This is a genomic window from Aliiruegeria lutimaris, assembly GCF_900099935.1.
Lineage (GTDB): Bacteria > Pseudomonadota > Alphaproteobacteria > Rhodobacterales > Rhodobacteraceae > Tropicimonas > Tropicimonas lutimaris.
In genome coordinates, this window is record NZ_FNEK01000039.1 from 1 (window position 1) to 44,791 (window position 44,791).

A 44,791-nucleotide genomic window follows, 5' to 3' on the forward strand; every position below is an offset into this window, starting at 1 on the left:
GTGAGGCTCAGCTTGTGGTCTCGATCCGTCATTTCTTTGCGCTCGGCAACAGACCGGCCTTGGCGAGCGCTCCCTCTAAAAAATCTTTCTCCAAGGTGAGTTGACCGATCTTCGCGTGTAGGGAGGTGATGTCGATTTCCGGTTCCTTGCTCTTCGGCTTGTCCTCGAACACATCAGACACGCCATCGAGCAACTGGTCTTTCCACTGCTTGATCTGGTTCGGATGCAGGTCGAACTGGGTGGCCAGTTCGCTCATCGTCTTGTCGCCCTTCAGCGCCGCCAATGCGACCTTCGCCTTGAACGCGGCACTGTGGTTTCTTCTCGGACGTCTTGCCGAGGGTTGTCGCCCAGCCGCAAACCGAATTGCAGCATCGACCATGTCTCCTCGGCCTTTTTCCACTTGGCCAGCTCATCCACCCAAGCCGCATCGAACTGCGGGCCCCGGAGCGCCTCCGGCTCATGTGCCGAAAAGGCCTGGGCAATCGCCCCGTTCGACCATTCCAGCTGCCGCCTGCCCGAATGCCAGCCTGGCACCCGATCGGGCGGCGAACAGGCGACAATCCCGCTATCGCCAAACACCATCACGTCGCGGACCTGATCGAACGTCTCGCCGACCAGCGCCACGCGGCGGGACCGGCCGGGTTCCTCCAGCCGCCCCCCTTCTACCTGGGTCCGAACCCATTCCGAGCCGGCGCGGGTCTTGCCCGCGCCCCTTCCGCCCAAGATCACCCAGGTCTTCCAATCTCCCCCGGGTGGGAGCTGGTGCGGTAGCGCCCAGAACTCGAAAAGCCACGGCAGCGCACAAAGCGCGTGCTCACTCAGCCCCTCAAGAAACGCTTCCTGCTCCGCTTGCGGCGCGGATGCGAGCCATTCGGCGCCCAATTTCATTGCGGGCCCCGGCAAGGTCGAGGCTCTGCTCATGAACATCCCCGACGAGCTTTCTGCGAAGGTCTTCGACATTGCGAGCTTCCTCCATCATGGCCATGGAAGCCTTGCGGATCTCGGTCAGAATCGGCCCCAGCTTCTTTGCGCGATCGGTCTTGCCGTCGCCGATTTCCCGAACGATGTCGGTCATCTCCTTGCTGGAGCTGCGATAGATTTCTGCGGCCTGATCAAAATACTGACCGACGTTTTCACCCGAGGTTTCGGGGGTCGTAGATTTATGCATTTTCTGAACCTGCTCATGCTCATTCCCTCCGAACAAGCGAAACGAAAAAGCACCGTGAACCTCTCGGCTCCGGTGCTTGCCCATTTCTTCCAGCGTGACTTGTTTCTACTTTGGACCGTTCGCAGAGTCAAGCTCGGCGTGCTCCCTCGCAACGGAGCAGCGCACGTCAAGTTACTGTTTGTTAACCATTTCTCACTGGTTGGCCTGCTTCGCCTCGATCTCGCGCCAGCGTGCGACGTTCACATTATGCTCCCGCAGAGTAGACGCGAATGCATGGCCGCCGGTGCCGTCTGCCACAAAGAACAGGTAGTCGCTGGCGTCCGGATTGAGCGTTGCCGAAATCGCCTGACGGCCCGGGTTGGCAATGGGAGTCGGTGGAAGCCCTTGAATAACATAGGTGTTATAAGGTGTCGCATCACGCAACTCGCTCTGCCGCAACCCGCGGCCCAACACGCCCTTTCCCTCGGTGATGCCATAGATTACCGTCGGGTCCGTCTGCAGGCGCATCCCCTGGTTCAGGCGGTTTACAAAGACGCTCGCCACCAGCGGCCGTTCCTCAGGAACGCCGGTTTCCTTCTCCACGATGGAGGCGAGAGTCAGCGCCTCTTCCGGGCTCTCCAGCGGCAGCCCGGCCTGACGCGTCTGCCAGAGCTCGGCAACAATCGTCTCCTGCTTCGCTTCCATCCGCTCCAGAATCGCCGCGCGATTCCCACCGCGAGTCGTCTCGTAACTGTCCGGCGCCAAGTGACCCTCGGCCGGAATCTCCGAAATCTCGCCGCTCAGGAACGCCGCCGCCTTCAGCGACTCGACCACCTGCCAGCTCGTCACGCCTTCTGCCAGCGTCACCCGGTAGCTGGTGCTCGGCCGTTCCATCAGCGTCCCCAGCGAAACCGTTCCCCCGGCAATTGTGCTCTCGACCGCCAAGTTCATGTCCAGCGGCGGCAGCTCTGCACCGAGATCGATCCGCGCCAGTTCCTGCTGCTCCTGCGTCGCAGGATCCAGCTCACGCACAAGCACGCGGGCAACATTCACACCGATCTGGAGATTGATATCCGTACCGCAGGTGCTGCGCCCGCTGGCGGTAACCACCGCTATGATATCTTGCATCGAGGCCCCCGCCGGCACCACGAAGCTCCCCGCCTTGAGCTGTGCGGACTTGTCCTCGTAATCCGCGCCGATCCGGAAGACCGCCGAGTTGCTGATCGCTCCTCGTGCCTCCAGATCCTTCGAAACAGAGGTCATCGAGGCACCCGACGGCACCAGAAGGCAGATTGCCTCCTCAAGCGGGCCCTGGCCCGCAAATTCGCTGCGCCCCCAGGCAAGGATGCCGGCCACGGCCAGCAGGATCACAATACCTATGGTCAGCGCATTAGAGGCAATCGCCCGCGCCATCAGTCCTCAACCTTCCCCATGATCAGGCTGGCATTGGTGCCGCCGAAGCCAAAGGAGTTCGACAGGACGTACTTGATCTCGCGCTCGCGCTTCACCTTGGGAGCAAGATCCAGCTTCACCCCCTCGGGCGGGTTGTCGAGATTGAGCGTCGGCGGCGCCACCTGGTCACGAATAGCGAGGATGCAGAAGATCGCCTCCACCGCACCGGCCGCACCCAGAAGGTGGCCAATCGAGGATTTGGTCGAAGACATCGTTGCCTTGCTGGCCGCGTCACCCAGCATCCGCTCCACCGCGGCCAGCTCGATCGTGTCCGCCATGGTCGAGGTGCCATGGGCGTTGATATAATCGATCTGCCCCGGCTCCAGCCCGGCCCGCTTCAGCGCGGCCTGCATCGAGCGGTATCCGCCATCGCCATCCTCGGACGGCGCGGTGATATGATAGGCGTCGCCCGACAGGCCGTAGCCAAGAATCTCGGCATAGATCTTCGCGCCGCGCGCCTTGGCGTGCTCGTATTCTTCCAGAACGACAACGCCGGCGCCCTCGCCCATCACGAAACCGTCGCGTTCGGCGTCATAAGGCCGGCTGGCCGCTTTCGGGTCATCCGCCCGCTTGGTCGACAGCGCCTTGCAGGCATTGAAACCGGCAATGCCGATCTCGCTGATCGGGTTCTCTGCGCCACCGGCGATCATCACGTCGGCATCGCCCCACTGGATCAGCCGTGCCGCGTCGCCAATGGCATGCGCCCCGGTCGAACACGCCGTCACCACCGCGTGGTTAGGTCCCTTGAAACCATAGCGAATGCCGACCTGCCCACTGGCCAGGTTGATCAGCGCCGAGGGAATGAAGAACGGCGATACCCGCCGCGGCCCCTTCTCGGCCATCATCACCGCCGTGTCGGCAATCGCCGACAGCCCGCCGATACCGGCACCGATCATCACGCCCGTGCGCAGCCGGCTCTCCTCGTCCTCGGGCGTCCAGCCGGCATCCTTGACCGCCATATCGGCCGCTGCCATCCCGTAAAGGATGAAATCATCGACCTTCCGGCGCTCCTTCGGCTCCATGTGCGCGTCCGGGTTGAAGGTCCCGTCACTGCCGTCGCCAAAGGGGATCTCGCAGGCATATTTCGTCGTCACCCGCGAATTGTCGAAACGCGTGATCTCACCCGCACCCGATTGGCCATCCAGCAGACGCGACCATGTCTCCTCGACGCCGCTCGCCAGCGGCGTGACCATACCCAAACCGGTAACAACCACTCGACGCATATCTTTCACCTCGGTCCGATTTTCCTTTGGGGCCTGATACACGTGCTCGGAAGCGCACGCAACAAGGCCGGATGCCCGCTAAGGTAAAACTGACAGGCCAATTTCACGCAGCGTCGCGGCGCCCAGGCCCTGCTACGGGTCGTCCTCGGCTCGATCTTTGCCGCCCGCGTGCACGGCGATTTCTCCCGAATGCTCACGGTCCGCCGTGACAGCAAGCCCGTCGCCGATCTGGCCGCTCCTTTTCGACAGGCCCTCCTGCGAAGCGATCAGCGCCGCCGCCCTCGCATCTTTCCTGCACGGCGCAACCGACAAGACCTACGCCAAAAGCCTGGCAACCAGCCAGGCCTGAGCGCCCGCCCAATCCCATCATCTTTCGGAAAATATCCCGGGGGAACACGCTCACCAGAGCGTGTGGGGGCAGCGCCCCCGTTTTTTCCCCGTTTCAGCCGCCCCGGCCGGCTCATTTCGCGCGCTACCATTGCACCCCATCTCGTGGGCCTGCTAAGAAGGCTTATCCAGATATAGCGGTGCGCAACAGAGAACGCAGGCAAACATGACCGACACCCCTCAGCCCCCCGAGAGCCCGGAAGAAGATCGTCCCGACCGTTCCGGTTACGACGGTCCGACCATCGACATCTCGGACGAGATGAAGGCCTCCTACCTCGATTACGCGATGAGCGTGATCGTCTCCCGCGCGATCCCCGATCTGCGTGACGGGCTCAAGCCCGTGCACCGCCGCATCCTTTACGCGATGCACGAAACGGGCAACTCGCATGAGAAACCCTATCGCAAGTCGGCCCGCCCGGTCGGCGACACGATGGGTAAGTACCACCCGCATGGCGACAGCGCGATCTATGACGCGCTCGTCCGGATGGCGCAGCCCTTCTCGATGTCGTTGCCGCTTCTGGATGGCCAGGGCAATTTCGGCTCCATGGATGGCGATAACGCCGCCGCCATGCGTTACACCGAAGTGCGCATGGACAAGCCCGCCGCCTTCCTGCTGGCCGATATCGACAAGGACACGGTCAATTTCCAGGACAATTACGACGGCAAGGACCGCGAGCCGACCGTCCTGCCGGCACGCTTCCCCAACATGCTGGTCAATGGTGCCGGTGGTATCGCCGTCGGCATGGCGACCAATATCCCGCCGCACAACCTCGGCGAAGTGGTCGACGCCACGCTGGCCCTGATCGAGAACCCCGACCTCACCTCCGAAGACCTCATCGAATACATTCCCGGCCCGGACTTCCCCACCGGCGGTGTGATGCTGGGCCGTTCCGGCGCCCGCAAGGCCTATCTTGAGGGACGCGGCTCGGTGATCCTGCGGGCGAAGACCCGCATCGAGGAGATCCGCAAGGACCGTTACGCCATCGTGCTCGACGAGATCCCCTACCAGGTCAACAAGGCCTCGATGATCGAGAAGATCGCCGAGATGGTCCGCGACAAGAAGATCGAGGGCGTGGCCCACGTGCAGGACGAATCCGACCGCGTCGGCGTCCGCGTGGTGATCGAACTCAAGCGCGATGCGACCCCGGACGTGGTCCTGAACCAGCTCTGGCGTTTCACGCCGATGCAGACCTCCTTCGGCTGCAACATGCTGGCGCTCAATGGTGGCCGCCCGGAACAGCTCACCCTGCGCCAGTTCCTCACCGCCTTCGTCGATTTCCGCGAGGAAGTCGTCGCCCGCCGTACCGCCTTCGAGCTGCGCAAGGCGCGGGAACGCTCCCACATCCTCTGCGGCCTCGCCGTCGCCGTCTCCAACGTGGACGAGGTCGTGGCCACGATCCGCGCCTCCGCCGACCCCGCAGAGGCGCGCGAGAAACTGATGACCCGCCGCTGGCCGGCCAAGGACATCGCCGATTACATCCGCCTGATCGACGACCCGACCCACAAGATGAACGAGGACGGGACCTACAACCTCTCCGAGACCCAGGCCCGCGCCATTCTCGAGCTGCGCCTGCAGCGGCTCACCGCGATGGGTGTCAAGGAAGTCACCGACGAACTCGAAGAGCTGGCAAGGAAGATCATCGACTATCTCGACATCCTGCGCTCGCGCGAGCGGATCATGCAGATCATCGCCATCGAGCTGACCGAGGTACGTGATCAATTCGCTGTGCCACGGCGCACCGAGATCGTCGACTGGTCCGGCGACATGGAAGACGAGGACCTCATCGAGCGTGAGGATATGGTCGTCACCATCACCCAGTCCGGCTATATCAAGCGCACCCCGCTCGCAGATTTCCGCGCCCAGCGGCGCGGCGGCAAGGGGCTCTCGGGCATGGCCACCAAGGATGACGACGTGGTCACCACGCTCTTCGTCGCCAATACCCATACCCAACTTCTCTTCTTCACCACCGACGGAATGGCCTACAAGATCAAGACCTGGCGGCTCCCGCTCGGCGGGCGCACGGCCAAGGGCAAGGCGATCGTCAACATCCTGCCGATCCCCACGGGCGTCTCCATTGCTGCCATCATGCCGGTGGACCGCGACGAAGAGGATTGGGGCGAACTTCAGATCGTTTTTGCCACCTCGGCCGGAACGGTGCGTCGCAATGCGCTCAGCGATTTCACCAATGTGAAACGCAACGGCAAGATCGCGATGAAATTCGAGGATGAGGATGCCGAGGTGCGGCTGATCAATGCCCGGATCTGCTCCGAGAACGACGACGTAATGCTGGTCACCAAGCTCGGCCGCGCCATCCGTTTCCGCAGCACCGACGTTCGGGTCTTCAACTCGCGCGCCTCGCTCGGTGTACGTGGCATCCGACTTGCGACAGGCGACGAGGTCGTCTCCATGTCCGTCATCCGCCATTTCGAAGCCGATCCCGCCGAACGCGCCGCTTATCTCAAGCAGCGCCGCGCTGTGGCCGGTGCGCCAGACGATGCCGAAGCCGACGATGACGAGACCCTCGTCGAGGGTGGCCAGCTGACGCAAGAACGCTATGCCGAGATGTCCGCCGCCGAAGACCTGATCCTGACGATCACCGCCGGCGGCGCCGGCAAGACCTCGTCGAGCCACGACTACCCCGTGCGCGGACGCGGCGGCCAGGGCGTGGCGGCAATGGATCGCGCCATGCGCGGCGGCCCGCTCGTGGCCTGCTTCCCCGTCGAGGGGGATGACCAGATCATGCTGGCCACCTCGACCGGTCAGTCGATTCGTTGCCCGGTGGAAGGAATCTCTTTCCGCTCACGCGGCGCGGGCGGCGTGCGCGTCTTCGACACTGGTGCGGGGGAGGAAGTCGTCTCCGTTGCCCGGATCGCCGAACAGGCGGAGCCGGACGAGGTGGAAGAGACGGAGGATGCGGCCAACGAAACCGGTTCGGATCCCGATAGCGAATGATATGCAAGGGGGCGCCATACGCCCCCTTTTCGCTGTACGCCCCCTCGCGTCTGGCCGCCCGTCGACCGGCGCGAATCGCAGCACTTTTTGTCTCTTCCTAGCTCGTTGTTTGTTTTTTGTTTTCTTCATATGAGACGAAGACTCGAGAAACGAATTCGTTAAAGGCTGGCCGTTAAGGACCGAGGCCAAATTAAGGCGAAAGCGGGGCATAGAATTGCCTTTTTTTCGCGATTTTCTCCAAGAAAACGTACCGTTTCCGAGCCTTAATTGGGAAACGGTTAATTGGGCGGCCCCTGTTTCCACCACTTTCTTCGTCCGGAAATTCCACAAACCTTCCCTTCACCTGCCCCTTTCAGACGTCATTGTGGGACCAGTCAAGAATTGTCGTCACAGCCAAAGAGTTCGAGCGGTACAGGTACAGGTGAGGCGACAGGCAGTAGAGACAGTAGGGACAATAGAATGTATAGCACCTCTGGAGACCGCCTTGTCCTGGGACCAACCGCCCAGAACCTGTTGAGAATTCTAATCGCCTCCTACTTCCTCGCCGGAGCGGTGGGGCTGATACCCGGCACGGACCTGACGGCGCTGACGGACAGGTTCATGCCCGCGCATATCTCGTCACCTTTCGGATCCGCCCTGGTGTTCTCGCTCGCCTACCTGGTAATGATCGGAGTCTGGCTGCGCGGTGCGGCTTTGACGCTTGGCATACTCACCTTCTGGGCCAGCTACCTGCGCATGATGGATCTCGGGCTGCAAAGCGAACTCGGCATCTTCTGGCGTGATCTCGCGCTGATCGCCTCGCTCATGCTCACTTATGCAGAACCCGACCGGACCGCCGCGCGCAACCGCGGGATCGTCCGCTGGAACCGTCGCCGGGTAGTACAGCCGCGCCGCATCACGCCGCGCCGTGTCGAGAACGCCGTGATCGAGCCGGCGGCGAAGTCCAAGCCGCAAAAACAAGCGCACCGCCGGGACTACCAGAACAGCTACGAGCCCTATGAGCCGCCCTATGGCCACGACAAGGTTTCGATCGAAGAGCTGGAACGGATTTTCCAGGAAGATTTCGAGATCGCCCGTTCGAGCTAGCCCGGCCCACCTTCCCAAAGGGCGTCCGATCGCCTAGATGGCGCTCATGACAAAAGCTATCCACATCATCGGAGGCGGCATGGCCGGCTCCGAAGCCGCCTGGCAGGCCACCCAAATGGGTGTGCCTGTCGTTTTGCATGAAATGCGGCCCAAGGTTGAAACCTTCGCGCACCGTACCGGCAACCTGGCCGAGATGGTCTGTTCCAATTCCTTCCGTTCGGATGATGACGAGAACAACGCCGTGGGCCTGTTGCATTGGGAAATGCGCGTGGCCGACGGGTTGATCATGACCACGGCCGATGCCTATTCCATCCCCGCAGGTGGAGCGCTCGCGGTGGACCGTGATCCCTTTTCCGAAGCCGTGACGCGCAAGCTGCGCTCCCATCCGCTGGTGACCGTGGTGGAGCAGGAGATCACTGCCCTGCCCGGCCCCGAGGACGGCCCCGTCATCATCGCCACCGGACCGCTCACCGGCGGCGCTTTGGCCGATGCTATTGCCGCCGAGGCCGGTCAGGACAGCCTCGCCTTCTTCGACGCCATCGCCCCAATCGTCTATGCCGATTCCGTCGACATGGACGTGGCCTGGATGCAGTCCCGCTACGACAAGGGCGAGACCGAGGAGGAGCGCACCGCCTATCTCAATTGCCCGATGAACAAGGCCCAGTACGAGGCCTTCATCGACGCGCTGCTCGCCGCCGAGAAGAGGGAGTTCAAGGACGGCGAGACGGCGAAATATTTCGACGGCTGCCTGCCCATCGAGGTCATGGCCGAGCGTGGCCGCGAAACGCTGCGCCATGGGCCCATGAAACCCGTCGGCCTCACCAACCGGCACAAGCCGGAGGAAAAGGCCTATGCCGTCGTACAGCTGCGCCGCGACAACGCGCTCGGCACGCTGTTCAATATCGTCGGCTTCCAGACCAAGATGAAATATGGTGCCCAGACGGAAGTGTTCCGGATGATCCCGGCGCTGGAGAATGCTCGATTCGCCCGGCTCGGCGGCATTCATCGCAACACCTTCATCAACTCGCCCACCCTTCTGGACGGACAGATGCGCCTGAAGAGCAAGCCGCATATTCGTTTCGCCGGCCAGATCACCGGCGTCGAGGGCTATGTGGAGAGCGCCGCGATGGGTCTGTTGGCGGGCCGAATGGCCGCCGCCGAAATGCTGGGCCGGGAGTTGCCGCCCGTGCCGCAGGACACCGCCATGGGTGCGCTGCTCACTCACATCACCGGCGGTGCCGAGGCAAAGACCTTCCAGCCGATGAACGTCAATTTCGGCCTGTTCCGACCCGTCGACGCCAAGGGGGGGCGCAAGGGTCGCAAGATCCGCTACAAGCTCTATACCGACCGCGCCAAGGCGGCCTGGGCGGAGTGGCTCGGCATCCCGGCTCCTGCGCCCGCCGCCCCACAGGAGTAGCCCCGTGAACTATCTACTTGCCCTGATCCTGCCGCCGCTATCGATCATGCTCGCCGGACGGCCCATCCTCGGGATACTGGTGTTCATCATCTGGGTACCGGCGCTCATCTTTTCTGGCGGGTTGACGCATCCGATGTTCATCCTGCTGGCCTGGTTCCTGATCCACCAGGGCGTGGTAACTCGCGACCGCTAGGCCGATGATCACCCGTTTCGCCCCATCGCCGACCGGCCCGCTGCATCTGGGCCACGCTTATTCGGCGCTTCTGGCCTCGGACATGGCGCGAGCGGCGAGCGAGACGTTCCTGCTGCGGATCGAGGATATCGACCAGAGCCGCGCCCGCCCTGAGTGGGAGGCGCAGATCTTCGACGATCTGCACTGGCTTGGACTCGACTGGCCGGAGCCGGTGATGCGGCAATCCGAGCGCCTGCCGGTGTACCGTGCCGCGCTGCAGGAGCTGTGGAGCCGCGGATTGCTCTATCCCTGTTCCTGCCGCCGCCGCGACATCCTGGAGGCCGCCAGCGCTCCGCAGGAGGGCGGCGCGCCGGTCATGGGGCCGGACGGAATCGTCTATCCCGGCACCTGCCGCGACAGGCCCCTGCCCGCCGAAATGCCTGCGGAGGCCTTGAGGCTGAACATGAGAAAAGCACTCGACGGCATTGATAATATTCTGTTTCAAGAAGATGGATCCGGACCAAATGGGGAGCGTGGAACGATTGACATCGCGCCCGAAACCCTCATCGGTTCCATTGGCGATATCGTCCTTGCGCGCCGCGACATGGGAACGTCCTACCACCTCTCCGTGGTGGTCGACGATGCCGCGCAAGGGATAAGCCATGTCATTCGCGGACAGGACCTGTTCGCGGCCACGGCCATTCATGTGCTTCTGCAACGGATTCTGGGGCTGCCGCGGCCGATCTACCACCACCACCGGCTGATCCGGGACGATGCCGGAAAGCGGCTGGCCAAGCGTGACGATGCGCGGGCGATCGGGAAATACCGGGCGGACGGCGCAAGTCCGGCGGATATTCGCGAGATGGTGGGTTTGCGCTGAGATCGCGGGTGGAGGGGGGCGTTGCCCCCCGCGCTCTATCGAGCGCTCCCCCCAGGATATTTGAGGAAAGATGATGGCAAGCCGGTTTCTTTCGTTCTCCGGCAGGCGTTTCCGCAAAAAGAATGGCCGCGCCGAAGGATCGGCGCGGCCTTGAGTTTCGAAAACGTCAGGTAGCGTCAGCCGACCAGTTCGAGGCCGGAGAAAAAGTAGCCGATCTCGAAGGCGGCGGTCTCCGGGGCGTCGGAGCCGTGCACGGAGTTTTCGCCGAGCGAGAGCGCAAACTCGCGGCGGATGGTGCCTTCGGCGGCATCGGAGGGGTTAGTGGCGCCCATGACTTCGCGGTTCTTCGAAATGGCGTCTTCGCCTTCGAGCACCTGCACGACGACCGGCTCGGAGATCATGAAGGTGGTCAGTTCGTCAAAGAAGGGGCGTTCCTTGTGCACGCCGTAAAAGACGCTGGCTTGAGCCTTGGTCATCTGGATGCGCTTTTGCGCAATGATGCGCAGGCCCGCTTCCTCGAACTTGGCGTTGATCTTGCCGGTCAGGTTCCGTTTCGTGGCGTCGGGCTTGATGATGGAAAGGGTGCGTTCGATGGCCATTGGTAACTCCCCAGGGCGTGATGAAACTTGCGCGGGCCGTAGCATGGGCGCGCCGGGTTGAAAAGCCCTTCAGCGATGGCTGGGTTGCCACCGGACCCCGTCGCTGGCCATCCCGCGCCGGTTTCAGCGGTGCCTATGACCGCGACAGGTCAGGCCAAGGCGATATCGTCGATATAGAACTCGTCGCCAATGCCCGCTTCGACCGAGAACTGGTCGATGCCAGTGGCATTGTCGAACGCGACCCAGCCATCGGTGTCGAGATCGTCTTCGGTGATTACCGCCCGGCCAATCACGTTGCCCGAGGCGTCGGCGAAGAGGATCGTCGCGGTCTCGCCCAGGTCGAGATCGATGATGTACATACCATCGAGATCGGACTGCTCGTCCCCGCCATGGGTAACATTCATCTCGTGGGTCGTGCCATCCGCATCCGTCCAGACGCGGAACTCCGCATCGCCGTCTCCGTCATAATCGTAATCGGCGACCGAGGAATCCCGCTCCTCGAAATAGTTGGTGGCGGAGGTGAGCTGACTGATCCAGAAATCCCCGCCCGGGCCATCCTGGTAGATATAGATCCCGAGCAGGTCGGAGGTGAACGGGTCGTAGACGCCGATCATGTCCTCGAACTGGATGTCGCCGGCCGGCGTGGGATAGCTGACCTGCAGGCCGACATCGCCATACTGCGTGGTCCCGGACCCATCCGTGGCTTCGTACCAGAAATAGACCGACGGCGCGTCTTCGCCGGAGCCCGGCTCGGTGTCGTACTGGCCATTCGGGTCCCAGATCAGCGTGCCATCGGCCGTCAACGTCAGGATCGAGCCGTCATTCAGAAGCCCGCCATTGAGGAAATAGTCGAGGTCGACCCCGTCCGGGACAAGGTCAAGATCGTTGACACCGTCATTGTCGATATTGATCTGCGCGTCGAGGATCGCCGAGACCGACAGGCCGTCGCCGAGATCGCCCCCTTCCAGGTAATCATTGGCCAGCACGTTGAGCTGCACTGTCTGGTCATATTGAACCGCGGCGTAGTCGCTGCCGGTGATGATCGTGCCCGGCTCTGTATATTGCACGAAGAGGACCTGCTCGACATTTGTGAGGTGGTCCACATCCCCGCTGCCATCGAGCGCGTAGACCTCGAACCCGGTCACGACGGTCTGCTGCTTCTTTCCGTTGCCGATGGTCTCGGTCAGGATCACGACGTCGTAATCCTCCCCCTCAAGACCTTCATAAATGACGACGTCAATGCCACCATCGTCGCCGCCATCGATGACGTCCGATCCGGCGCCGCCATAGATGGTGTCCGATCCGTCGCCGCCATTGACGATGTCGTCGCCGTCATCGCCCCAGAGCGTGTCGTCGCCGGCGCCGCCCTCGATCGTGTCACTGCCGCCGCCACCATGGATCTCGTCATTTCCGCCGAGGCCCCAGATGATGTCGTCCAGCTCCGTAGAGAAGACGGGGGTCGAGTTCAGGTCGATGAAATCGTTAACCTCGGTGCCGACAATGGCGCCGTCGGGCGGCGACACGGTGGAGCCCCCGTTTCCACCCTTTCCGCTTGGTTTAGGCATGGTCGATCCTTTCTCTCAAGGACAGGCCGCCCCCTGCCCGCCAAATGGTTGATTCCTCAAAGCCTGACACAACCCAAAGTTATGTCTGAGCATTTTGGGCGGTTGTGGACAGACCGGAGCCAATCAGGCCCATCGGACGAAATTGTACCCGCCTGAGAGCAAGAAAGTGACGTTGGGTCATCATTACCGCTCCACGGGAGAGCGTGCGTTTTGCCGAATCACCAAGCCAGAGGGGCGGGCCACGGCGGGCAGCTCCCGGTCGCAGCACGGCTTGTTGACACCGCCTGAAGGCTGGTGCACAGCGCCGCCATGCTCAGGCTTTCCGATATTTCCTATTCCGTCGAAGGGCGTCCGCTGATCGAGCACGCCTCTGCCGTCATCCCGACCGGTCACAAGGTTGGCCTCGTGGGGCGAAACGGCACGGGCAAGACCACGCTGTTCCGTCTCATCCGGGGCGAGCTGACGCTTGAAACCGGCTCTATCGAGCTGCCGCGCGGGGCGCGGATTGGCGGCGTGGCGCAAGAGGCGCCGGGAAACGAGGTCTCGCTGCTCGACACGGTGCTGGCCGCGGACACGGAGCGCGCGGCGCTTCTGGCGGAAGCGGAAGTTGCGACCGATCCGGCCCGCATAGCCGAGGTGCAGACCCGGCTTTCCGATATCGACGCATGGTCGGCGGAGGCGCGGGCCTCGGCGATCCTGCGCGGGCTCGGCTTCGAAACCGAAAAGCATGTCATGCCCTGCTCGGCCTTTTCGGGCGGATGGCGGATGCGCGTGGCGCTGGCCGCAGTGCTCTTTGCCCAGCCGGACCTGCTGCTGCTGGACGAGCCGACCAACTATCTCGACCTCGAAGGCGCGCTCTGGCTGGAAAACTACCTCACCCGCTATCCGCATACCGTGATCATTGTCAGCCACGACCGGGCGCTGTTGAACCGCTCCGTCGGAGCGATCCTGCATCTCGAAGACCGCAAGCTGACTCTCTACCAGGGGCCATACGACACCTTCGCCGAGACACGCGCGGCGCGGATCGCCGCCGCCGAGAGCGAGCGCAAGCGGCAGGAGGCGCGGCGCGCGCATCTGCAGTCCTATGTCGACCGGTTCCGCTACAAGGCGGACAAGGCCCGGCAGGCGCAGTCGCGGCTGAAGGCGATTGCCCGGTTGAAGCCCATAGCCACGCCGCAGGAAGCTGCCCTGCGCCGCTTCACCTTCCCCGAGCCGGAGGAACTCAGCCCACCAATCATTGCCACCGAGGGCGCTGCCATCGGTTACGGCGAGACGACGATCCTGAGCCGGCTCAGCCTGCGCGTCGATCAGGACGACCGCATCGCGCTTCTGGGAAAGAATGGCGAGGGCAAGTCGACGCTGTCCAAATTCCTCGCCGGTCGTCTGGAGGCTCAGAAAGGGCGGATCAACCGCTCGGGCAAGCTGCGGGTGGGGTATTTCGCCCAGCACCAGGTGGACGAGCTTTACCTCGACGAGACCCCGCTTGAGCATCTGAAGCGGCTGCGCCCCCAGGAGACGCCCGCCAAGTTGCGTTCCCGGCTTGGCGGCTTCGGTATCGGCGCCGAACAGGCCGACACGGTGGTCGAGAAGCTTTCGGGCGGACAGAAGGCGCGGCTGTCGCTGATGCTGGCCACGCTCGATGCGCCGCACCTGCTCATCCTCGACGAGCCGACCAACCACCTCGATATCGAGAGTCGCGAGGCGCTGGTGGAGGCACTGACCGCCTATACCGGCGCGGTGATCCTTGTCAGCCACGACCTGCACCTGCTCACCCACGTGGCCGACCGGCTCTGGCTGGTCTCGGAGGGGCGCGTGCTGCCCTATGACGAGGATCTCGACGCCTATCGCAAGATGCTGCTGGAAAAGGACAAGCCGGAGCGGAGCAAAACGCCGGCCAAGCCCGAGCGCGTTAGCCAGTCGGTCATTCAGGAGCTGAGATCCGACGTCAGGAAATGCGAGCAACGCATGGAAAAACTTGAAGAAATGCGTTCAACGCTCTCTGAGCGCCTCGCTGACCCGGCGGTCTACGAGGCGGCAAACAAGGACAAGCTGGATCTCTGGCAGGCGAAATTCGCCGAAGTCGAGGATGCCCTGGAGCGCGCGGAAACCCTTTGGATGGACGCCGTGGAGCGGCTGGAAGCGGCAGGCTGAGGCCGGCGCAGTCCCAACCGCCCATTCTGTTCAGCGGCCCGCCGTTTCCATGAAGATCTTCTTCACTGTCGCCTCGAAGCCCTTGCGGATCACCAATTGCTTGATCATGCCGCTGGTCACGATCTTGGCAAGTCCGCCGCCCGCCATCGAGATGCCGGGCGCGAAATAAACGGCATAAATCCCGTCTAGCACCAGCCCTGACATGAAATTGACGAACATCTGGTCGGCGAGTTGTTTGAAGCCGGGATCGCGTGTCAGGATCTCCGAGCTGTATTTTGCCGTCTGGGCTACCGAATTGACCGCCGTGCCCTTGACCGAGACCGGCGAAATGAAACAGGCGATCGCTTCGCCCCAGCTGACCTTGCCGTCCATGTTGCCGTCCCGATCCTCGTAAAAGGCGACGACGGCCACGACCTTGTTGTTGAGAAACCCGACGGCGCCGAATGCGGTGGTGGGGGAGTCCTTGACGAGGACCCATTCAATTACCTGCTGAGCCATTCCCTAGCCACTCCGAAAAACATACCGCCGGATGGCCTAAAAACGTCCGGCCCGGTATTGGTTTTCTGAAAACGCCCCACCCCGGTTATGGCGCGGGGTAAAGGCAGTGTCGGGCGAGTCGGATGGCTTGAATAGATGACCAAGCGACGCCGTTGCGCGATTTTTTCGGCACGTCAGGCCGAGCCTTGTGGCGATCCCCGACGGGGCGCGGTAATGACAGGGGCATGTGTTTGCGGAACGATTGGCAGATATGGACCTGACCTTCTACATCAGCGCCTTCGTGGCGCTTTTCGTCATCATCGACCCGATCGGTCTCGCGCCGCTCTTCCTGGCGATGACGCATGGAGCCAAGAAGGCGGAGCGCCGTGCCATCGGGCGGCGGGCGATCCTGCTGGCCTTCTTCCTGCTGACGCTGTTCGGATTGCTGGGCGACGCGGTGCTGGGCTTCATCGGCATCTCCATTTCCGCTTTCCGCATCGCGGGCGGGATCCTGCTGTTCCTGACGGCACTCGACATGCTTTTCGAGCGGCGCACGAAACGCCGAGACCATACGGCAGAGGAAGAGGAACGCCCGGACCCGTCGGTCTTTCCGCTCGCCATCCCGCTGCTGGCGGGTCCCGGCGCGATCACGACAATGATCCTGCTCGTCGGACAGGCCGGGAGCCCGGTCGAGGCAGCCGGGGTTTTCTTGGTCATGGCTTTGGTTCTGTCCGTCGTGGCGGTGATGTTCCGCAGCGCCAGCTTGCTCGAACGCGCGCTCGGACGGACCGGGACTGTGGTCGCCACGCGGCTCCTGGGCATGTTGCTGGCCGCGCTCTCGGTGCAGTTCGTGCTCGACGGATTGCGGGGCGCGGGAATGATTGCCGGAACGGCGGCAGGCTAGCGAAAACGGCGCCGAATCCCTACATGCAGGAACAGGCCCGCATTGCGGGCGCCCGAACAGGACCCGCGCATGACATCTGACCAGACCGCCTCGCTGATCTACCTTCTGCTCCTGGGCATGTTGGTGGGCAGCTATGCGCTCGTGGCCAGCCGCCGCAATCTCGGCCGCAGCCTGCGCCATGGCGCGCTCTGGGGGCTGATCTTCCTCGGCGTGATCGTGGGATACGGACTGTGGGAGGATGTTCGCAGCACCGTCATACCGCGCCAATCGGTGCTGAGTGAGCAGGGTCAGATCGAGGTGCCGCTCGCGCGCGACGGCCACTACCACATGGTGCTCGACATCAATGGCGTGCCGGTGCAGTTCGTGGTCGATACCGGCGCCTCCGACATCGTGTTGACACAGGCAGACGCGCAGCGCGCCGGGATTGAGCTCGACGGGCTGCCCTTTCTGGGCACCGCCAACACGGCCAATGGAACCGTGCCGACGGCGCGGGTGCGGCTGGACGAAGTGGACCTGAACGGGATCGTCGACCAGCGCGTACCGGCGCTGGTCAATGGCGGCGAGATGAATGGCTCGCTTCTAGGCATGTCCTATCTCAATCGCTTTTCAGAGGTCAGTTTCGGCAATGGAAAGATGGTGTTGACGCGCTAGGCGTCGCTCCCTCAGCCTGCCACTTCCAAGGAGACCAAAGCTGCCGAGTGGGGGGCGTTGCCCCCCGCGCTCTGTGGAGCGCTCCCCCCAGGATATTTGAGGGAAGACGAGACCAACCTTTCATTCATCTTTCCCAAAATACCTCCGCCGGAGGCGTGATCCGAAGGATCGTTCACGCGCGCGAAGCGCGCGCCCCCGAACGGCTGAAGTGGGTTCGCCAAATCGGCGGCAGGTTAAAAGCACAAAACATTCAATATCATGCATCAAAATGCTCGTCCGGCGGGCTCGCGCGAAACCATTGTGCCCGATCTGCCCTTCGCCTACGCTCCGCGCCGAACAGAACGCGCGACCCCAAAGGGAGGACCCCCATGAGCGAAGCCCGCAAACTCGGATTCGACACGTTGCAGATTCACGCCGGCGCCAGCCCGGACCCGGCCACCGGTGCCCGCCAGACGCCGATCTACCAGACGACCGCCTATGTGTTCAAAGACGCCGATCACGCGGCGCGGCTCTTCAACCTCGAAGAGGTGGGATACATCTATTCGCGGCTGACCAACCCGACGGTTTCAGTGCTGGCCGAGCGGATCGTCACGTTGGAAGGCGGTGTGGGCGGGTTCTGCTGCTCCTCGGGCCATGCAGCTCAGATCATGGCGCTTTTCCCGCTGATGGGACCGGGCTGCAATGTCGTGGTCTCCACGCGTCTTTACGGCGGCACGATCACCCAGTTCAGCCAGACCATCAAGCGTTTCGGTTGGTCGGCGAAATTCGTCGACATGGATGACGTCGAGGCGGTGAAAGCGGCCATCGACGAGAATACCCGTGCGGTCTTCTGCGAGAGCATTGCCAATCCGGGCGGCTATATCACCGATATCCCGGCCATGGCGGCAGTCGCCGACGCGGCGGGCGTGCCGCTCATCGTCGACAACACGTCCGCCACGCCTTACCTGTGCAACCCGATCGCGCTCGGCGCGACCCTGGTGGTGCATTCGACCACCAAGTACCTGACTGGTAACGGCACGGTGACCGGCGGCTGCGTGGTGGATTCGGGCAAGTTCGACTGGTCGGCCTCCGACAAGTTCCCCTCGCTCAGCCAGCCGGAGCCCGCCTATCACGGTCTGACCTTCCATGCCGCGCTCGGGGCGATGGCCTATACCTTCCACGGAATCGCCGTGGGACTGAGGGACCTCGGCATGACGATGAACCCGCAGGCGGCGCATTACACGCTGATGGGAATCGAGACGCTGAGCCTGCGCATGGAGCGTCACGTGGCGAACGCCAAGAAGATCGCCGAGTGGCTGGAGCAAGACGACCGAATCGAAAAGGTCACCTATGCCGGCCTGCCCTCCTCGCCTTATCACGGGCGTGTCGCCACGATCTGCCCGAAGGGCGCGGGCGCGCTTTTCACCTTCGCGGTCAAGGGCGGCTACGAGTCCTGCATCAAGCTGGTGGATTCGCTGGAGCTGTTCAGCCATGTCGCCAACCTGGGCGATACCCGTTCGCTGATCATCCACTCCGCTTCGACCACGCACCGCCAGCTCACGCCCGAGCAGCAGGAAGCGGCCGGTGCCGCGCCGAACATGGTGCGGGTCTCTATCGGGATCGAGGATGCCGATGACCTGATTGCCGACCTCGACCAGGCGCTGACCAAGGCCACGGCCTGATCCCAGGCGCCTCACGCTGAAATGACACGCGCCGGACCGTTCCAACGGTCCGGCGCTTTTCGTTCCGTTATTGCTCCAGCGCCCAGGTGATTGTCACCGTCGCTTGGACATCCATCTCTCCTGCCGCGACCGGCATCACCTCGCGCATCGCGCTGGCCATCGTGGCGCGCATTGGACGGACGCCACCCATGCCGTTTTCCTCGATCGACAGGATCGGGCCGAGCCCGATCCCAGCCGCCTCGGCCAGAAGTTCCGCCTTGCGCCGCGCATCGGCCACGGCGGCGCGGCGCGCCTCGTCCTCGACCGGCTGAGGTTCCTTCAGATCGAAGTTCAGCCCACGCAGGGTGTTGGCGCCATCGCTCACCGCCATGTCCAGCAACTGGCCGAGCGTATCGAGATCGCGCAGCCGGATCGTGACATCGCTCGCGGCAATAAAGGCCTCGATCTCTCCCTGCCCGCCATTCTCCTTCGCCTGCGCCCGGCGCGGCACAAGCGAGAGCTGGCCTGTCTGGATATCACGCGGCGCAATGCCGGCCTCCTCAAGCCGCTGGTGGATGGCCGCGATCCGCTCGCTCATCTCGCGCAGCGCGACGGCGGCCTCGGCGTCTTCGGCGACAGCGCCCAGCGTGATCAGCGCCATGTCCGGCACCGCCGCGACGCTTCCCTCGCCGGTCACGACCAGTTTACCAGGCGCGCCCGTCTCGGCCATCAGCGGCGAAAGGGGCAGAATCGTCGCCGCGGCGACGCACAGGACCTTGAACATTCTCATCGAAACAGTTCTCCGCTTTTTGATTTCATCATCCCCTCTGGGACGCAGCCCGCAAAGCAATCCTTGGCCCAAATCTGTTTATTTGAGCGATTTCCTGCTATAAGAACGGACCAGACAGAACGACGGCTTGCGTCGGCGTCCCTACAGATTCCAATTACAGGCGCGATGACTCCGAATTTTTCCCTCATACTGGACCACGACGGCATTTCGCTGCTGTATCGGCAGGATTCCGACTGGCGCAGCCTCGGCTCCGTTTCGCTGGACGCGCCGGATTTCGACGCGCAGTTGGAAGCACTGCGGCAACGGGCGGAGGCGCTCTCCGACGGGATTGCGCTGCGCAGCACGCTGGTCCTGCCCAATTCGCAAATCCTCTATGCCAGCACCGAGGCAGGCAAGGACGCGCGGGAGAATGCCCGGCTGGCCGGGCGGCGGCTGGACGGGGCCACGCCCTATGCGCTGGGCGATCTCGTCTATGACTGGAAGGTGCAAGGGAACGAGATTCTGATCGCCGCCGTGGCGCGCGAGACGCTGGAAGAGGCCGAGGGGTTTGCCCAACTTCACGGCTTCGCCCCCCTGAGCTTTACCGCTGCGCCAGAGGATGGAAGCTTTCCCGGCGCGCCCTTCTTCGGGCCGAGCGATGCGGCGCCGCGCCTGCTGGCGCCGGGCGAGGTGCTGGAGCGCATCGCCCGGCCAATCCTGTCCTCGGGCCCTTACGAGGAGCCACGGGCGACACCGGAGCCCTTGCCGGAGCCTGAGCCCGAATCCACGCCGGTCGAAGTCCCGGAAGATTCGGCGACCAGTCCAGAGCCCGTGACAGAAGCCGAGGTCGTGCCGGAGCCCGAACCAGAGGCGACGGACATAGCTGAAAAACCAGAGCCCGCGGCGAAATCGGCGACGTCATTACTAGTCGAAAGCGAGACCTCCGAGCCCGCGTCCGAACCGGCGGTCGCGGAGCTTCCCGTAATCGACTTTGTCAGCCTGCGAGCTTCTCCGGACACTCCCGAGGCAAAAGCGACCGAAACACCGCCACGCCCCTTGCCGCCGGTCACCGAACCGGTGTCCGATCCGGAGCAGCCCGAACCGCGTGTGGACGTGGGCGCCGAGGAGGCACCGGAACCGGCACCGCCCGCGACTTTCAGTTCGATCCGCAGCCGCGTGGAACCGCCGGTTACGGCGGCTGTCGTTGGGAAATCGAAAAACACAGGAACGAAGCCCAAACAACACGCCAGGTCCGCCAAACCTGCCCCGGCTGCGTCAGCTGCGGAAAAAACGGCACGCAAGCGGGCAGAACCGGTCCTGAAAGCCGCGCCGAAACCCGCAGCCGCGTCTGCCGCTCCGAATAGCTTCAAGCCGGGACTGCGCGCGGACAAGGTGGCGCGCGATAGCAGTGCTGCCGCGGCCAAATCTGCTGTCGAGACAGGCGGTTTCCGGGTGCCCCCCGCGCCGCCGCCACTGAACGAGGCCGAGGCCCTGACGGTCTTTGGCGCGCGCAAATCGCAGCAACCCCAGCAATCCCCCAGCCGGTTGGCATTGATCGCCGCGGCGGGTGGTGCCGTCGTCGTGGGCCTGATCGGGCTTTGGGCCTTTCTGGGCAGTGGTGGCGAGGACATCACCGCCACCGACGCGCCCGCGGAACTGATCACCGAGGCCCCCTCGGCGCCGCAACTGGTTTCCCCCGAGACCGGTGCCCTGCCCGATCTCGCTGCCTCGGACACGGCGCCCACGGCCATCGCCCTTGCGCCGGCCTCCGCGACGCCCGAGCCGGAGACCGGACTCGCAACGCAGGATATGGCCGGCGACGCAGAGGCAACTTCCCAGGTTTCCGGCGCCGCCGCACTTCCCCCGCCGGCGGACGATGGCGCGCCCGAGGACCTCAGGCAGCCCGCCATCCAGAACGAGGCCAGCACGGTCGGCATCAGCCAGCAGGAAACGCTTGCCAACCTGTCGACCTCGCAGCAGCCACTGGACGGAAGCCTGACACCGCAGAGCGGGAACGCGCTGGCCGAAAGCTTGCCGGAGGACAGCGTCGCCGCGCCGATGGTCGTCGATCCGACCCCGCTCGACCCGATATCCGCGCTGGCCGCCTATACCGTCAGCGGCATCTGGCAACGCGCGCCCGAGCGCAGCCAGCAGGCGCTGGAGGAAGAGACCGAAGAGTATTACATCGCTTCGATCGACCCGACCATTCCCAGCCAGGACGCCTATGCGCTGCCGACGCTGGACCGCGCTCCGGACAGGCTGCCGCGGGCAGCGGCCACGCCCGTCGTGCCCGAGCCGGAGCCCGATCCGGCGCAGGCCAGCGATGCGCTGGATGGGGAGGAAATCGCGCCCGATGGTGTCGAAGTCGTGCGCGGCAAGCCCAGCATCGTGCCGCCCCGCCGTCCCGCCGACCTCGCACCGGCCGCGCAATCTGCGCCAGAGACCGCCCCGGAAACCGGGGTCAACCCGGCGGAAGGTGCCTTGCGCGGAGAGCGGCCACGGTCTCGCCCCGAGGGGCTGATCGAGGCCAATGAACGGGCGACCTTTGGCGGCAACACGCGCTCCGAACTGGCGGAAATCCGCCCGAATGCGCGCCCACGTTCCGTTCAGGAGACCGCAGAGGCGCTGGATGCGGCCGTTCGCATGGCAGATGCGGAGACGGTGGAAGGCCAGCAGGGAACCGAAGCCCTGAGCTTGCAGGATCAGGCACTGGCACTGGATCTTGCCTCCGCCACGCGGCGCGCGGTTGCCAATTCTCCGCAGCCGCGTCTGCGCCCGTCAAACATATCGCAGATCGCCGACCGGGCCCGCAAGCGGGCAGAACAGGACGCCCAGGCGCAAGCCGAGGCCGAACAGCAGGCCCGCGATGACGCACAGGCCGCCGCGCTGAGCCAGGAACGCGCCGTCGCCGCCGCGGCACGCAAGTCCGCGGAAGAAGCGGCCCAGCAGGAAGCGGCCAAGCAGGCCGCCGCCGCTCAGGCCGCAAAGGAAAAGGAAGAGGCGATCCAGGCCGCCGCCAAGGCCGCCAAGGAGGAGGAGCGTGCCGCCAAGTCCTCGGGGCCGGCGGTTCCGCGCAGCGAACGCGCCAATCCCACCGGCACGACCTCGGCGACCGTTGCCAAGCAGGCCACGGTCAAGAACCAGATCTCGCTGAGCAAGGTTTCCCTTATCGGGGTCTACGGCACGTCCACCAAGCGGAGGGCGCTGGTCCGCCTGCCATCGGGAAAGATGTTGAAGGTCAAGGTCGGCGACCGCATCGATGGCGGACGCGTCGCCGCCATCGGCACCAGCGACCTGCGCTACCAGAAGGGCGGCCGGACGGTGACGCTCAAGATGCCAAAGGGTTGAGCCCTGCGCAAAGAGGTGGCGGAAAGCTGTCACGCAGACAACAAGAGGCGTATCCCGGCAGCTTTTGCTTGTCCGCCCTGCTACGTGCTGCATACTCGCGGATCCAGCACACAATGCGAGCGCGGCCTCTCTTTTCCTGCGCGTTTTGAGAAAGGGTGATTGATGGAAGGCTTTTTTGACGACGCGACGATTCTGCTCGGCGCCGCCGTCATCGGCGTTCCCATCGCGGCGCGGCTCGGGCTCGGCTCGGTGCTGGGCTACCTGCTGGCGGGCATTCTGATCGGGCCCCTGCTGACGCTGGCCGGCATGGAGGCGGAGACGCTGCGCCACTATTCCGAGTTCGGCGTTGTCATGATGCTGTTCCTGATCGGGCTGGAGTTGGAGCCGCGCACGCTTTGGGAGATGCGCGACAAGCTGATCGGCATGGGCGGACTGCAGATCGGGCTGACCACGGCGGCGGTAACGGCCTTGGCCTGGCTGATGGGCGAGACTTTAAACATGTCGCTTGCGATCGGGTTGATCCTGGCGCTGTCTTCGACCGCCATCGTACTGCAGACGCTCTCGGAAAAGGGGCTGATGAAGACCGGCGGCGGCAAGGCGACATTCTCGGTCCTGCTGACGCAGGATATCGCCGTGATCCCGATGCTGGCGCTGATGCCGCTGCTCGCGATGCCGAAAGTGCCCCAATTTGACTCGTCCGGCGTGATCCTGCGCCCCGGCGAAGGGGCGAGTGGCGAGGAGGTGCACCACGCGCTGTCGCTTATCGACGGGTTGACGGGCTGGCAGGCGACTTTCGTGATCATCATCGTGATCGTGGCTGTCGTGCTGGCGGGGATGTATCTTTCGCCCCTGCTCTTCCGCTTCGTCCACATGGCGAAGCTGCGCGAGATTCACACTGCGACGGCCTTGTTCGTTGTCTTTTTGATCGCCTACCTGATGGTGCTGGTCGGCCTCTCGCCGGCGCTTGGGGCGTTCCTGGGCGGGGTGGTGTTGGCGTCCTCGGAGTTCCGACACGAGCTGGAAGCCAATATCGAGCCCTTCAAGGGGTTGCTGCTGGGCGTGTTCTTCATGTCCGTGGGCGCGGGCATCGATTTCGCCGTCATGGCGAGCAATGTCGGCACGGTGATCGGGCTGACGGCGCTGCTGGTGCTGACAAAGGGGCTAGTGCTGTTCCTGCTGGCCAATCTCTTCGGACTGCGCAAGCGGGACAAGTGGCTGTTTACGCTGGGGCTGGCGCAGGCGGGCGAATTCGGCTTCGTGCTGATTTCCTTCTCGTTGCAGGAAAACGTGCTACCGGAACGGCTGGCACAGATATTGTTGCTGGTGGTGGCGCTGTCGATGCTGATCACGCCGCTGCTCTTTATCCTCTACGATTATATCGCGCACCGCCTCGGCGATCACTCCGAGGCGACGGATGTGCATCGCAAGCATGACGATATCGACGAGCAGGCCCCGGTGATAATCGCCGGGATCGGGCGTTTCGGGCAGGTGGTGAACCGAATGGTGGAGATGGCGGGGCTGAAATGTACCGTGCTCGACCATGACCTCGCCGCGATCGAGCTGATGCGGCATTTCGGGTTCAAGGCCTTTTACGGCGATCCGACCCGTCCGGTGCTGTTGCATGCGGCGGGGCTGAAGGATGCGCGGGTTCTGGTGGCGGCGCTGGATGACCCGCACGCAACGACCCGTCTGGTGAAATATGCGCGTTCCCAGCGGCCGGACCTGCATATCATCGCGCGCGCGCATGACCGCGTACATGTCTACCAACTCTACCAGGCGGGCGCCGATGACATCGTGCGGGAGATGTTCGACAGCTCGCTCCGGGCCGGGCGCTACGTTCTGGAGAACATGGATTTCTCGGCCTTCGAGGCCAACGAGATGGAGAAGACCTTCTACAAGCATGACCGGATGACGCTGCGCGAGTTGGCACCGCTCTGGGATCCGGCGCGCTCGCTGAAGGACAACCCGGCCTACCTTGAGCGGGCGCGGGAGTTGAACAAGGTGCTGGAGACCTCGCTGGTGACGGCGCTCGAGGTCCAGGAACTGGAAGCGCGCGATCACGGCGACGATCCGCCCCGCCCCACCGTGGATTAGGGCCCGAAGGCGCGCGGGGACGATCCTGCGGATCGTGCCTCCGGCAGGGTATTTATCCCAACAAGAAGCCATTGGTCGGGGGCGGGCGGCGAATGCAGCCGCCCGGACCTGAACCGATCAGCCGCCGGAAACGCCGGCCTCGCCGAAGGTGGCCATGCCGGAATGGCAGGCGATGGCGCCCTTGAGCACACCGATGGCGAGTGCGGCGCCGGAGCCTTCGCCAAGGCGCAGGCCGAGGCTGAGCAGTGGCTCCTTGCCGATCTTTTCCAGCATCATGGAATGGGCACCTTCCGCGGAGACATGACCAGCAACGGTATGGTCGAGCGCGCCGGGTGTGACGGATTCGAGCACGGAGGCGGCGGCGGTACAGATGAAGCCATCAAGGATAACCGGGATACGGTGATGGCGCGCGGCGAGGATGGCGCCGGCCATGGCCGCAATCTCGCGCCCGCCGAGGTGGCGCAGCACTTCGAGCGGGTCGGAAAGCGCGTCGGCATGCAGCGCGAGCCCCGCATCGACCACGTCCCGTTTCCGGGCAAGGCCTTCATCATCGACCCCAGAGCCCCGTCCGACCCAAGCCTCTCCCCCGCCGCCATGCAGCGCGGCAGCGATGGCCGCGGCGGAGGTCGTGTTGCCGATGCCCATCTCGCCAGTCACCACCAGCCCGGCCTTGGGATCGACCGCTTCCCAGCCAGCGGCCATGGCGGCGACGAGGTCCTGCTCGCTCATGGCCGGGGCTTCGGTGAAGTCGGCGGTGGGGCGGTCAAGTTCCAGCTCCACGATGTCCGTGCGGGCCCCGAAAGCGGTGAGAAGCTGGTTGATCGCGGCACCGCCGGCGCGGAAATTGGCGACCATCTGCACGGTCACCTCGATGGGGAAAGCCGACACGCCCTTGGCGGCAACGCCGTGGTTTCCTGCAAAAACAATGCCTTGAAGATTTTCAAGGTTCGGACGCGCATTGCCGACCCAGCCCGCGTACCAGATTGCAAGATCTTCGAGCCGACCAAGCGCCGCGGGCGGCTTGGTGAGCATGCCATTGCGTGCCTGCGCCGCGGCGAGTGCCTCGGAATCGGGCTGCGGCAGGTTGGCCAGGGCGGCGCGGATTTCGTTCAGATCTGAAAAGGGGGCTTTGGCAGTCATCGTGGACCTCTGTCTTGTTTCCCCGCTTCTGCGACGATAAGGGCGGGAGGACAAGAGCCGCGGGAGTGGATAACGGATGGCTGAGCAGCGACAAATCATAGCTCCCCGCGACATTGCTCTCGCCTGTGCCTTGCTGACCCGCCTGCCCGTTCCGGTCGATGCCGATTTTGCCGCCCGGCGGGGCGCGGGAGCGGCCTGGGCCTACCCGCTGGCGGGGCTGCTGGTGGCATTGATCGCGGGCGGGATCGGCTGGGCCGCGCTGTGGCTGGGTCTGTCCCCGGGGCTGGCGGCGGGGCTGGTGCTGACCGGACAGGTGGTAATGACGGGCGCCATGCACGAGGACGGGCTGGCGGACTCGGCGGACGGGCTCTGGGGCGGCTGGACCCGCGAGCGGCGGCTCGAGATCATGAAGGACAGCCGGATCGGCAGCTATGGCGTGCTGGCCATGGTGCTGGCGCTCGGGCTGCGATGGAACGCGCTGGTCGCGCTCGGAGCCGGGTTCCTGCCAGCGCTGCTGGTGGCAGCGCTCCTGAGCCGGGCGCTGATCGTGGCAGAGATGGCCGCGCTGCCGAATGCGCGCGACGGTGGCATGTCGCGCTCCATCGGGCGGCCGGGGGGCGTGACGGTCGGGCTGGCCATGGTGCTGGCGACCGGGTTGTCGCTGGCGATGATTGGCGGGACGGCCCTGCTTCTGCTGGCCATAGCCGGGCTGGCGGCTTTTGGGTGCGCGATGATTGCGCGCGTCAAGATCGGCGGGCAGACCGGCGATATCCTCGGCGCAACGCAGCAGGTGAGCGAAATCGCGATTCTCGCGGCAGCAACTGTCCTGTTTTCGTAACCGCATATCCGCGCTTGTTTTTTCGCAGATCGGCCTGGGGCGCACCGCGTCGGCGCGATGTGCGTCACATTGTCGTTACGCAAATGTTGCACGTTTGTTACATGGATCGAGGCCAAAAAGCTCTGTAGGGAGCGCCGTAAATCCGAGGTACTGGGGGACAACGTGTCCGACAAGAACTACGAGCCGCGACATTTCGAGACCCTCGACCGAGACCTCGATCGCCTTTCCAGACTTGAGGCAGCCAACGCATTCGTTGCCCGCCCAATGGCGGCGCCGGCGCTGGCGGCAGCCTTCATCCTGCTGTCCGGGCTCCTCGCTGCCCTGCTGATGGATGGCACCACCGGCACGATGGTCATCGTGGTTGCGGCGGCTCTGGGCGCCTACATGGCGGTGAATATCGGCGCCAATGACGTGGCCAACAACATGGGGCCGGCGGTTGGGGCGAATGTGCTCTCCATGGGCGGCGCCATCGCGATTGCCATCGTCTTTGAAAGCGCCGGCGCGTTGATTGCTGGCGGAGACGTTGTTTCGACCGTGGCAAAGGGGATCGTGGCGCCCGAATCGACGCCGTCGGCAGAGATCTTCATCGAAGCGATGATGGCGGCCCTCTTCGCCGCCGCGCTGTGGGTCAATATCGCGACATGGATCGGTGCGCCTGTTTCGACCACCCATGCCGTCGTCGGCGGCGTGATGGGAGCGGGGATCGCGGCCGCAGGTTTCGGCGCGGTCAACTGGCCGATCATGGCGGCGATTGCGGCCAGCTGGGTGATCTCGCCGCTGCTGGGCGGGCTCATCGCCGCCGGCTTCCTGTGGTTCATCAAGGAACGCATCATCTACCAGCCGGACAAGATCGCCGCCGCGCGGGTCTGGGTTCCGGTGCTGGTCGGGATCATGGCCGGCGCCTTCTCTGCCTACCTGGCGCTGAAGGGGTTGAAAAAGATCATCAAGATCGACTTCACAACCGCGCTCGGCATCGGTCTCGCCATCGGTATCGGCGTCTGGCTGATCCTGATCCCGGTGATTCGAAAGCGGTCGCAAGGGCTGGAAAACCGCAACAGGTCGCTCAAGGTGCTGTTCTCGATCCCACTGATCGTCTCGGCAGCCTTCCTCAGCTTTGCCCATGGCGCCAATGACGTGGCCAACGCCGTCGGGCCGCTGGCCGCAATTGTCAGCGCCACCGAAACCGGTGATTTCACCTCTGCCATCAGCGTTCCATTCTGGGTGATGATGATCGGCGCTTTTGGCATCTCCTTCGGGCTGTTCCTGTTCGGGCCGAAATTGATCCGAATGGTCGGCAGCGAGATCACCAAGCTCAACCCGATGCGCGCCTTCTGCGTGGCGCTGTCCGCCGCGATCACGGTGATCATCGCCAGCTGGCTCGGCCTTCCGGTCAGCTCGACCCATATCGCCGTTGGCGGCATCTTTGGCGTGGGCTTCTTTCGTGAGTGGTACGCGGAACGCAGGCTGCTGCGCGCGCGGCACCTGGTGCCGGATCGCCCCGTGCATACCCCGAACGAGCGGCGCCAGAGAAAGCTCGTGCGTCGCGCCCACATGATGACGATTGCCGCGGCATGGATCGTCACGGTTCCGGCGGCAGCGATACTGTCGGGGATCGTCTTCATGGGCATTCGCCTCGCTACCGGGTGACGCCCGGTAGGGGGGCGCCGGGAGGCGCAACGCGACAGGCAAAGAAAAAGGCCGCGGCAAATGCCACGGCCTTTCTTGTTCGTTAGCACTGATCGGCAGGTCAGGCGGCGCGGCTCACGAGAACTTCGTCCACCTGCTTCTGGGCATCCGTCTCGCCCAGGCCGGAAACGGCGGCCACTTCGCGGGTCAGGCGCTCTAGAGCGGCTTCGTAGAGTTGGCGCTCAGAATAGCTCTGCTCGCGCTGCTCGTCGGTGCGGTGCAGGTCGCGCACCACCTCGGCAATGGCGATCAGGTCGCCGGAATTGATCTTCTGTTCGTATTCCTGCGCCCGGCGCGACCACATGGCCCGCTTGACCTTGGCCTTACCCTTGAGCGTGGTCATCGCCTTGGAGACCACATCGGGCGAGGAGAGCGAGCGCATGCCGACGGAGACGGCCTTGTTGGTCGGCACCCGCAGCTTCATCTTATCCTTCTCGAAATCGATCACGAAGAGTTCGAGTGAAATCCCGGCGATTTCCTGTTCCTCGATGGAAATGATCCGGCCAACGCCATGGGCCGGATACACCACGAAATCATTCGGACGGAACTCGAGTTTTTTGGTTCTTGTCATGTTTATCCCCTCGACATCTCCCAAACCCGTCAGCGCAAACGAAAGCCCCGCCGGAAAGGAAAATCTCCGGAGAAGCTTTGATTCAGGGCTCTTGGTAAACACCATACTGGTGAGCAGCCCCAGCAGGCGGGTGTCAGTATTCAGCTTTCATCACGGACATATATAGCAGATTTTCTGACGTTTTCAAAGTGCCGCAGCGCGGCAAGGACGAAAACCGCCTGAAATCATATGATTCAGGCGGAAAGGTGCCGTGCCGGTATGCGTTGCGCCGTTCGGCGAGCCCCGGAATGTCGGGCGGTCGCGATTCGCTTCTCAGCCGCCCTCGCCGGGGGCCTCGGAGAAGAACTCCATCTTGTTCGGCTTGCCGTCCATTTCCTCGTAACCCGGCATCGGGTCCTTCTTGGAGACGATGACCGGCCAGAGTTCGGCATATTTCCGGTTGAACTCGACCCATTTTTCCATGTCCGGCTCGGTATCCGGACGGATCGCATCGGCGGGGCATTCAGGCTCGCAGACACCGCAATCAATGCATTCATCGGGGTGGATCACCAGCGTGTTCTCTCCCTCGTAGAAGCAATCGACAGGACAGACCTCGACACAGTCGGTGTATTTGCAGGCAATGCAATTTTCGATGACGACATAGGTCATGGGGACCTCCGGATTGGCGTTTCGATAGGTGCTAGCCGAGTGCCACGGGCTAATCAAGCGACTCGGTGCGGGAATTGATGAGTCTGCGGCGTTCTTTTTTGGTTGGTCGCGGACCACCACCGACAAGTGGTTTTTGCGCCGGTTGTTCCTCCGGCGGGGAAAGGTCTTCGTAGAGCGCCCGGGCTTCCGGCGCCGGGCCGCGGCGGGTGCCGAGGGCGAGGATGCGGACCACGCGGATGGCGTTTGCCTGCGGAAAGGTCAGCACGTCGCCCGCGGAAACAGGGCGGGCCGGCTTGGAGATCCTGGTCGCGTTCACCCGGACCTTGCCTTCGGAGACCTGTTTCGCGGCAAGGCTGCGCGTCTTGAAGAAACGCGCGTGCCAGAGCCACTTGTCGATGCGAAGCGACGGTGTTTCGGTCATCGGGGCGTCATTCCGCCAGAAAGCGGGAGGATGGGGGGCGCTGCCCCCCGCGCTCTTGCGAGCGCTCCCCCCGAGGTATTTCGGGAAAGATGAAATCCTCTCGTCCGGCGCACGGCAAGTGGCGCGCCGTCACTTCTTCTCCGTGAGCCCCATGAGGGCGGCGGCGAAGGGATTGTCCGGATCGATCGGCTTTTCCTTTTTCGGCGGGCGAGCCTGGTAGGTCTTGGCGCCTTGCGGCTTGCCGCCGCCCTTGCCGCCACGGTGATCGCGGTCGCGACCGCCACCACCCTTGCCATCCTGGCGCTTGCCGCCCTTGCCGCCTTTGCCGCGGGGCTTGCCGCCATGTCCCTGGCGCTCTTCGCCGGCTTGCTGGCCGCGCCCCTGCCCTTGCTGGTCGCGGCGCGGGCGACCGCCGCCCTGGCGGCGGGGAGCCCAGCTGAATGTGTAGAAGATCTCGAGTTCCGGCTCGACCTCCGCGACCGCTTCGGTCTCTGTCTCGGTGACAGCTTCGGCCTCGGTGGCTGCCTCTGCGGCGACGGGAGCCTCTTCCATGGAGGCGACGGGTTCGGATTCCGGCGCTTCAGGCGCAGCGGCTTCCGGCTCGGTCGCCAATCCCTCGGCGGGTACATCGGCAGAAACGGGCACCTCCTCGACCGGGGCGTCCTCAGCCGGGGTTTCAGCCACCTCTTCAGGGGCTTGCGCTGCGTCCTCGACCTCGGCGGGAGAGTCTTCTGCGGTGGCCTCTGGCGCGTCGGCAGCCTCGGCCTCCTCCGGCTTGGCATCCGGCGCGGCCGCTTTCACCTTGGCCCGCTCGCCTTTTTCGGCGCGGTAGCCAAGCCCTTGCAGCAGTTCGGCGAATTGCTCCAGCGTCATGCCGGTGATCGACAGCATGTCGGGCGTTGCCTCGAAGCCGCCGCGGCTGTCTTCGCCACGCAACTGGTCGGCGAGGCGTTCCAGCATATCGATGCGGATCGCGCGCGAGCCGGCGATTCGGTAGCCGGACATGGCGGCATGTTCCTGCGGGGTGCCTTCGGGCACCGGCACGGTCACGAGTCCCGGCGGCGGCGCCTCGGGGAAATGGTCGAGATCGTTCCAGAGCGACCAGAGCACGAGGCGCAGGCGCGTCGGCGCGGGCTTGAGCAGAAGCGGCATGAAGATCGTGTACTGACCGAAACGCACGCCATGCTTGCGCAGCAGACCGCGGGCCTCCTGGTCGAGCGCCTTCACGTCCGCCGCGATGCCGTCGCGGGGCAACACGCCGAAGCCTTCGAGCATCTGGAACGCGAAGCCACGCGGCATGCCGGTGAGCGTTTCATCCTTGCTCATGCTGAGAAGCGGCTCGAAGAGCGTTGCCACCTTGCGGTCGATGAAATGCTGCAGGCGGCGGGTGACCTTTTCGATCACGTCATGGCCGGCATCTTCTTCGACGAAAGCCTGCACTGCGGGTTTGAACGCATCGCCGCCCTTGACCAGCTTGCCGACGGCATGCTCGCCCCACATCAACCCGCCCTGCTCGGTAAAGTCGATCTCGGTATCGGGCGCGTTGTAGAAGCGATCCGCGCGCAGGTGGAATTCCGGCCTCAGTGCCGTCATTGCCGCCTGGTGCAGCATCTTCGCCTCTTCCGGCGTTTGCGATGTGTCCTGGGAGAAGCGGAACCCCTCCAGACGGCCCACGAATTGATCGGCAACCGTCACTTCACCCTTGTCGTTCACCTCGGCCACAAGGCTCTCCTTCTGCTTCAACCGCCGCAACAAGACGCTCGTACGCCGGTCAACAAATCTTTGAGTCAAAGCTCCGTGAAGAGCATCCGACAGGCGGTCTTCTACCGCGCGTGTTTCCCCGCGCCAATGCATTTCGTCATCTAACCAGCCCGAACGTTGCGCGACATACGTCCATGTGCGGATATACGCCAGTCTTTTGGACAATGTATCAATATCGCCGTCACTTCTATCGATGCGTTTGACCTGTCGGGCCATCCAGTCATCGGGCACCCGACCGACATCGTTCAGAAAACCGAAGATGCGACCCAGCAGGTTCGCGTGTTCGGAATGGCTGATGCCACGGAAATCGGGGATTCGGCACACGTCCCAGAGCATGCGAACGCCGCGCGGGTTGCGGACACGGTGGATCACCTCCGGCTCGGCTGTCAGCGCCTTCAGCGCCATCAGGTCATCGGCCTCCCGTGTCCGGGTCAGGAGTTCGTCGTCCGTGCGCTCCTCAAGCGAGGCAATCAGCCGGGGGACGGTGCCGAACTCGAGATCCGAGTTACGCCATTGCAGCTTTCGGATCGGCGCGAAGCGGTGGTTGACGATTGCCTCGATCACCTCCTCGTCGAGCGGCGGGGCCTCGCCGGTGACGCCGAAGGTGCCATGGGTCTTGTAGCGCCCTGCCCGGCCGGCAATCTGGCCCAGTTCGTTGGGGGTGAGGTCGCGCATGCGGCGGCCATCGAACTTGCGCAACCCCGAGAGCGCGACATGGGTGATGTCGAGATTGAGGCCCATGCCGATGGCGTCGGTGGCAACCAGATAATCGACCTCGCCGGACTGGTAGAGTTCGACCTGGGCGTTGCGAGTGCGCGGGGAGAGCGCGCCCATGACCACCGCCGCCCCGCCCTTCTGCCGACGCAGCAACTCCGCGATCGCATAGACGTTCTCGACCGAGAAACCGACGATGGCGGAGCGCGGCGGCATGCGGGAGATCTTCTTGGAGCCGGCATAGGTCAGGTCCGAGAAGCGCTCGCGGCGCAGGAAATGGGCCTTGGGCACCAACGCGGCGATGGCCCCGCGCATCGTGTCGGCACCGAGAAACATGGTTTCATGCTGGCCGCGAGCATGCAGCAGCCGGTCGGTGAAGACGTGGCCGCGCTCGGGATCGGCGCAGAGCTGGATCTCGTCGATGGCGAGGAAGTCGGCGCCGATATCGGTCGGCATCGACTCGACCGTACAGACCCAATACTGCGCCCGCTGAGGCACGATCCGCTCCTCGCCGGTGACCAGCGCCACCACGGAGTGGCCGCGCAGCTTGACGATCCGGTCATAGACCTCGCGCGCCAGCAGCCTGAGCGGCAGGCCGATCACACCGGTGCGATGCGCCAGCATCCGCTCGATTGCGTAGTGCGTCTTGCCCGTATTGGTGGGGCCGAGCACCGCGGTGATGTTGGTCTGGCGCATCTGGGAGGGGTCTATGTTCGATCTGTTCGGGACGAGAGTGAATATCGGCTGGGCTCAGGGCGCCCCAGTCAAACCGCTGGGGTCGGCACCCTGTCCGGGGTCACGCCCCTCTTGTCTGCGCTCATCTGGAAACGGATCGTTCGGGTCTGCCGGGGTCCTTCATGCCACATCTCAAGTCCCCTCTCTTGCCAAGGCCGACCTAGAGATGCTCGCCCTCGACGGTTTTCGACAGCCGTTCGATGGCTTCGTGTAATTCAGGGCGGTGGGGATGTATAGCCTCGACGGCGCGATAAGCCTCCAGTGCTTCCTTCTCGTGACCCAACTCCTCGAAGATCACCGCGAGCCCCATCAGCGCGCCGAAATGATTCGGGTTGAGCGCGAGCGTCTGGCGGATGTCTTCCAGCGAGAGGCCGAGTTCGCCCATGTGGAAAAAGACCGTGGCGCGGGCGTTCCAGCCTTCGGCGAAATCGGGCGCATGGTCCGTCAGCGCCGTCAGATGTTCCACAGCCGTGTCCAGATCACCCGATTCGAGCGCGGCCGTTCCCCGGCGCAGCAAAAGATCCATGGCGGGAGATCCCGACTTGGCCCATTGCTGAAGTATACTATCCTCTATCTGAACCCAGCCGGGTTGTTCGGGTTTCGCCAATTCACCAAGGAGGCGCTCGACCTCCTCCGATCCCATAGCCTGCCCGAACGCGGGCAAAGAAATTACGTTAACGGCAAGAAATGCCGCAACGAACCGGTTGAGAGAGCGTGCATAGCTAATCATAACGGTCGAAGTCTAACGAGATCGCCGGAGAATCCAACAAGCCGCCGATCAAAATCATTGGAGGATAACGCGTGAGTGAACTTATCGAGAAGGCCGTGGCGGCACTGAGCGAGCGTATGGACGGCGAACTTGCCGGCTCTGCCAAGTTCGTGCTGTCGGGCGAAGGCACCATCATGATCGACGCTGCGGGCGTACGCGCGGGCGACGAGGAGGCCGACGTGACGCTGACCGCCGATGCGGACGTGTTCCAGCAGATCCTGGAAGGCGATCTGAACCCGACCGGCGCTTTCATGTCCGGAAAGCTCACCGTTGACGGCGACATGGGCCTTGCCATGCAGCTGGCCAGCGTCCTGTCCTGAGTGGGAATGGAGCGCGCTCCCTTCTTTCATGACATTGCCGACGCGCCCGAGGGCGCCTCGGCCTTCTGGGTAACGGCTGCTGACGGGGTGCGCCTGCGCGTGGCCCTGCTCGCCCCGCCGCCGGCGGATGCGCGGGGCACGGTGCTGCTGTTCACCGGCCGCACGGAGTATGTCGAGAAATACGGCCCCGCCGCTACCGAGCTTCAGGCACGCGGCTATGGCTGCCTGAGCCTGGACTGGCGCGGCCAGGGCCTTTCGGACCGTCCGCTCGACGACCCGGCCACCGGCCATGTGGGACGGTTTTCCGAGTACCAGATCGACATCGACGGTTTGATGCGGACAGCCGAGGCGTTGTCCCTGCCCGCGCCTTTCTTTCTGATTGCCCATTCCATGGGTGGCGGCATCGGATTGCGCGCGTTGCACGGCAAGCTGCCTGTGCGAGCGGCAGCCTTTACCGGGCCGATGTGGGGCATCGCCCTGCCCGCCATGCTGCGTCCCGTAGCGCAGATTCTGGCCGCTCTCGGCCACTCGACCGGTTTCGGGCATAGTTTCGCGCCCTCGACCAAGCCGGAGACCTATGTTCTGGAAGCGCCATTCGAGGATAACACTCTGACGACCGACCGGCAGATGTTCGACTGGATGCGCGGACAGCTTCGCGCCCATCCCGAGCTTGCCCTGGGCGGGCCGTCGATGACCTGGCTGCATGAGGCCTTCACGGAGCTGCGCGCGCTGCGGGAAATGCCCGCGCCCGACCTGCCCTGCCTGACCTGGGTGGGGGGCAATGAGCGGATTGTCGACATTCCGGCCATTCGCCGGCAGATGACGGCTTGGCCGAAGGGGAAGTTGATCGAGATCCCCGGGGCGGAACATGAGGTGATGATGGAACCGGAAGCGACGCGGCGCGCCTTTTTCGACGCGACGGCGGAGCTGTTTGGCCGCGCGGTCTGACCACCCCTGGCGTGATTGCGGCATCTGTCGCAGGGGGGCGCTGCCCCCCGAAGTATTTCCGGAAAGATGATTGGGGCCGTTTTCGCGGTTGTCGGGCTTGGGATTGCTTGTTCCGGGGCGCTCTGTCTGGTAAAGCGCGCCGCCTTGGGCTACCAGAGCCTACATTTTCCGGGGAGCCGACCTTGACCGAATCCTATGCCGAAGCAATTTCTCCAATCGAGGAGATCATCGAAGACGCCCGCAACGGCCGCATGTTCATCCTTGTCGATCACGAGGACCGCGAGAATGAAGGCGATCTCTGCATCCCGGCCCAGATGGCTACACCCGACGCGATCAACTTCATGGCCACCCATGGGCGCGGGCTGATCTGCCTGACGCTGACCGGCGAGCGCATCGACGCGCTCGGCCTGCCGTTGATGGCTTCCTACAATTCCTCGCGCCACGAGACGGCCTTTACCGTGTCGATCGAGGCCCGCGAGGGCGTGACCACCGGCATCTCGGCCCACGACCGTGCCCGCTCCGTGGCCGTGGCCATCGACAGCGCCGCGACGGCGGCCGATATCGCCACGCCCGGTCATGTCTTCCCGCTGCGCGCACGCGATGGCGGCGTTCTGGTGCGGGCCGGCCATACCGAGGCCGCCGTGGACGTCTCCCGGCTTGCCGGTCTCAACCCTTCTGGCGTGATCTGCGAAGTCATGAGTGACGATGGCACCATGGCCCGCCTTCCCGAACTGATCGCTTTCGGCCAGAAACACGGGCTCAAGATCGGCACGATTTCCGACCTGATCGCCTATCGTCGCCGGCACGACAACCTCGTGCAGGAGACCGAGCGCCGCAACGTGACCTCGCATTTCGGCGGCGAGTGGGAAATGCGCATCTTTACCGACGGCACCGAAGGCACGGAGCACGTGGCGCTGGTCAAGGGCGACATCACCACGCCGGAGCCCGTGTTGGTGCGGACCCATGCGCTCGACCCGCTGGCCGACCTGCTGGGCATTGGCGTGGTCCGGCCCGACCTGCTGGGGCGTGCGATGGAGATTATCGCCAAGGAAGGCCGTGGTGTTGTCTGCCTGTTCCGCGAGCCGCAGCCCAAGCTGCATCGCGAGGAAGAAGAAGGCCCACGCACCGTCAAGCATACCGGGCTTGGCGCGCAGATCCTGTCGGAGCTGGGTTTGAACGAGCTGGTACTGCTGACCAATTCGCCGGCCACGCGTTATGTCGGCCTCGACGCCTACGGGCTGACCATCACCGGCACCCGCCCGATCACGGAGTAGACCATGGCTCAAGCCGAGACCCACTACACGCTTCCGCTACCGAGCTTCGACAAGCCCGTGAAGCTGCTTATCGTTGTCGCCCCTTACTACAAGGACATCGCCGACGAGCTGGTTGCCGGTGCCAAGGCGGAGATCGAGAAGGCTGGCGGGGAATGGGAGTTGGTCGAGGTGCCCGGTGCGCTGGAAGTGCCGACCGCGATCCGCATCGCCTATCGCCAGGCGAATTTCGATGCCTTCGTCGCGCTTGGCTGTGTCATTCGCGGCGAGACCACGCATTACGACACGGTCTGCAATGACAGCTCGCGCGCACTGCAACTGCTGGGACTGGACGGGGCCTGTATCGGCAACGGCATCCTGACCGTGGAGAACCGCGGCCAGGCCGTGGCCCGCGCGGAAGCCGCCGGGCAGAACAAGGGCGGCGGCGCGGCGGCGGCGGCGCTGCATTTGATCGCGTTGACCCGTAAATACGGCGGCGCGAAGGAACAAATCGGCTTCAAACCCCTGCGCGACGAGATCCTGCTCGCCGGCGAACCGGATGGGTCCAAAACCGCATGACCGACAAGAAACAGATGCGTTCGGCCGCGCGGCTCTATGCCGTGCAGGCCCTGTTCCAGATGGAAAGCTCCGGGCAGACGACCGAGTCGGTCGTCAAGGAGTTCAAGGACCTGCGCTTTGGCGCCACCTATGACGATATCGGCGAGTTCGCCGAGGCCGATCCGGAGATGTTCCGCAAACTGGTCTTCACGGCGGTGAACGAGCAGGCGAAGATCGACCAGATGACCCACCGCGCGCTGGTGGCCAAGTGGCCGATCGCGCGGATCGACCCGACTTTGCGGGCGCTGTTCCGTGCGGCCGGGGCGGAATTGGTCGAGGCCGTGACGCCGCCGAAAGTGGTGATCGTGGAATACGTGGATGTGGCCAAGGCCTTCTTCCCCGAGGGGCGCGAGCCGAAATTCGTCAATGCCGTGCTCGACCACATGGCGCGCGAGGCGCAGCCGGAGAAGTTCTGAGCAAGGGTTCTCTATTGGTTGCGGAATCCCGGTGTTCCATCCCCGCAACATCGTTGCTGCATGGCACCAACTCGGGAAGACAAAGCCGCTCACAACATGCTACGTCGGTACCTAGGAAAAAACTAAGCGGGAGGAGGCGCGGAAACCGTGCTCCTTGCGCATATCCGTGCCTCCCGATCGGAGTGCACCTTGCCCGACCTCAGAGCCATACTGGCATTCTACCAAGCAATCGCGTTTTTCAGCGCCACGGGCGCCCTTGCCGGCGAGGCGCGCTGTTGCGCGTGGCGCGAACATGAGGCGATGGTCCAGGCCTTCCTGTCGCCCGTCGAACGCTCGACCATCCAGTTCCTGTCCAAGGAAGACCGCGCCGTTCGCCTCAGGAAAGGCGAAACCCGGTTCAGGACCTGGGAAGCGGCAAATCCGGATATCGTGGACTTCCTCAAGGCCAAGGCAGAGAACCTCGCCTACGCCCCGCAGGCAAGCGATCTGATGCGGGAGGTCGAGACGCATGTCCGGCATCGTCCACTCCCTGCCAAGGACCGGCCGGCGCGGGAAGAGGCTCCGAGCGCCAGCAAGAACAATCGAAAGCTGGTCTGAAGGCATTTTCCCATTTCAACGGGATGATTTTGAACGGGGCCCTGCCAGAATACCCGCAGGGCCAAACCGACCCGCAAATCCGGAACGTTCTGGACAAACCCGTCCGGCGTGGTCGCTTAGCGTCCCTCGAACGCTGCCTTTCGCTTGTCGAGAAACGCCACCACGCCTTCCTTGAAATCACGGGTGTGCCCGCACTCGCCCTGAAGGCGCGCCTCCAGTTCAAGCTGCGCTTCCAGCGTATTATCGAAGCCTTCGCGAAGGGCCTGCTTGATATGCGCATAGGCGGCGGTGGGGCCCTGGGCGAGGTGCAACGCGCGGCGCCACCAGTGATCGGCGAAGCCCTCGTCGGGAACTGCTTCCCAGATCATGCCCCAGTCATCGGCCTGTTTGGCCGTGATCGGCTCGGCAAAGAGCGAGGCGCCCATGGCCTTGGAAAAACCCATCTGGCGCGGCAACCAGTAGGTTCCGCCAGCATCGGGCATCAGGCCGATCCGGGCGAAGGCCTGCAGGAAGACAGCGCTCTCGGCCGCGATCACCACATCACAGGCGAGCGCGAGGTTGGCCCCCGCCCCCGCGGCGGCGCCGTTGACGGCGGCAATGGTCGGGATCGGGCTGTCATAGATGGATTGCAGCAGCGGCGTGTACTCGTCGCGCAGGGTACGTTCGAGGTCGATATTGCCGATATTGGCCCGGTCGCCCAGATCCTGCCCGGAGCAGAAGGCGCGCCCCTTGCCGGTGAGCACCGCGACCCGCGCCTCGCCGGCGGCCTGTTTCATCGCATCGGCGATCTCGGCCCGCATCTGGGTGTTGAGCGCGTTCATCACCTCGGTGCGGTTCATGGTCACGATGGCGATATCGTCGCGGATCGCGTAGCGGATCGTGTCGTAATGCAACTGGGTCTCCCTTTCGCTCGTCGGCGGGAACAATAGGCATGGCGTCGGCGCAGGAAAGGGCCCTGCACGCGAAACCGCGCGTCACTCCTCCAGAAGATCCTTCAGCCGCGCCTCTTCCTCGGCGTTGAGCCCGGTGGCGGACGCATCGGGCGCCTTGCGCCGGCCGCGCACATAGCCGAAGCCCACCCAGCCCGCGATCAGCAAGAGCGCCGGACCGGTGATCCAGAGGATCAGGTTCGCGCCCGTCGTGGTCGGCTTGAGCAGGACATATTCGCCGTAGCGGCCGACGACGTAATCGACAACCTGCTCGTCCGTGTCGCCCTCGACCAGACGCTCGCGCACCAGAACCCGAAGATCGGAGGCCAGTTCGGCATTGGATTCATCGATATTCTCATTACGGCAGACAAGGCAGCGTAGCTCCTTGGAGATCTCCCGCGCGCGGGCCTCCAGCGCGGGATCGTCGAGAACCTCGTCGGGCGTCACCGCGAGCGCCGGCGCGGCCGCCAGCAACAGGGCAAGGATCAGTCGTTTCATTCGGCGGGCACCCCGGTGGCGTTGGATTTGCGTTGGCGGGCACCTGCGGCGATGCGGTAGCGGCGGTCGGAGAGCGACAGGATTCCGCCCAACCCCATCACGATGCATCCCGCCCAGATCCAGTTGGCGAAGGGTTTGACATAGGTCCGCACGGCCCAGCCGCCATCGCTCTGACGGTCCCCGATGACCAGATAGATGTCGCGCCAGAACCCGTTGTCGATCCCGGCCTCCGTGGTGGGCATCGCAGCCACCGGGTAGACCCGCTTCTCGGGGTGCTGCACGGCGATTTCCTTGCCATTGCGGTAGATCGCCATGCTCGCCGTGGTGGCGATGTAGTTCGGCCCCTGGACATCGTGCACTTCGCGCAGCTCGATCTCGTAGCCGGCATGCTCGAAACGCTCGCCGACATAGGCCACACGGATATCCTCCGATTCCCAGGCCGTCAGCCCGGAAACGCCGAACACTGTGATCGCCAGGCCGATATGGGCCGTGCTCTTGCCCCAGTCGCCGCCGGGCAGGCTACGCAGGCGGCGCAGCTTGCTGGAGAGGTCCCCGCGCCCGGTGCGCGTCCACAGATCAACGAGCGAACCAAGCGTCACCCATGTGGCGAGCACGAAGCCCACGGGCGCCAGCATGGAGCCGCCCGTCTGCATCACCCAGACCAGCGCGCCACCGGCGATGGAAAGCGCCAGCACGCCCCAGAGCGGCTGCATGGTGCGCCTCAGGTTTCCGCGTTTCCACGGCAGCATCGCGCCTACGGGCAGGATCGCGGTGAGCGCGACCATGAAGGGCGTGAAGGCGGCATCGAAGAAGGGCGCGCCGACCGAGAGCTTGCGGCCAAAAGCCATCTCGGCCACCAGTGGCCAGATCGTGCCGACAAAGACGACGAAAGAGGCGACGGCGAGCAGGATATTATTGGTCACCAGCGCGCTTTCGCGGCTGATCATGCCGAAGACACCCTTGGCCTCCATCGCGGAGGCGCGGGCGGCGTAGAGTGTGAGCGCGCCACCCATGAAGACGGCGAGGATCATCAGGATGAACACGCCGCGTTCGGGATCATTGGCAAACGCATGCACTGAGGTGATGACCCCTGAACGCACGAGGAAGGTGCCGATCAGCGAGAAGCCGAAGGCCATGATGGCCAGCAAGATGGTCCAGCTCTTCAGCGCCTCGCGCTTTTCGACCACGATGGCCGAATGCAGCAGCGCGGTGGCCAGTAGCCAGGGCATGAAGGAGGCGTTCTCCACCGGGTCCCAGAACCAGAACCCGCCCCAGCCAAGCTCGTAATAGGCCCACCAGGAGCCGAGTCCGATGCCGATGGTCAGGAAGAGCCAGGCCGCCAGCGTCCAGGGCCGCACCCAACGCCCCCAGGCGGCGTCCACCTTGCCCTCAAGCAGCGCCGCAATGGCAAAGGAGAAGGCCATGGAGAGGCCCACATAGCCGAGGTAGAGAAACGGCGGGTGGAAGGCGAGGCCAGGATCCTGCAGGAGCGGATTGAGATCCTCGCCGTTCATCGGCACCGGCATGCCTTGCCGGGTGAACGGATTCGAGGTGAGCAGGATGAAGCCGTAAAAGGCCACCGAAATTGCCGACTGAACGGCCAGCACCCGCGCCTTGAGCGAGGACCGCAGATTGCCGCCGAACACTGCCGCGCAGGCGCCGAACAGCGCCAGGATCAGCACCCAGAGCAGCATCGAGCCCTCGTGGTTCCCCCAGACGCCCGAGACCTTGTAGAGCATCGGTTTGGCCGTGTGGGAGTTCAGGATCACCAGCCGCAGCGAGAAATCCGAGGTGACGAAGGCGTAGGTCAGCGCCCCGAAGGAGAAGGCGACCAGCAGGAATTGCACGATGGCCGCAGGCTCGGCCACGGCCATCCATCCCGGCCATTGGCGGGAGGCGCCCACGAGCGGGACGGTCATCTGAACGATCGCGACAAGCGCGGCGAGGACGAGGGCGAAATGGCCAAGTTCTACTATCATGCGCGGGACCCTAGCGGAGGGTTTCGCATCCGGCAACGGGCATCAGGAAGATGTGAGCGGCTGGCCGCGAAAGGTCCGCAAGAACAATCCGGCCGACCGCGAAGGAGACCAACCGCGGATCGCCACCGACACGGTCGCCGAGCCCGAAGGAGGCCACCGAGCGGGAGCGGAGTCCGGTTTGGTCCGACACGGCCCGGGACCGAATTAACGCGCTTGTGGATTTTTCCATCAAGGACGGGTTTAACTGGAACGCATCCGGGTTTATGCGACGGGCCCGCGACCGGCCAATAGCCGGGTCTGTGTTTCCCGCTCGAACCGGGCGGTCCAGGAGGTAGAGGCATGAGAAGCCCAAACATTCTCGTCTCGCGCGACGGCGGCGCCAGCGCAGGATCCGCGCTGCGCCACGCCACGCCGCTTCCCGGAATGAGCAGACATGCGACAGGCCCTGCCACCCGTTCCGGGTACAGGATCGCCAACCGCCTGCTGCCCCTTTGCCCCTTCGCGCAATCGCAATATCCGGCCACAGCGAGAAGCTCGTCGCGCGCCATGCCGAACCAATGCTGCCCCAAGGCGTCCGCCGGACGCTTCCTGACCGTGAACATTCGAATTCCCGCGAGGACAACCTTGGCGGCATCACCGCGCGTGTCGTGCAGGACGCCCGCATCCCAGTTCCACTGACTTACTGAGGTCACCCATGTCCATTGTTACCGATTCCACCGGCCGGATCCGCGCGATCACGCAAGAGCTGGAAAAAACCCGCAACGAGCTGAGCATGGCACTGGCCAAACCCGAATGCTCGGGCGGCGCACCCGATTCAGAACGCAGCCGCATCACGGATCTGCATCGCCGTATCAGCGGCGCCCTCTCAGCGCTGCACGGCGAGGCGCGGGACTGGTAAGCGGGAAAAAACTGCTTCGACAGGCCGCGGATATTCTTGTCTCAAGGGATGGGCGGCCTGACCTGTGATCAAAATGCGTGACGCCAGAGCACTGATCAGCCGCTAAAGACGACGAGTTCCGGCAGTTCCGTCAGCGGCGCCTTCAGGACCCGCATCGCCGGCAGGCTCACCCGCGTTCCCGATCCCGGCGAGCCGCCGGAAGGGCGCAGTTCTACCTGAACCGATGTGCCCGCGCCGGGATATTCCAACCGTCCCATGACGACCTGGTCCACGAGGCCGGTTTCGGCCCAGAAACCGGGATCTGTGGGATCGCCGAGCGAGGCGATGGTCGTGCCGAGGCGCACTTCGGAGATCACGGCCGGCGCGGCCGCCGCTGCGGCGCGTTCCTGCGCCGTCGTGGTGTCCAACTGCTCGACCGTCTGCGCATCCGACGCCGGCACCGGCGCGCTTACATTGGTTTGAGTGCCGATCTCGGCATCCGTCCCGGCAACAGTCGCAACCGGTTTGCCAATGGGAAGCTTTGCCCCCACACCGCAACCGGCAGTCACGAGCGCGAGAAGCACGATCCAGTTTCGCGTGTTCATCTCTGTTCCCCTGCCGCTTCTCTTTCGCCAACACCCTGCCGCCCGACGCAGCGACAGGCAACAGGCTTTGCCGCTCTTGCACCACCAGCGCACTCGGCGTAGCCTGCCCGCCATGGATGCGCCGCTTATCGACCCTTTCCAACGCCCGGTGAGTTATCTTCGGGTTTCTGTCACGGACCGCTGCGATTTCCGCTGCAGCTACTGCATGTCCGAAGACATGACCTTCCTGCCCAAGCGGGAATTGCTGACATTGGAGGAACTCGACACCGTCTCCACGGCATTCATCCGGCTTGGCGTGCGCAAACTGCGCATCACCGGTGGCGAGCCGCTGGTGCGTCGCGGGATCATGACCTATTTCGAGGCGATGTCGCGCCATCTCGAAACTGGCGCCCTCGATGAACTGACGCTGACAACCAATGGCTCGCAGTTGCATCGATTCGCCGGCGATCTGGCCGGGCTGGGCGTGCGGCGGGTAAACATCTCGCTCGATACGCTGAACGAGGAGAAATTCGCGCAAATCACCCGCTGGGGGCGCCTGCCTTCCGTGATGCGCGGGATCGACGCCGCCCAGGCGGCCGGTCTGCGGATCAAGATCAACGCCGTTGCCCTCAAGGGGTTCAACGAGGACGAGCTTTTCGACATGGTCGAATGGTGCGCCGCCCGCGACATGGACCTGACCTTTATCGAGGTCATGCCGATGGGCGATATGGGCAGCGAGGACCGGCTGGACCAATATTGGTCGCTCAAGGATCTGCGCGCGCGCCTGGAAGAGCGCTATTCCACCACCGACCTCGCCGAGAACACAGGTGGCCCGGCGCGCTATATCCGGCTGAACGAGTCAGGCCAGAAGATCGGCTTCATCACCCCGCTCACCCATAATTTCTGCGAAAGCTGCAACCGCGTGCGGCTGACCTGCACCGGCGAGCTCTATATGTGCCTCGGCCAGGAAGACCGCGCGGACCTGCGCCCTGCCCTGCGTTCCTCCACCGCGCCGGCGCTCGACGAGGCCATCCGCGCCGCAATCCGGCTCAAGCCCAAGGGGCATGATTTCGACTATTCACGCCAGAAGGTGGACGGACAGATGCCGCGCCATATGAGCCATACCGGCGGGTAGGAACGCGCAGCCCCCAGCCGATACCGGACTGTTCAACCGCCTTGCGGCCGAAACAACATGCGCCGACACCCCGATCCGGTAACGCCAATGTGAAGGACGGGATTTCGACAGAACCGAAAGTGACGCTAAAGCGTACCGCCAAAAACCTGAATCGTTGGGATTCCGTTGAAGCCTGATCTGTGATTCATCCTGTTTGGGAGGATGGATCATGTCAGCACCTTTGCCGGACGTGCTGCGGCTGCGGTTTCAGAAGTTGGTTGAAGTAGGGTTAAGCGGGCGCGCGGCAGCGTTGCGGTTAAAGCTGTCGCCAGCAACAGGGGCCAGATGGGCGCTCTCGATCCGGCGCACGGGCCGTGCCTGTGCCGCTCCCCAAGGTCGTCCCAAAGGCAAGGGAAAGCTCGATCCGCATCGCGCCTTCTTCGCCGAGATCATCGGGCAGGAC

At 64.1% G+C, this 44,791-nt stretch carries 38 protein-coding genes and 3 pseudogenes; 22 read left to right on the forward strand and 19 right to left on the reverse strand.

The genetic code is table 11. The features are described 5' to 3' along the window. The 5 genes and pseudogenes from BLR85_RS17105 to fabF all read right to left on the reverse strand — a co-directional run. Positions 1–379: pseudogene (locus tag BLR85_RS17105) on the reverse strand (transposase); the annotation flags it as partial. Then, a pseudogene (locus BLR85_RS17110) lies at positions 298–888 on the reverse strand (terminase large subunit domain-containing protein); the annotation flags it as partial. The pseudogenes BLR85_RS17110 and BLR85_RS17105, both read right to left, overlap by 82 nt. Further along, positions 827–1,252, reverse strand: a complete 426-nt coding sequence (locus tag BLR85_RS17115) for a hypothetical protein (protein ID WP_093159049.1) — start codon at positions 1,250–1,252, stop codon at positions 827–829. The pseudogene BLR85_RS17110 and the gene BLR85_RS17115, both read right to left, overlap by 62 nt. Before the next feature lie 108 nt (positions 1,253–1,360). Continuing rightward, positions 1,361–2,560, reverse strand: coding sequence for an endolytic transglycosylase MltG (gene mltG, locus BLR85_RS17120; RefSeq protein WP_093159052.1), 1,200 nt, complete (start codon positions 2,558–2,560; stop codon positions 1,361–1,363). Further along, positions 2,560–3,822, reverse strand: a complete 1,263-nt coding sequence (gene fabF, locus BLR85_RS17125; protein ID WP_093159056.1) for a beta-ketoacyl-ACP synthase II — start codon at positions 3,820–3,822, stop codon at positions 2,560–2,562. The genes mltG and fabF overlap by 1 nt, the downstream gene beginning before the upstream one ends. A gap of 553 nt (positions 3,823–4,375) precedes the next feature. Between fabF and gyrA the strand changes: the two genes are divergently transcribed. The 5 genes from gyrA to gluQRS all read left to right on the forward strand — a co-directional run bounded on the left by gyrA (position 4,376) and on the right by gluQRS (position 10,717). Then, entirely contained in the window at positions 4,376–7,162 is a 2,787-nt protein-coding gene (gene gyrA, locus BLR85_RS17130) for a DNA gyrase subunit A (RefSeq protein ID WP_093159059.1), read from the forward strand. A gap of 459 nt (positions 7,163–7,621) precedes the next feature. Then, complete coding sequence (locus BLR85_RS17135) at positions 7,622–8,248, forward strand: hypothetical protein (RefSeq protein ID WP_093159064.1); 627 nt, start codon at positions 7,622–7,624, stop codon at positions 8,246–8,248. Between the two features lie 46 nt (positions 8,249–8,294). Beyond that, positions 8,295–9,665, forward strand: coding sequence for a methylenetetrahydrofolate--tRNA-(uracil(54)-C(5))-methyltransferase (FADH(2)-oxidizing) TrmFO (trmFO, locus tag BLR85_RS17140; RefSeq protein WP_093159213.1), 1,371 nt, complete (start codon positions 8,295–8,297; stop codon positions 9,663–9,665). Between the two features lie 4 nt (positions 9,666–9,669). After that, a complete protein-coding gene (locus BLR85_RS17145) occupies positions 9,670–9,858 on the forward strand; it encodes a hypothetical protein (protein WP_093159067.1) in 189 nt (62 codons plus the stop codon). Between the two features lie 4 nt (positions 9,859–9,862). Beyond that, on the forward strand, positions 9,863–10,717 hold the full coding sequence (gene gluQRS / locus BLR85_RS17150) for a tRNA glutamyl-Q(34) synthetase GluQRS (RefSeq protein WP_093159070.1): 855 nt from the start codon (positions 9,863–9,865) through the stop codon (positions 10,715–10,717). A 176-nt stretch (positions 10,718–10,893) separates the two neighbouring features. Here gluQRS and ndk read toward each other — a convergent pair whose 3' ends face one another. Next, positions 10,894–11,316: a nucleoside-diphosphate kinase gene (gene ndk / locus BLR85_RS17155; RefSeq protein ID WP_093159074.1), complete on the reverse strand. Its 423-nt coding sequence runs from the start codon at positions 11,314–11,316 to the stop codon at positions 10,894–10,896. A gap of 149 nt (positions 11,317–11,465) precedes the next feature. Then, complete coding sequence (locus tag BLR85_RS17160; protein WP_139188434.1) at positions 11,466–12,881, reverse strand: calcium-binding protein; 1,416 nt, start codon at positions 12,879–12,881, stop codon at positions 11,466–11,468. 309 nt (positions 12,882–13,190) lie between these two features. On the opposite strand from BLR85_RS17160, the gene BLR85_RS17165 reads away from it, so the two are divergent. Beyond that, positions 13,191–15,032, forward strand: a complete 1,842-nt coding sequence (locus BLR85_RS17165) for an ABC-F family ATP-binding cassette domain-containing protein (protein WP_093159085.1) — start codon at positions 13,191–13,193, stop codon at positions 15,030–15,032. A gap of 30 nt (positions 15,033–15,062) precedes the next feature. Here the strand turns inward: BLR85_RS17165 and BLR85_RS17170 are convergent, their stop codons facing one another. Next, a complete protein-coding gene (locus tag BLR85_RS17170; protein ID WP_093159090.1) occupies positions 15,063–15,530 on the reverse strand; it encodes a hypothetical protein in 468 nt (155 codons plus the stop codon). 250 nt (positions 15,531–15,780) lie between these two features. Here BLR85_RS17170 and BLR85_RS17175 point away from each other — a divergent pair, with 250 nt between their 5' ends. The 3 genes from BLR85_RS17175 (at position 15,781) to BLR85_RS17185 (ending at position 18,725) form a co-directional block, all read left to right on the forward strand. Then, positions 15,781–16,413 carry a MarC family protein gene (locus tag BLR85_RS17175; RefSeq protein ID WP_093159096.1) on the forward strand — a complete coding sequence of 211 codons (633 nt, stop codon included), beginning with the start codon at positions 15,781–15,783 and terminating at the stop codon, positions 16,411–16,413. Positions 16,414–16,482: 69 nt separating this feature from the next. Continuing rightward, positions 16,483–17,064 (forward strand): retropepsin-like aspartic protease family protein, encoded by a 582-nt coding sequence (locus tag BLR85_RS17180; RefSeq protein WP_093159218.1) that lies wholly within the window; start codon positions 16,483–16,485, stop codon positions 17,062–17,064. 368 nt (positions 17,065–17,432) lie between these two features. Next, positions 17,433–18,725 (forward strand): O-acetylhomoserine aminocarboxypropyltransferase/cysteine synthase family protein, encoded by a 1,293-nt coding sequence (locus BLR85_RS17185; protein ID WP_093159101.1) that lies wholly within the window; start codon positions 17,433–17,435, stop codon positions 18,723–18,725. A gap of 67 nt (positions 18,726–18,792) precedes the next feature. On the opposite strand, the gene BLR85_RS17190 is transcribed toward BLR85_RS17185, so the two are convergent. After that, positions 18,793–19,494 carry an SIMPL domain-containing protein gene (locus BLR85_RS17190; RefSeq protein WP_093159106.1) on the reverse strand — a complete coding sequence of 234 codons (702 nt, stop codon included), beginning with the start codon at positions 19,492–19,494 and terminating at the stop codon, positions 18,793–18,795. A gap of 165 nt (positions 19,495–19,659) precedes the next feature. On the opposite strand from BLR85_RS17190, the gene BLR85_RS17195 reads away from it, so the two are divergent. Then, positions 19,660–22,821 (forward strand): hypothetical protein, encoded by a 3,162-nt coding sequence (locus tag BLR85_RS17195; RefSeq protein WP_093159111.1) that lies wholly within the window; start codon positions 19,660–19,662, stop codon positions 22,819–22,821. Positions 22,822–22,983: 162 nt separating this feature from the next. Beyond that, on the forward strand, positions 22,984–24,915 hold the full coding sequence (locus tag BLR85_RS17200; RefSeq protein WP_093159116.1) for a cation:proton antiporter domain-containing protein: 1,932 nt from the start codon (positions 22,984–22,986) through the stop codon (positions 24,913–24,915). A 117-nt stretch (positions 24,916–25,032) separates the two neighbouring features. On the opposite strand, the gene cobT is transcribed toward BLR85_RS17200, so the two are convergent. Then, complete coding sequence (cobT, locus tag BLR85_RS17205; RefSeq protein WP_093159121.1) at positions 25,033–26,055, reverse strand: nicotinate-nucleotide--dimethylbenzimidazole phosphoribosyltransferase; 1,023 nt, start codon at positions 26,053–26,055, stop codon at positions 25,033–25,035. Positions 26,056–26,131: 76 nt separating this feature from the next. On the opposite strand from cobT, the gene BLR85_RS17210 reads away from it, so the two are divergent. Then, positions 26,132–26,893 carry an adenosylcobinamide-GDP ribazoletransferase gene (locus BLR85_RS17210; RefSeq protein WP_093159126.1) on the forward strand — a complete coding sequence of 254 codons (762 nt, stop codon included), beginning with the start codon at positions 26,132–26,134 and terminating at the stop codon, positions 26,891–26,893. Between the two features lie 162 nt (positions 26,894–27,055). Continuing rightward, positions 27,056–28,540: an inorganic phosphate transporter gene (locus BLR85_RS17215; protein ID WP_093159131.1), complete on the forward strand. Its 1,485-nt coding sequence runs from the start codon at positions 27,056–27,058 to the stop codon at positions 28,538–28,540. Positions 28,541–28,640: 100 nt separating this feature from the next. On the opposite strand, the gene BLR85_RS17220 is transcribed toward BLR85_RS17215, so the two are convergent. The 5 genes from BLR85_RS17220 to BLR85_RS17240 all read right to left on the reverse strand — a co-directional run bounded on the left by BLR85_RS17220 (position 28,641) and on the right by BLR85_RS17240 (position 33,955). Beyond that, on the reverse strand, positions 28,641–29,150 hold the full coding sequence (locus tag BLR85_RS17220; RefSeq protein WP_093159136.1) for a CarD family transcriptional regulator: 510 nt from the start codon (positions 29,148–29,150) through the stop codon (positions 28,641–28,643). Positions 29,151–29,462: 312 nt separating this feature from the next. Beyond that, on the reverse strand, positions 29,463–29,798 hold the full coding sequence (fdxA, locus tag BLR85_RS17225) for a ferredoxin FdxA (RefSeq protein WP_093159140.1): 336 nt from the start codon (positions 29,796–29,798) through the stop codon (positions 29,463–29,465). Positions 29,799–29,847: 49 nt separating this feature from the next. After that, positions 29,848–30,219 (reverse strand): RNA-binding S4 domain-containing protein, encoded by a 372-nt coding sequence (locus tag BLR85_RS17230; RefSeq protein WP_093159145.1) that lies wholly within the window; start codon positions 30,217–30,219, stop codon positions 29,848–29,850. Positions 30,220–30,348: 129 nt separating this feature from the next. Continuing rightward, complete coding sequence (locus BLR85_RS17235; protein WP_093159150.1) at positions 30,349–33,390, reverse strand: helicase-related protein; 3,042 nt, start codon at positions 33,388–33,390, stop codon at positions 30,349–30,351. A 199-nt stretch (positions 33,391–33,589) separates the two neighbouring features. After that, on the reverse strand, positions 33,590–33,955 hold the full coding sequence (locus tag BLR85_RS17240) for a tetratricopeptide repeat protein (RefSeq protein ID WP_244520761.1): 366 nt from the start codon (positions 33,953–33,955) through the stop codon (positions 33,590–33,592). A gap of 275 nt (positions 33,956–34,230) precedes the next feature. Here BLR85_RS17240 and BLR85_RS17245 point away from each other — a divergent pair, with 275 nt between their 5' ends. From BLR85_RS17245 to BLR85_RS17270, 6 genes are all read left to right on the forward strand, one after another. Further along, entirely contained in the window at positions 34,231–34,518 is a 288-nt protein-coding gene (locus tag BLR85_RS17245; RefSeq protein WP_093159159.1) for an SCP2 sterol-binding domain-containing protein, read from the forward strand. Between the two features lie 6 nt (positions 34,519–34,524). Then, entirely contained in the window at positions 34,525–35,466 is a 942-nt protein-coding gene (locus BLR85_RS17250; RefSeq protein WP_093159165.1) for an alpha/beta fold hydrolase, read from the forward strand. A 182-nt stretch (positions 35,467–35,648) separates the two neighbouring features. Then, complete coding sequence (gene ribB / locus BLR85_RS17255; protein WP_244520762.1) at positions 35,649–36,740, forward strand: 3,4-dihydroxy-2-butanone-4-phosphate synthase; 1,092 nt, start codon at positions 35,649–35,651, stop codon at positions 36,738–36,740. 3 nt (positions 36,741–36,743) lie between these two features. Next, a complete protein-coding gene (locus tag BLR85_RS17260) occupies positions 36,744–37,295 on the forward strand; it encodes a 6,7-dimethyl-8-ribityllumazine synthase (RefSeq protein WP_093159170.1) in 552 nt (183 codons plus the stop codon). Then, positions 37,292–37,750: a transcription antitermination factor NusB gene (gene nusB / locus BLR85_RS17265; RefSeq protein WP_093159175.1), complete on the forward strand. Its 459-nt coding sequence runs from the start codon at positions 37,292–37,294 to the stop codon at positions 37,748–37,750. Before BLR85_RS17260 ends, nusB begins: the two co-directional genes overlap by 4 nt. A 189-nt stretch (positions 37,751–37,939) precedes the next feature. Further along, on the forward strand, positions 37,940–38,347 hold the full coding sequence (locus BLR85_RS17270) for a hypothetical protein (RefSeq protein ID WP_139188435.1): 408 nt from the start codon (positions 37,940–37,942) through the stop codon (positions 38,345–38,347). A gap of 116 nt (positions 38,348–38,463) precedes the next feature. On the opposite strand, the gene BLR85_RS17275 is transcribed toward BLR85_RS17270, so the two are convergent. The 3 genes from BLR85_RS17275 to BLR85_RS17285 form a co-directional block, all read right to left on the reverse strand. Further along, the gene (locus BLR85_RS17275) at positions 38,464–39,240 is read right to left on the reverse strand and encodes an enoyl-CoA hydratase-related protein (protein WP_093159185.1); all 777 of its coding nucleotides are present in this window, start codon (positions 39,238–39,240) and stop codon (positions 38,464–38,466) included. 81 nt (positions 39,241–39,321) lie between these two features. Next, positions 39,322–39,774, reverse strand: coding sequence for a cytochrome c-type biogenesis protein (locus BLR85_RS17280; RefSeq protein WP_093159190.1), 453 nt, complete (start codon positions 39,772–39,774; stop codon positions 39,322–39,324). Next, the gene (locus BLR85_RS17285) at positions 39,771–41,753 is read right to left on the reverse strand and encodes a heme lyase CcmF/NrfE family subunit (protein ID WP_093159195.1); all 1,983 of its coding nucleotides are present in this window, start codon (positions 41,751–41,753) and stop codon (positions 39,771–39,773) included. Before BLR85_RS17285 ends, BLR85_RS17280 begins: the two co-directional genes overlap by 4 nt. Before the next feature lie 694 nt (positions 41,754–42,447). Between BLR85_RS17285 and BLR85_RS17295 the strand changes: the two genes are divergently transcribed. Beyond that, positions 42,448–42,651 carry a hypothetical protein gene (locus tag BLR85_RS17295; RefSeq protein WP_093159204.1) on the forward strand — a complete coding sequence of 68 codons (204 nt, stop codon included), beginning with the start codon at positions 42,448–42,450 and terminating at the stop codon, positions 42,649–42,651. A 95-nt stretch (positions 42,652–42,746) separates the two neighbouring features. Here the strand turns inward: BLR85_RS17295 and BLR85_RS17300 are convergent, their stop codons facing one another. Next, positions 42,747–43,235 (reverse strand): D-galactarate dehydratase, encoded by a 489-nt coding sequence (locus BLR85_RS17300; RefSeq protein WP_244520763.1) that lies wholly within the window; start codon positions 43,233–43,235, stop codon positions 42,747–42,749. Between the two features lie 112 nt (positions 43,236–43,347). Here BLR85_RS17300 and moaA point away from each other — a divergent pair, with 112 nt between their 5' ends. Together moaA and BLR85_RS17310 are read left to right on the forward strand one after the other, a co-directional pair. Continuing rightward, positions 43,348–44,349 carry a GTP 3',8-cyclase MoaA gene (moaA, locus tag BLR85_RS17305; protein ID WP_244520764.1) on the forward strand — a complete coding sequence of 334 codons (1,002 nt, stop codon included), beginning with the start codon at positions 43,348–43,350 and terminating at the stop codon, positions 44,347–44,349. Positions 44,350–44,557: 208 nt separating this feature from the next. Beyond that, positions 44,558–44,791 (forward strand): annotated as a pseudogene (locus BLR85_RS17310) (transposase); the annotation flags it as partial.

Bases quoted from the DNA above. Each gene is read 5' to 3' on its own strand.
- BLR85_RS17115 (WP_093159049.1), bottom strand. From the start codon at position 1,252: ATGGGCAAGCACCGGAGCCGAGAGGTTCACGGTGCTTTTTCGTTTCGC.
- mltG (WP_093159052.1), bottom strand. From the start codon at position 2,560: ATGGCGCGGGCGATTGCCTCTAATGCGCTGACCATAGGTATTGTGATC.
- fabF (WP_093159056.1), bottom strand. From the start codon at position 3,822: ATGCGTCGAGTGGTTGTTACCGGTTTGGGTATGGTCACGCCGCTGGCG.
- gyrA (WP_093159059.1), top strand. From the start codon at position 4,376: ATGACCGACACCCCTCAGCCCCCCGAGAGCCCGGAAGAAGATCGTCCC.
- BLR85_RS17135 (WP_093159064.1), top strand. From the start codon at position 7,622: ATGTATAGCACCTCTGGAGACCGCCTTGTCCTGGGACCAACCGCCCAG.
- trmFO (WP_093159213.1), top strand. From the start codon at position 8,295: ATGACAAAAGCTATCCACATCATCGGAGGCGGCATGGCCGGCTCCGAA.
- gluQRS (WP_093159070.1), top strand. From the start codon at position 9,863: ATGATCACCCGTTTCGCCCCATCGCCGACCGGCCCGCTGCATCTGGGC.
- ndk (WP_093159074.1), bottom strand. From the start codon at position 11,316: ATGGCCATCGAACGCACCCTTTCCATCATCAAGCCCGACGCCACGAAA.
- BLR85_RS17160 (WP_139188434.1), bottom strand. From the start codon at position 12,881: ATGCCTAAACCAAGCGGAAAGGGTGGAAACGGGGGCTCCACCGTGTCG.
- BLR85_RS17165 (WP_093159085.1), top strand. From the start codon at position 13,191: ATGCTCAGGCTTTCCGATATTTCCTATTCCGTCGAAGGGCGTCCGCTG.
- BLR85_RS17170 (WP_093159090.1), bottom strand. From the start codon at position 15,530: ATGGCTCAGCAGGTAATTGAATGGGTCCTCGTCAAGGACTCCCCCACC.
- BLR85_RS17175 (WP_093159096.1), top strand. From the start codon at position 15,781: ATGGACCTGACCTTCTACATCAGCGCCTTCGTGGCGCTTTTCGTCATC.
- BLR85_RS17180 (WP_093159218.1), top strand. From the start codon at position 16,483: ATGACATCTGACCAGACCGCCTCGCTGATCTACCTTCTGCTCCTGGGC.
- BLR85_RS17185 (WP_093159101.1), top strand. From the start codon at position 17,433: ATGAGCGAAGCCCGCAAACTCGGATTCGACACGTTGCAGATTCACGCC.
- BLR85_RS17190 (WP_093159106.1), bottom strand. From the start codon at position 19,494: ATGAGAATGTTCAAGGTCCTGTGCGTCGCCGCGGCGACGATTCTGCCC.
- BLR85_RS17195 (WP_093159111.1), top strand. From the start codon at position 19,660: ATGACTCCGAATTTTTCCCTCATACTGGACCACGACGGCATTTCGCTG.
- BLR85_RS17200 (WP_093159116.1), top strand. From the start codon at position 22,984: ATGGAAGGCTTTTTTGACGACGCGACGATTCTGCTCGGCGCCGCCGTC.
- cobT (WP_093159121.1), bottom strand. From the start codon at position 26,055: ATGACTGCCAAAGCCCCCTTTTCAGATCTGAACGAAATCCGCGCCGCC.
- BLR85_RS17210 (WP_093159126.1), top strand. From the start codon at position 26,132: ATGGCTGAGCAGCGACAAATCATAGCTCCCCGCGACATTGCTCTCGCC.
- BLR85_RS17220 (WP_093159136.1), bottom strand. From the start codon at position 29,150: ATGACAAGAACCAAAAAACTCGAGTTCCGTCCGAATGATTTCGTGGTG.
- fdxA (WP_093159140.1), bottom strand. From the start codon at position 29,798: ATGACCTATGTCGTCATCGAAAATTGCATTGCCTGCAAATACACCGAC.
- BLR85_RS17230 (WP_093159145.1), bottom strand. From the start codon at position 30,219: ATGACCGAAACACCGTCGCTTCGCATCGACAAGTGGCTCTGGCACGCG.
- BLR85_RS17235 (WP_093159150.1), bottom strand. From the start codon at position 33,390: ATGCGCCAGACCAACATCACCGCGGTGCTCGGCCCCACCAATACGGGC.
- BLR85_RS17240 (WP_244520761.1), bottom strand. From the start codon at position 33,955: ATGGATCTTTTGCTGCGCCGGGGAACGGCCGCGCTCGAATCGGGTGAT.
- BLR85_RS17250 (WP_093159165.1), top strand. From the start codon at position 34,525: ATGGAGCGCGCTCCCTTCTTTCATGACATTGCCGACGCGCCCGAGGGC.
- BLR85_RS17260 (WP_093159170.1), top strand. From the start codon at position 36,744: ATGGCTCAAGCCGAGACCCACTACACGCTTCCGCTACCGAGCTTCGAC.
- nusB (WP_093159175.1), top strand. From the start codon at position 37,292: ATGACCGACAAGAAACAGATGCGTTCGGCCGCGCGGCTCTATGCCGTG.
- BLR85_RS17280 (WP_093159190.1), bottom strand. From the start codon at position 39,774: ATGAAACGACTGATCCTTGCCCTGTTGCTGGCGGCCGCGCCGGCGCTC.
- BLR85_RS17285 (WP_093159195.1), bottom strand. From the start codon at position 41,753: ATGATAGTAGAACTTGGCCATTTCGCCCTCGTCCTCGCCGCGCTTGTC.
- BLR85_RS17295 (WP_093159204.1), top strand. From the start codon at position 42,448: ATGTCCATTGTTACCGATTCCACCGGCCGGATCCGCGCGATCACGCAA.
- BLR85_RS17300 (WP_244520763.1), bottom strand. From the start codon at position 43,235: ATGAACACGCGAAACTGGATCGTGCTTCTCGCGCTCGTGACTGCCGGT.
- moaA (WP_244520764.1), top strand. From the start codon at position 43,348: ATGGATGCGCCGCTTATCGACCCTTTCCAACGCCCGGTGAGTTATCTT.